Origin of the sequence: Stenotrophomonas sp. Marseille-Q4652, from assembly GCF_916618915.1 — a bacterium.
Lineage (GTDB): Bacteria > Pseudomonadota > Gammaproteobacteria > Xanthomonadales > Xanthomonadaceae > Stenotrophomonas.
On record NZ_CAKAKE010000001.1, the window covers coordinates 56,349 to 114,019 of the forward strand.

General features: G+C 69.1%; 45 protein-coding genes, 1 tRNA gene and 1 pseudogene (2 of these 47 cut by a window edge). 31 read left to right on the forward strand and 16 right to left on the reverse strand.

Features of this window, described 5'->3' with window-relative positions; translation table 11 throughout:
* The 3 genes in view from otsA to otsB are tightly spaced (at most 39 nt apart) and all read right to left on the reverse strand, a layout consistent with a single transcriptional unit that may run on beyond the window.
* Nucleotides 1-1,310, reverse strand: partial view of an alpha,alpha-trehalose-phosphate synthase (UDP-forming) gene (gene otsA / locus LG380_RS00265; protein ID WP_225763059.1) — the 5' portion only. 55 nt of this gene lie to the left of the window's left edge; only the first 1,310 of its 1,365 coding nucleotides appear in the window; its start codon is at nt 1,308-1,310; its stop codon lies beyond the left edge, outside the window.
* A complete protein-coding gene (locus LG380_RS00270; RefSeq protein WP_225763060.1) occupies nt 1,307-3,091 on the reverse strand; it encodes a glycoside hydrolase family 15 protein in 1,785 nt (594 codons plus the stop codon). Before LG380_RS00270 ends, otsA begins: the two co-directional genes overlap by 4 nt.
* Before the next feature lie 39 nt (nt 3,092-3,130).
* Nucleotides 3,131-3,877, reverse strand: coding sequence for a trehalose-phosphatase (otsB, locus tag LG380_RS00275; protein ID WP_225763061.1), 747 nt, complete (start codon nt 3,875-3,877; stop codon nt 3,131-3,133).
* Nucleotides 3,878-4,120: 243 nt separating this feature from the next.
* Here otsB and clpB point away from each other — a divergent pair, with 243 nt between their 5' ends.
* Both clpB and LG380_RS00285 read left to right on the forward strand, forming a co-directional pair.
* Nucleotides 4,121-6,706, forward strand: coding sequence for an ATP-dependent chaperone ClpB (clpB, locus tag LG380_RS00280; RefSeq protein ID WP_225763062.1), 2,586 nt, complete (start codon nt 4,121-4,123; stop codon nt 6,704-6,706).
* 189 nt (nt 6,707-6,895) lie between these two features.
* Nucleotides 6,896-8,221: an aminotransferase class I/II-fold pyridoxal phosphate-dependent enzyme gene (locus tag LG380_RS00285; protein WP_225763063.1), complete on the forward strand. Its 1,326-nt coding sequence runs from the start codon at nt 6,896-6,898 to the stop codon at nt 8,219-8,221.
* Between the two features lie 89 nt (nt 8,222-8,310).
* Here LG380_RS00285 and ybaL read toward each other — a convergent pair whose 3' ends face one another.
* Together ybaL and LG380_RS00295 are read right to left on the reverse strand one after the other, a co-directional pair.
* Nucleotides 8,311-10,011 (reverse strand): YbaL family putative K(+) efflux transporter, encoded by a 1,701-nt coding sequence (gene ybaL / locus LG380_RS00290; RefSeq protein WP_225763064.1) that lies wholly within the window; start codon nt 10,009-10,011, stop codon nt 8,311-8,313.
* 164 nt (nt 10,012-10,175) lie between these two features.
* The gene (locus tag LG380_RS00295) at nt 10,176-12,563 is read right to left on the reverse strand and encodes a TonB-dependent receptor (RefSeq protein WP_225763065.1); all 2,388 of its coding nucleotides are present in this window, start codon (nt 12,561-12,563) and stop codon (nt 10,176-10,178) included.
* 302 nt (nt 12,564-12,865) lie between these two features.
* Between LG380_RS00295 and LG380_RS00300 the strand changes: the two genes are divergently transcribed.
* On the forward strand, nt 12,866-14,746 hold the full coding sequence (locus LG380_RS00300; RefSeq protein ID WP_225763066.1) for an ABC-F family ATP-binding cassette domain-containing protein: 1,881 nt from the start codon (nt 12,866-12,868) through the stop codon (nt 14,744-14,746).
* 18 nt (nt 14,747-14,764) lie between these two features.
* Here LG380_RS00300 and LG380_RS00305 read toward each other — a convergent pair.
* Nucleotides 14,765-15,640: pseudogene (locus LG380_RS00305) on the reverse strand (LysR family transcriptional regulator).
* A gap of 174 nt (nt 15,641-15,814) precedes the next feature.
* Here LG380_RS00305 and bla point away from each other — a divergent pair.
* Both bla and LG380_RS00320 read left to right on the forward strand, forming a co-directional pair.
* Nucleotides 15,815-16,729, forward strand: coding sequence for a class A beta-lactamase (bla, locus tag LG380_RS00315; protein WP_225763067.1), 915 nt, complete (start codon nt 15,815-15,817; stop codon nt 16,727-16,729).
* Nucleotides 16,730-16,821: 92 nt separating this feature from the next.
* Nucleotides 16,822-17,466: a hypothetical protein gene (locus LG380_RS00320; protein ID WP_225763068.1), complete on the forward strand. Its 645-nt coding sequence runs from the start codon at nt 16,822-16,824 to the stop codon at nt 17,464-17,466.
* A 71-nt stretch (nt 17,467-17,537) separates the two neighbouring features.
* Here LG380_RS00320 and LG380_RS00325 read toward each other — a convergent pair whose 3' ends face one another.
* Entirely contained in the window at nt 17,538-18,455 is a 918-nt protein-coding gene (locus tag LG380_RS00325; RefSeq protein WP_225763069.1) for a DUF3011 domain-containing protein, read from the reverse strand.
* Between the two features lie 181 nt (nt 18,456-18,636).
* Here LG380_RS00325 and aspS point away from each other — a divergent pair, with 181 nt between their 5' ends.
* A complete protein-coding gene (aspS, locus tag LG380_RS00330; RefSeq protein ID WP_225763070.1) occupies nt 18,637-20,397 on the forward strand; it encodes an aspartate--tRNA ligase in 1,761 nt (586 codons plus the stop codon).
* 91 nt (nt 20,398-20,488) lie between these two features.
* Nucleotides 20,489-21,007, forward strand: coding sequence for a GNAT family N-acetyltransferase (locus LG380_RS00335; protein ID WP_225766383.1), 519 nt, complete (start codon nt 20,489-20,491; stop codon nt 21,005-21,007).
* A 97-nt stretch (nt 21,008-21,104) separates the two neighbouring features.
* On the opposite strand, the gene LG380_RS00340 is transcribed toward LG380_RS00335, so the two are convergent.
* Both LG380_RS00340 and LG380_RS00345 read right to left on the reverse strand, forming a co-directional pair.
* A complete protein-coding gene (locus tag LG380_RS00340; protein ID WP_225763071.1) occupies nt 21,105-22,037 on the reverse strand; it encodes an alpha/beta hydrolase in 933 nt (310 codons plus the stop codon).
* 54 nt (nt 22,038-22,091) lie between these two features.
* The gene (locus tag LG380_RS00345) at nt 22,092-22,520 is read right to left on the reverse strand and encodes an organic hydroperoxide resistance protein (protein ID WP_225763072.1); all 429 of its coding nucleotides are present in this window, start codon (nt 22,518-22,520) and stop codon (nt 22,092-22,094) included.
* A gap of 111 nt (nt 22,521-22,631) precedes the next feature.
* Here LG380_RS00345 and LG380_RS00350 point away from each other — a divergent pair, with 111 nt between their 5' ends.
* From LG380_RS00350 to LG380_RS00430, 17 genes are all read left to right on the forward strand, one after another.
* On the forward strand, nt 22,632-23,465 hold the full coding sequence (locus LG380_RS00350) for an AraC family transcriptional regulator (protein WP_225763073.1): 834 nt from the start codon (nt 22,632-22,634) through the stop codon (nt 23,463-23,465).
* Between the two features lie 44 nt (nt 23,466-23,509).
* A complete protein-coding gene (locus tag LG380_RS00355) occupies nt 23,510-24,181 on the forward strand; it encodes an alpha/beta fold hydrolase (RefSeq protein ID WP_225763074.1) in 672 nt (223 codons plus the stop codon).
* Between the two features lie 63 nt (nt 24,182-24,244).
* Complete coding sequence (locus LG380_RS00360) at nt 24,245-24,976, forward strand: YebC/PmpR family DNA-binding transcriptional regulator (RefSeq protein WP_225763075.1); 732 nt, start codon at nt 24,245-24,247, stop codon at nt 24,974-24,976.
* Nucleotides 24,977-25,090: 114 nt separating this feature from the next.
* Complete coding sequence (gene ruvC, locus LG380_RS00365; protein ID WP_225763076.1) at nt 25,091-25,612, forward strand: crossover junction endodeoxyribonuclease RuvC; 522 nt, start codon at nt 25,091-25,093, stop codon at nt 25,610-25,612.
* A 10-nt stretch (nt 25,613-25,622) separates the two neighbouring features.
* Nucleotides 25,623-26,210 carry a Holliday junction branch migration protein RuvA gene (gene ruvA / locus LG380_RS00370; protein WP_225763077.1) on the forward strand — a complete coding sequence of 196 codons (588 nt, stop codon included), beginning with the start codon at nt 25,623-25,625 and terminating at the stop codon, nt 26,208-26,210.
* Nucleotides 26,211-26,318: 108 nt separating this feature from the next.
* The gene (locus LG380_RS00375) at nt 26,319-28,178 is read left to right on the forward strand and encodes a potassium transporter Kup (protein WP_225766384.1); all 1,860 of its coding nucleotides are present in this window, start codon (nt 26,319-26,321) and stop codon (nt 28,176-28,178) included.
* Between the two features lie 40 nt (nt 28,179-28,218).
* Complete coding sequence (gene ruvB, locus LG380_RS00380) at nt 28,219-29,265, forward strand: Holliday junction branch migration DNA helicase RuvB (RefSeq protein WP_225763078.1); 1,047 nt, start codon at nt 28,219-28,221, stop codon at nt 29,263-29,265.
* Nucleotides 29,234-29,686 (forward strand): tol-pal system-associated acyl-CoA thioesterase, encoded by a 453-nt coding sequence (gene ybgC, locus LG380_RS00385; protein ID WP_225763079.1) that lies wholly within the window; start codon nt 29,234-29,236, stop codon nt 29,684-29,686. The genes ruvB and ybgC overlap by 32 nt, the downstream gene beginning before the upstream one ends.
* Before the next feature lie 10 nt (nt 29,687-29,696).
* On the forward strand, nt 29,697-30,473 hold the full coding sequence (tolQ, locus tag LG380_RS00390) for a protein TolQ (RefSeq protein ID WP_225763080.1): 777 nt from the start codon (nt 29,697-29,699) through the stop codon (nt 30,471-30,473).
* 37 nt (nt 30,474-30,510) lie between these two features.
* A complete protein-coding gene (gene tolR, locus LG380_RS00395) occupies nt 30,511-30,948 on the forward strand; it encodes a protein TolR (RefSeq protein WP_225763081.1) in 438 nt (145 codons plus the stop codon).
* The gene (gene tolA, locus LG380_RS00400; protein ID WP_225763082.1) at nt 30,938-32,011 is read left to right on the forward strand and encodes a cell envelope integrity protein TolA; all 1,074 of its coding nucleotides are present in this window, start codon (nt 30,938-30,940) and stop codon (nt 32,009-32,011) included. The genes tolR and tolA overlap by 11 nt, the downstream gene beginning before the upstream one ends.
* 229 nt (nt 32,012-32,240) lie before the next feature.
* A complete protein-coding gene (tolB, locus tag LG380_RS00405) occupies nt 32,241-33,557 on the forward strand; it encodes a Tol-Pal system beta propeller repeat protein TolB (RefSeq protein ID WP_225763083.1) in 1,317 nt (438 codons plus the stop codon).
* Between the two features lie 61 nt (nt 33,558-33,618).
* Nucleotides 33,619-34,131: a peptidoglycan-associated lipoprotein Pal gene (gene pal / locus LG380_RS00410; protein ID WP_225763084.1), complete on the forward strand. Its 513-nt coding sequence runs from the start codon at nt 33,619-33,621 to the stop codon at nt 34,129-34,131.
* Between the two features lie 6 nt (nt 34,132-34,137).
* Nucleotides 34,138-34,941, forward strand: a complete 804-nt coding sequence (gene ybgF / locus LG380_RS00415) for a tol-pal system protein YbgF (RefSeq protein WP_225763085.1) — start codon at nt 34,138-34,140, stop codon at nt 34,939-34,941.
* 47 nt (nt 34,942-34,988) lie between these two features.
* On the forward strand, nt 34,989-35,681 hold the full coding sequence (gene queE / locus LG380_RS00420) for a 7-carboxy-7-deazaguanine synthase QueE (RefSeq protein WP_225763086.1): 693 nt from the start codon (nt 34,989-34,991) through the stop codon (nt 35,679-35,681).
* 156 nt (nt 35,682-35,837) lie between these two features.
* A complete protein-coding gene (gene queC, locus LG380_RS00425; protein ID WP_225763087.1) occupies nt 35,838-36,509 on the forward strand; it encodes a 7-cyano-7-deazaguanine synthase QueC in 672 nt (223 codons plus the stop codon).
* 61 nt (nt 36,510-36,570) lie between these two features.
* Nucleotides 36,571-36,646: transfer RNA gene (locus LG380_RS00430), tRNA-Lys, on the forward strand.
* Between the two features lie 87 nt (nt 36,647-36,733).
* Here LG380_RS00430 and recQ read toward each other — a convergent pair.
* Together recQ and LG380_RS00440 are read right to left on the reverse strand one after the other, a co-directional pair.
* Nucleotides 36,734-38,539 carry a DNA helicase RecQ gene (gene recQ / locus LG380_RS00435; RefSeq protein WP_225763088.1) on the reverse strand — a complete coding sequence of 602 codons (1,806 nt, stop codon included), beginning with the start codon at nt 38,537-38,539 and terminating at the stop codon, nt 36,734-36,736.
* 166 nt (nt 38,540-38,705) lie between these two features.
* Entirely contained in the window at nt 38,706-39,251 is a 546-nt protein-coding gene (locus LG380_RS00440) for a Dps family protein (RefSeq protein ID WP_225763089.1), read from the reverse strand.
* Between the two features lie 90 nt (nt 39,252-39,341).
* On the opposite strand from LG380_RS00440, the gene hrpA reads away from it, so the two are divergent.
* On the forward strand, nt 39,342-43,463 hold the full coding sequence (hrpA, locus tag LG380_RS00445; RefSeq protein WP_225763090.1) for an ATP-dependent RNA helicase HrpA: 4,122 nt from the start codon (nt 39,342-39,344) through the stop codon (nt 43,461-43,463).
* Between the two features lie 12 nt (nt 43,464-43,475).
* Here the strand turns inward: hrpA and LG380_RS00450 are convergent, their stop codons facing one another.
* Nucleotides 43,476-43,955, reverse strand: coding sequence for a DUF4124 domain-containing protein (locus tag LG380_RS00450; protein WP_225763091.1), 480 nt, complete (start codon nt 43,953-43,955; stop codon nt 43,476-43,478).
* Between the two features lie 126 nt (nt 43,956-44,081).
* A complete protein-coding gene (locus LG380_RS00455) occupies nt 44,082-44,597 on the reverse strand; it encodes a hypothetical protein (protein ID WP_225763092.1) in 516 nt (171 codons plus the stop codon).
* Nucleotides 44,598-44,657: 60 nt separating this feature from the next.
* On the opposite strand from LG380_RS00455, the gene LG380_RS00460 reads away from it, so the two are divergent.
* Nucleotides 44,658-46,811 carry a bifunctional (p)ppGpp synthetase/guanosine-3',5'-bis(diphosphate) 3'-pyrophosphohydrolase gene (locus tag LG380_RS00460; RefSeq protein ID WP_225766385.1) on the forward strand — a complete coding sequence of 718 codons (2,154 nt, stop codon included), beginning with the start codon at nt 44,658-44,660 and terminating at the stop codon, nt 46,809-46,811.
* Between the two features lie 56 nt (nt 46,812-46,867).
* Nucleotides 46,868-48,397, forward strand: coding sequence for a hypothetical protein (locus tag LG380_RS00465; RefSeq protein WP_225763093.1), 1,530 nt, complete (start codon nt 46,868-46,870; stop codon nt 48,395-48,397).
* A 30-nt stretch (nt 48,398-48,427) separates the two neighbouring features.
* Here LG380_RS00465 and LG380_RS00470 read toward each other — a convergent pair whose 3' ends face one another.
* Nucleotides 48,428-50,527 (reverse strand): glycosyltransferase, encoded by a 2,100-nt coding sequence (locus LG380_RS00470; RefSeq protein ID WP_225763094.1) that lies wholly within the window; start codon nt 50,525-50,527, stop codon nt 48,428-48,430.
* A 95-nt stretch (nt 50,528-50,622) separates the two neighbouring features.
* Between LG380_RS00470 and mrcB the strand changes: the two genes are divergently transcribed.
* The 4 genes from mrcB to tsaB all read left to right on the forward strand — a co-directional run bounded on the left by mrcB (nt 50,623) and on the right by tsaB (nt 56,388).
* Nucleotides 50,623-53,043, forward strand: a complete 2,421-nt coding sequence (gene mrcB / locus LG380_RS00475; RefSeq protein WP_225763095.1) for a penicillin-binding protein 1B — start codon at nt 50,623-50,625, stop codon at nt 53,041-53,043.
* Nucleotides 53,044-53,050: 7 nt separating this feature from the next.
* Nucleotides 53,051-53,581 carry a hypothetical protein gene (locus LG380_RS00480; protein WP_225763096.1) on the forward strand — a complete coding sequence of 177 codons (531 nt, stop codon included), beginning with the start codon at nt 53,051-53,053 and terminating at the stop codon, nt 53,579-53,581.
* Nucleotides 53,582-53,644: 63 nt separating this feature from the next.
* Entirely contained in the window at nt 53,645-55,681 is a 2,037-nt protein-coding gene (locus tag LG380_RS00485) for an ATP-dependent DNA helicase (protein ID WP_225763097.1), read from the forward strand.
* Nucleotides 55,682-55,683: 2 nt separating this feature from the next.
* Complete coding sequence (tsaB, locus tag LG380_RS00490; protein ID WP_225763098.1) at nt 55,684-56,388, forward strand: tRNA (adenosine(37)-N6)-threonylcarbamoyltransferase complex dimerization subunit type 1 TsaB; 705 nt, start codon at nt 55,684-55,686, stop codon at nt 56,386-56,388.
* Between the two features lie 29 nt (nt 56,389-56,417).
* Here tsaB and LG380_RS00495 read toward each other — a convergent pair whose 3' ends face one another.
* Together LG380_RS00495 and gshB are read right to left on the reverse strand one after the other, a co-directional pair.
* Nucleotides 56,418-57,305: an energy transducer TonB gene (locus tag LG380_RS00495; RefSeq protein ID WP_225763099.1), complete on the reverse strand. Its 888-nt coding sequence runs from the start codon at nt 57,303-57,305 to the stop codon at nt 56,418-56,420.
* Nucleotides 57,302-57,671: the 3' end of a glutathione synthase gene (gene gshB, locus LG380_RS00500; RefSeq protein ID WP_225763100.1), read on the reverse strand. Its footprint extends 581 nt past the window's final position; the window shows 370 of its 951 coding nt (coding positions 582-951); its start codon lies beyond the right edge, outside the window; it ends in the stop codon at nt 57,302-57,304. Before gshB ends, LG380_RS00495 begins: the two co-directional genes overlap by 4 nt.

Sequence of the window (57,671 nt, forward strand, 5' to 3'; positions counted from 1 at the left end):
GTGAGGTGGTCCATCATTGCGCGCCAGCGCTCCTTGCGCTGGGCCAGCGGCATGGTCGTGGCGCGGGCAATGGCATCGGCCACGCCGTCGAGGTCATAGGGATTGACCAGCAGCGCCTGCGGCAGCTCATCAGCCGCGCCGGCCAGCAGCGACAGCACCAGCACGCCGGGATTTTCCGGGTCCTGGGCGGCCACGTATTCCTTGGCCACCAGGTTCATGCCATCGCGCAGTGGCGTCACCAGCCCGACCCGCGCGGTGCGGTAGAAGCCGGTGAGCGTGCTGTGCGCGTAGTTCTGGTTGACGTAGCGCAGCGGCGTCCAGTCGGCCTCGGCGTGGCCGCCGTTGATGTGCCCGGCCAGCTGTTCCAGCTCGGCGCGCAGCTTGCGGTACTCGGACACGCCGCCGCGCGAAACCGGCGCGATCTGCAGGAAGGTCAGGCTGCCTTTCTGGTCGGGATAGCGTTCCAGGTAGCGCTCGAAACCGTGGAAGCGTTCGGGCAGGCCCTTGGAATAGTCCAGCCGGTCCACACCGATGGCCAGCTCCCGCGGGTGCAGGCTCTTCTGCAACGAGCGCACCGACGGATTGTTCATCGCCGCCACGGCCTGCTGGGCGACGCGTCCGGTATCGATGCCGATCGGGAATGCGCCCACGCGCAGGCGACGGCCGCCCGGCGCCTCGAGGCTGCCATCGCTATGCAGGCGGCCGCCGCCGAACAGCCGCACATAGGAACGGAAGCGGTCGGCGTCGCGCTGGGTCTGGAAGCCGACCAGGTCGTAGGCATAGAGGCCGGAGAACAGGCGCTGGTGGTCGGGCATGGCCTGCAGGAGGTCGCCCGAGGGCAGCGGCACGTGCAGGAAGAAGCCGATACGGCAGCCGATGCCGCGCTCGCGCAGCATGGCCGCCAGGGGGATCAGGTGGTAGTCGTGGATCCAGACCGTGTCGCTGTCGCGCAGGTAGGGCGCAAGCTTCTGGGCGAACAGCTGGTTGACCCGGCGATAGCCCTCGCGGGTGGCGCGGTCGTAGTCGACCAGGTCCAGCCGGAAGTGCAGCAGCGGCCACAGCGTGCGGTTGGAGAAGCCGTTGTAGTAGGTGTCCAGGTCCGGCTTGCTGAGGTCCATGGTGACGAAGCGGATGTCGCCATCGACCTGCTCGCGCAGCTCGCCGCTGGCACCGCGCGCGGTCTTGCCGCTCCAGCCAAACCACACGCCACCACGCTCCTTGAGCGCGGCCAGCAGGCCGACAGCCAGGCCGCCGGCGCGGCTCTCGCCGGGCAGGGCAACGCGGTTGGATACGACGACCAGACGGCTCATGACGCCTCCTGCCAGCTGCGCGACAGCCGCATCGCGGCAATGATCAGGCCCACGTGGGAGTAGGTCTGCGGGAAGTTGCCCCACGGGCTGCCGTCCTCGAAGGAGAGGTCTTCGGACAGCAGGCCCAGATGGTTGCGACGGGCCAATACGTTTTCGAACATCTGCCGCGCTTCTTCGGTGCGGCCGATTGCGGCCAGCGCATCGACGTACCAGAACGTGCAGATGGTGAAGCTGGTTTCCGGCGTGCCGAAATCATCCGGCGCGATGTAGCGGTACAGGCCGTTGCCATGGCGCAGGTCGCGGCCGATGGCATCGACGGTCGCGATGAAGCGCGGATCGTGCGCATCGACGAAGCCGATGTCGGCCAGCAACAGCAGCGACGCATCGAGACGGTGGCCGCCGAGGGTGTCGGTGAAGTGGCCAAGCTCCTCGCTCCACCCCTCGGTGATGACCTTGGCGTGGATGCGGTCGGCGTGTCCGCGCCAGTACTGCGCACGGTCGGCCAGGTCCAGCTGCGCCGCGATCTTCGAAAGGCGGTCGCAGGCGGCCCAGCACATCGCCGCGGTGTAGGTATGCACCTCGGTGCGGCCGCGGAATTCCCACAGGCCGGCATCGGGCACATCGTGCAGGGCCACGGCACGCTCGCCCAGCGGCTCCAGCCGCAGGAAAGTGTGCGTATCGCCCGGATCGTTGAGTCGCAGGTCGAAGAACAGCTGGGTCGAGGCGAGTACCACGCTGCCATATACATCATGCTGGCGCTGCACCCAGGCCAGGTTGCCGCGGCGCACCGGGCCCATGCCGCGATAGCCGGCCAGCGATTCGACCTCGCTCTCGTCCAGCTTCGCCTCGAAGCCGATGCCGTACAGCGGCTGCAGCGAGCCGTCATCACCGGTGGCCAGGTTGAAGATGTAGCCGAGGAACTGCTCCATCGTGCGGGTGGCGCCGAGGCGGTTGAGAGAACGCACCACGAAGGCGGCATCGCGCAGCCAGCAGTAGCGGTAGTCCCAGTTGCGGCTGCTGCCCGGCGCCTCGGGTATCGAGGTGGTCATCGCCGCGATGATCGCGCCGCTGTCCTCGTACTGGCACAGCTTCAGCGTGATCGCGCTGCGGATCACCGCCTCCTGCCATTCCAGCGGAATGGACAGGTAACGCGCCCATTCGCGCCAGTAGTTGCGGGTCTTGTCCAGCGCCTCGCTGACGTAACCGACCAGCGAACGATCCAGGGGCTCGTCCACGCCCAGCACGAGGTGTACCTGGTGGGTGAGGGCGAACGCCAGGCCGTCGCGCACGAAGCGCACCGGCACGTCGGTGGTCAGGCGCAGGGTGAAGTCCGGCAGCATCCAGCGGATGTGGTTGCTGCCCCAGGTGGATTCGGGAACCCGTGCACCCCAGTCGGCCAGCGGTCGCGCCCGCACGGTGATGCGTGGGCTGCCGGCCAGCGGCCGCACCTGGCGGATGATGCTCACCGGGCGGTACAGACGGTCATGCCGGCGCCAGCGCGGGGCAAAATCGATCACCTCGACCTCACCGCCCTTGCTGTCGCGCAGGACCGTGCGCAGGATCGCGGTATTGGCCAGGTAGTGCTGTTCGCTGCTCTGGAAATCCTCCAGCTCGATGCCGAAGTCGCCGCCGACCTGCTGGGTGGGCGAGAGCAGGGCACAGAACGCCGGGTCGCCATCGAAGGAGGGCAGGCAGCTCCAGACCACGTTGGCCTGCTTGTCGATCAACGCGCCGAAGCTGCAGTTGCCGATGACGCCAAGGTCGAGGGAGGCTTCATTCATCCGTGTGTTCCTGTCATTGCATGAGTCATGGACGCCGGATCACCGCGCGTTGTCACGCAGCCAGGCGTGGACCGCCGCTGGATCCTCCAGTCGCCAGCCGGCGGCGGTGGAGTCGCGCGCACCGACCAGCACGCTCCAGCCGCCCAGCGCGTTGGCCGCGGCAAATCCGTATTCGTCGGTGAGGTCATCGCCCACGTAGACCGGGGTGCGGCCCTTGAACGTGGCGTACTGCATCAGTTGCTCGACCGCGCGGCCCTTGTCGGCCCCGGCCGGCACGTATTCGATGACGTGGTCACCGGGCTGCAGCCGGTAGCCGGCATCGGAAGGCAGGTGCTCGTGGGCCAGGCGGGTGATCTCCTCGCCCAGCTCGGGTGCGCCGCGCCAGTGCAGGGCCAGGCTGACGCCCTTGTCCTCGACCAGCACGCCCGGGCGCGCGTGCGCGTAGACCATGGCCTTCTGGTGCAGCTCGTGCAGCCACTCCGGTGCCAGTTGCGCGGCCTGTTCGGCATGTTGCGAGGCGCGCATCTGGTGGCCGTGCAGGCCGGCAGCGGGTAATTGCAGGGGCGCGAACAGGGCGTCGAGCTGCGACAGCGGCCGGCCACTGACCAGCGCTACTGCGCCGTCGAGCCGGTCGCTGATGCGCCCGATGTCCTCCCGTACCTGCGGCAACAGGTGCACGCAGGCAGGGTCGTCAGCGAATTCGATCAGCGTGCCATCCACATCCAGGAACAGCGCACAGCGGGTGTCCAGCAAGGGAGGATGGCTGGAAGAAGGAGCGATAGCCATGCCATTCACAATGCCACCAGGCCCGTGAGCGAATGGTTAGGGCACAGCGATCAGCCGTGCGTTCCGTCCCGGGCCGGCCGGTATGCGCCGCTGCCTGCGTAGTGTTCACGGCCCGTGGAGTAGGGGAAGGAACGAGGTTGACTGGGGCGCCCTGGCCGGATTCCAAGACCTTGAAACCCTTGGCCCCAACCGCATTTGATGGTTAGCGCCGGCACGACCGGCTTCTCAGACAGGGATCCCGCCATGCGGATGGACAAGCTCACCTCCAACTTCCAGAAGGCCCTGGCCGACGCCCAGTCGCTGGCCGTCGGCCGTGACCACAACATCATCGAACCGGTCCATGTGTTCAGCGCGCTGCTGGACCAGGCCGGCGGCAGCACCCGCCCGCTGCTGGCACAGGCCGGCGTCAACGTGCCGGTGCTGCGCGAGCGCCTGGACGAGGCGCTGGACAAGCTGCCCAGGGTCTCCGGCCAGGAGGGCAACCTGTCCATCGGCAACGACCTGACCCGCCTGCTCAACCAGACCGACAAGCTGGCCCAGCAGCACAACGACCAGTTCATCGCCAGCGAGTGGTTCGTGCTGGCCGCTGCCGATGAAGGCGGCGCGCTGGGCATGGCGCTGCGCTCGGCCGGTGCCGACAAGAAGAAGCTCGAGGCGGCCATCGACAGGCTGCGCGGAGGTGAAAGCGTGCAGAGCGAGAACGCGGAAGAGCAGCGCCAGGCGCTGGAGAAGTACACGATCGACCTGACCGCGCGTGCCGAGAGCGGCAAGCTCGATCCGGTGATCGGCCGCGACGAGGAAATCCGCCGCACCATCCAGGTCCTGCAGCGCCGCACCAAGAACAATCCGGTGCTGATCGGCGAGCCCGGCGTCGGCAAGACCGCCATCGTCGAGGGCCTGGCCCAGCGCATCGTCAACGAGGAAGTGCCCGAGGGCCTGCGCGGCAAGCGCGTGCTGAGCCTGGACATGGGCGCGCTGATCGCCGGCGCCAAGTTCCGCGGCGAGTTCGAGGAGCGGCTCAAGGCCGTGCTCAATGACCTGGCCAAGAACGAAGGCCAGATCATCCTGTTCATCGACGAGCTGCACACCATGGTCGGTGCCGGCAAGGCCGACGGCGCGATGGATGCCGGGAACATGCTCAAGCCGGCGCTGGCGCGCGGCGAGCTGCACTGCATCGGCGCCACCACGCTCGATGAGTACCGCAAGTACGTGGAGAAGGACGCCGCACTGGAGCGCCGCTTCCAGAAGGTGTTCGTCGGCGAGCCGACGGTGGAGGACACCATCGCCATCCTGCGCGGCCTGAAGGAAAAGTACGCCGTGCACCATGGCGTGGAGATCACCGACCCGGCGATCGTTGCCGCGGCCACGCTCAGCCATCGCTACATCGCCGACCGCCAGCTGCCGGACAAGGCCATCGACCTGATGGACGAAGCAGCCTCGCGCATCCGCATGGAGATCGACTCCAAGCCCGAGGAGCTGGATCGCCTCGAGCGCCGCCTGATCCAGCTCAAGATCCAGCGCGAGATGCTGAAGAAGGAGAAGGACGAGGCCTCGCGCAAGCGCCTGGCCGACCTGGAAGCCGACATCGAGGGACTGGAGCGCGAGTTCTCCGACCTCAACGAGGTGTGGAAGTCGGAGAAGGCCGCGCTGCAGGGCGCAACGAAGATCAAGGAGCAGATCGAGCAGGCCAGGGTCGAGCTGGAGGCCGCGCAGCGCCGCCAGGACTTCGCCAGGATGAGCGAGATCCAGTACGGCACGCTGCCGCAGCTGGAGAAGCAGCTGGCTGCCGCGCAGGAAGTCGAGCGCAAGGACTTCAAGCTGGTGCAGGACCGCGTGACCGCCGAGGAAATCGCCGAGGTGGTGTCGCGCTGGACCGGCATTCCGGTCAGCAAGATGCTCGAGGGCGAGCGCGACAAGCTGCTGCGCATGGAGGACGTGCTGCACCAGCGCGTGGTTGGTCAGGAGGAAGCGATCAAGGTCGTGTCCGACGCGGTGCGCCGCTCGCGTGCCGGTCTGTCCGATCCCAACCGCCCGGGCGGTTCGTTCCTGTTCCTCGGCCCGACCGGCGTGGGCAAGACCGAGCTGTGCAAGTCGCTGGCCGAGTTCCTGTTCGACAGCGCCGACGCGATGATCCGCATCGACATGAGCGAGTTCATGGAGAAGCACAGCGTTGCCCGGCTGATCGGCGCGCCTCCGGGCTACGTCGGCTACGAGGAAGGTGGCTACCTGACCGAGGCCGTGCGCCGCCGCCCGTATTCGCTGATCCTGCTCGACGAGGTGGAGAAGGCGCATCCGGACGTGTTCAACATCCTGCTGCAGGTGCTCGACGACGGCCGCCTGACCGATGGCCAGGGCCGCACCGTGGACTTCCGCAACACCGTCATCGTGATGACCTCCAATCTGGGCTCGCACCAGATCCAGGACATGGGCAGCGATGACAGCCCGGAAGCCTATGTGCAGATGAAGGCTGCGGTGATGGGCGTGGTGCAGGCGCACTTCCGTCCGGAGTTCATCAACCGCCTGGACGACATCGTCGTGTTCCATCCGCTGGACAAGAGCCAGATCAAGCAGATCGCCCGCATCCAGATGCGCGGCCTGGAGAAGCGCCTGGCCGAGCGTGGGCTGAAGCTGGACGTGAGCGATGCGGCATTCGAGCTGCTCGGCAACGTCGGCTTCGACCCGGTGTATGGCGCACGCCCGCTCAAGCGTGCGATCCAGGCCCAGCTGGAGAACCCGCTGGCGCAGAAGATCCTTGCCGGGGAGTTCGCCAGCGGCGACATCATCGCCGTGGACGCCAGCGGTGGCACGCTGGCTTTCGGCAAGCGCTGATTTCGACATCGCATCACCAACGGGCCCCGGCAATGCCGGGGCCCGCTCCGTTTGTGCGCCGACCAGCGCGGCGATGCCAACCGGGCATGTGCTGATGCCGACGGGTTATCGGTCACATCCGAAACCGACGCTTCCAGACGCCATCGATGGCGCTAGGCTGTCACTCCATCCATTTATCCGGATAGAGCGATGTCAACGAACTGGAAGCCCGAGACCATCGCCGTGCATGGCGGCTACAGCCCGGACCCGACCACCCGCGCGGTAGCAGTGCCGATCTATCAGACCGTGGCCTATGCCTTCGATGACACCCAGCACGGCGCGGACCTGTTCGACCTCAAGGTGCCGGGCAACATCTACACGCGGATCATGAACCCGACCACCGACGTGCTCGAGCAGCGGCTGGCGGCGCTGGAGGGCGGCATCGGCGCGCTGGCGCTGGCCTCGGGCCAGGCGGCGGTTGCCTATGCAATCCAGACCATCGCCGAGGCCGGTGACAACATCGTTTCCGCCAGTGCGCTGTATGGCGGCACCTACAACCTGCTGGCGCACACGCTGCCGCAGTTCGGCATCCAGGTGCGCTTCGCCGCCAGCGACGATCCAGCCGCGTTCGCCGCGCTGATCGACGAGAAGACCAAGGCGGTATTCGTCGAGTCGATCGGCAATCCGCGCGGCAACGTCACCGACATTGCCGCGCTGGCGCAGGTCGCGCATGCGGCCGGGGTGCCACTGATCGTCGACAACACCGTGGCCACGCCCTACCTGCTGCGGCCGTTCGAGCACGGCGCCGACATCGTCGTGCACTCGCTGACCAAGTACCTGGGCGGCCATGGCACCAGCCTGGGCGGGGCGATCGTCGATTCCGGACGCTTCCACTGGGCCGACCATGCGCAGCGCTTCCCGCGCCTCAACACCCCTGACCCGAGCTACCACGGGGTCATCTATACCGAGGCACTGGGCCCGGCCGCGTTCATCGGTCGCGCCCGGGTGGTGCCGCTGCGCAATACCGGCGCGGCGATCTCGCCCTTCAATGCGTTCCTGATCCTGCAGGGGATCGAGACGCTGCCACTGCGCATGGACCGCATCAACGCCAATACTCTGGCCGTGGCCCGCCACCTGCAGCAGCACCCTGCCGCGGCCTGGGTCAATTACGCCGGTCTGGAGGGCCATCCGGACCACGCGCTGGCCCAGCGCATCCTGCGCGACGGCGGTGCCTCTGGCCTGCTGACCTTCGGCCTGCCCGGCGGCCGCGAGGCCGGCGCGCGATTCCTCGATGCGCTGCAGTTGTTCACCCGGCTGGTGAACATCGGCGACGCCAAGTCGCTGGCCACCCATCCGGCTTCGACCACCCACCGCCAGCTGTCGGTCGAGGAGCTGCACCGTGCTGGCGTCAGCGAGGACACGGTGCGCCTGTGCGTGGGCATCGAGCACATCGACGACCTGCTCGCCGATCTGGACCAGGCGCTGGCGGTGGCGGTAGGACAGGGAGCCGCGAGCGCCCATGCAGTGCCCGCCTGAAGTCCGCCATGAAGATGCCCCGGAACAACCGGAGCATTGGCTTTTGAACGTCATGGCTGCCGCTGGAGCGATCCGGCGGCAGTCCCGTTTCAGACCACTGGAATGCCGTGCTGGCCCATCGAACGGTAGGGCGGGGTGGCCATGACCATCTCGGCCAGCGAATGCGCCAGCTCGCGCTCGGCCATCACCGTGCCGTCGGCGCCGTGCTCGAGCAGGTGCTTGACCTCGGCATCGCTGTGGGCGCGCGCCAGCAGGGTCAGGTTGGGGTTGAGCGCACGCAGCTTGGCCAGTGCCTCGCCCGATTCCAGCGGCTGCGGGATCGCCAGGATCGCGATCTTGGCGAGGTCCGGATGGGCCTCGGCCAGCACGCGGTCGGCAGCGGCACTGCCGCGGATCGCCGGGATGCCGGCGGCGTGGGCGCGCAGCACGTGCTCGCGGTTGTCGTCGATGGCCAGCACCGGCACGCCGCGATCGCGGAGCACCTGGGCCAGGTGGCTGCCGACGCGGCCGTAGCCAATCACGATGGCGTGGTCGTGCAGATCCAGCGACGGGCCGGGCGGCATGTCCGGGACTTCCGCCATGACCGGGGTCTTCTCGGCGTGGCGCGCCAGCCAGCGGTCGAGCAGGCCGAACACGATCGGGTTGAGCATGATCGACACCAGTGCGCCGGCCAGCACCAGCGACTGGCCTTCCGGCGGCAGGATCTTCAGGCCCACGCCGAGGCCGGCGATGATGAAGGCAAACTCGCCGATCTGCGCCAGCGAGGCGGAAATGGTCAGCGCGGTGCCCTTGGAGTGGCCGAATGCGCGGACGATGAAGAACGCCGCGGCCGATTTGCCGAACATGATGATCAGCACCGTCGCCAGCACCTGCCACGGGTGCTGGACCAGGATCATCGGGTCGAACAGCATGCCCACCGAGACGAAGAACAGCACCGCGAATGCGTCTCGCAGTGGCAGCCAGTCGTGCGCGGCCTTGTGGCTCAGCTCGGACTCGTTGAGCATCATTCCGGCGAAGAATGCGCCCAGCGCGAATGACACGCCGAACAGCGCGGCCGCGCCGAAGGCAACGCCCAAGGCGATGGCCAGCACCGACAGGGTGAACAACTCGCGCGAGCCGGTACCGGCGATCCGCTCCAGCACCCACGGAATGACCCGGCGCCCGACCAGCAGCATCACCGCCACGAACAGGCCCAGCTGCACGAAGGTCCAGCCGATCTTGCCGAGCACCCCGCCCACGCTCTGCGTGCCCTCGGCACCGGGGCCGAACACATCGGCAATCACCGGCATCATCACCAGCGCCAGCACGCAGGCCAGGTCCTCGACGATCAGCCAGCCGACGGCGATCTTGCCGCGGGTGGTTTCCAGCAGGCGGCGCTCCTCCATCGCCCGCAGCAGCACCACGGTCGAGGCGGTGGCCAGCGAGAAACCGAAGACCAGGCCATGCAGGTGCGGCCAGCCCATCAGCAGGGCCACGCCCCAGCCGAGCAGGGTGGCCACGGTGATCTGGGCCACGGCGCCGGGGATGGCGATCGACTTGACCGACATCAGGTCCTTCAGCGAGAAGTGCAGGCCCACGCCGAACATCAGCAGCATCACGCCCAGTTCGGCCAGCTGATTGGCCAGCGCCTGGTCGGCGACGAATCCGGGGGTGAAGGGGCCGACGAGCACGCCGGCGGCCAGGTAACCGACCAGGGGAGACAGGCGCAGCCGGTTCGCCAGGGCGCCGAGTATGAAGGCGATGCCCAGGCCGACGGCGACGATGTTGATCAGGTCGGTGTCATGGTGCATCGGGGCTCGCGATGAATTGGGGGATGTCCCGATTCTAACGGCTCAATCCCGCAAGCCACTGTGGCGAAAGTAAAAAATTTACGACCTGCTTCCGGATTCAGTCGGGTGGCTCGCCCGTCGCGGTAGGCCTCCCGCACGCTGTTGCGCGTGCGGAAGGCGTGGGCTTACCAGCGGTAGGCGATGCGCCCGTAGGCAAAGGCGCCGTTGAATCCGAACGGCGACAGGTTGCTGTACGGGAACTGCCCATTGGTCGAGTTGGCGAAGGTGTTCTCGTCCGGGTACTCGTTGAGCAGGTTGTCCGCGCCCACGGTGATCGTCCAGTTCTGGTCGGGGCGGTAGCTCACCGAGGCATCAACCAACCATTTGGCGTCGTAGGTCTGGTCGTTGGCCGGCGAGGCGGTGCGGGTGGTCACGCTGCCGTAGCGGGTGGCACCCAGCGAGAGATCCCAGTGCTCCAGGTGCCAGGTGCCGTTGGCCAGGAACTTGGTGCGCGGGAAGCCTTCCTCGATGCGGCCGCGCTCGGTGCGGTCGATGCGCTCCAGGCTCAGGCCGTTGCCCTGCAGTTCCGGCGGGTTCGGTGCGATGCGCGTCACCTCGGTCTCGGAGTAGTTGTAGCCGGCGGTCAGGTCCAGGCTGCTGGCGCCGAAATCGAAGCGGTAGCTGCCGACCACGTCCACGCCGCGGGTGCGGGTGTCGATGGCGTTGGTGAAGTAGCGGCCGCCGTTGACGCCGTAGATGCCCTGCGACTGGAGCAGGTTGCGAACCGCATCGCCGGTCAGGTTGGACGACAGCACGATGCGGTCGTCGACGTCGATCTGGTAGGCATCGATGGTGACGTAAAGCGCCTGCGCCGGCTGCAGCACCAGGCCCAGGCTCCAGGACAGCGACTCTTCCGGCTGCAGCGGCTCGGCGCCGAAGGCCTGCGCCACGGCACTGGAGGCCGGGAAGGTGCGGATTTCGAACGGGGTCGGGATGCCGGCCAGGTAGGTGGTGCTCACCGTCTGGAAGTTCTGCTGGGCCAGCGAGGGTGCGCGGAAGCCGCTGGCCACGGTGCCGCGCAACGCCACCACGTCGCTGAAGGCGAAGCGCCCGGACAGCTTGCCCGAGACCTCGCTGCCGAAGTCCTGGTAGTCCTCGTAGCGCACCGCGGCGCCACCGGAGAACCTGTCGGTGAAGTCCGCCTCCAGGCCCAGGTAGGCGGCGTGGCTGTCACGCTTGTAGTGGCCAGAGACGCTGGGCGCGAAACCGCCAAAGCCCTGCGCGCCGCCCGGGCGGCTCAGGTCGGGCTGGCTGTACGAGCCCTCCACACCTGGCGACTGGTTCCACTTCTCGTTGCGGAACTCGGCGCCGAAGGACAGCGTTACCGGATAGGCCAGGCCCCAGTCCAGCGCCTTGCTGAAGTCCAGGTTGGCGATGTTCTGCGTGGTCTCCAGCGCGCCGTCGTAGAACGAGGTCGGCGAGCTGGCGCCGATCGAGGCGTTGAGCGTGTTGCGGGTATAGAACTCGAGGTTGTTGTAGCCGTGATTGAAGCTGGCATCCCAGTTCCAGCCGCCGGCGCTGCGGCCGCGCACGCCCACCACCAGCGAGCGGTCGCGCGAGACGTTGTTGATTTCCGGCAGGAAGCCGTCGGGGTAGATCGACGGCACGTTCTGGGTCGGGTTGCCCGGGGCGCGGAAGAACGCGAACGAGGTGATGTCGCGGTTGCTGAGGGTGCTGAAGGCATAGGCGGTGGCGTGCTCGCCCAGCGCGTACTCGGCATTGAGCGAGAGCGCGCTGAAGTCCACTTCCGGCTCGCCGATCACGAAGGCCTTCTGACCCAGCGCCGGCTGGGTCGGGCCGGGCGTGCCGGCGAAGGGGCGGGCGCGGTTGGTCAGGTCCTGCTGCCCGGTCTGCCCGGCCACGTGCAGGAAGCCGCGCTCGCCCAGGGCGATGCCGGCATCGCCGGCCAGTTGCGCCTGCTTGCCGTCCCCGGCCGAGTACTGGCCGTAGTTGGCGACCAGGCTGCCACCGCCCTCCGCGCCCTTGAGCACCACGTTGACCACGCCGGCAATCGCATCGGAGCCGTACTGGGCCGAGGCGCCGTCGCGCAGCACCTCCACGCGGGCAATGGCCGAGACCGGGATGGTGTTGAGGTCCACCGGCGCCGAGCCGCGGCCGATCGAACCGTTGAGGTTGAGCAGCGAGGAAGTGTGGCGGCGCTTGCCGTTGACCAGCACCAGCACCTGGTCCGGCGACAGGCCACGCAGCTGCGCCGGGCGGATCGCGCTGGTGCCGTCCACCAGGGCAGGACGCGGGAAGTTCAGCGAGGGCAGGGCGCGCGACAGCGCGGTGGCCAGCTCGGTGGTGCCGGTGGCGGCCAGGGTTTCGGGGGTGATGATGTCGATCGGCGACTGCGATTCGGCCACGGTGCGGTCGCTGACCCGGGTGCCGGTGACGATCACCGTATCCAGGGTCTGCGCGTTGCCGGCCTGGACCTGGGCGAAAACGGGAGAGAGGGGCGCAGCCAGCGCCAGCGCAACGGCGGCGGCGAGCGTATGGGTCCTGCAAGTCATCGTTACGGCTCCGGTAGGGGACGGTGCAGCGGTGGTAGACCTGGCATGGGCACGCCTGCGCCCACGACGGCCGGAGTCTGGCACGCCCCGCCCTCCGTTCGGAACCATGTAAATGGTTGCCTGTGAAAGCTTTTTTGCCGGCAGGGTGAGGGCTGGAGCGCGGCGCCGGCGCGGTTCCCCTCGCGACGCGTTGCTCCCGCCCACGGGCAGGGCCAGGTCACGGCAGTATTGGTAACCGCTAGAATCGCGTCGCAGGAATGTCGCTCACATGCACATTCCCTTTCGTTCTAACGGATCCCCCAATGATTTCCCTGCGTAATTTCGCCCTGCGCCGTGGCGAACGGCTGCTGCTGTCCAACGTCGACCTCACCCTGCATGCCGGTTACCGGGTGGGCGTGGTTGGCCGCAACGGCGCGGGCAAGTCCAGCCTGTTTGCCGCCGTGCGCGGCGAGCTGGAAGCCGACAAGGGCGACGTGTCGCTGCCGGGCAAGATCCGTATCGCCGACGTGGCCCAGGAAACCCCGGCGCTGCCCGACCGGGCGATCGACTTCGTGCTCGGCGGCGATGACATGGTCGCCGCGGTGCTGAAGGAAGAAGCGGACGCAACCGCGCGCGAGGACTGGGAAGCCGTGGCCAATGCGCACCAGAAGATGGCCGAGATCGGTGCCTATGACGCCGAGGCGCGCGCCGGCAAGCTGCTGCACGGCCTGGGCTTCCCGGCCGAGACCCATGACCGCGCCGTGGCCGAGTTCTCCGGTGGCTGGCGCGCGCGCCTGAACCTGGCCCGCGCGCTGATGATGCCCTCGGACCTGCTGCTGCTCGACGAACCGACCAACCACCTCGACCTGGACGCGGTGTACTGGCTGGAACAGTGGCTGCTCAAGTACCCGGGCACGCTGCTGCTGATCAGCCATGACCGCGAGTTCCTGGACAACGTCGCCACCCACACCCTGCACCTGCACGCCGGCACCGCCAGGCTGTACACCGGCGGTTACACCGACTTCGAGCGCCAGCGCGCCGAGCACCTGCGCCAGCAGCAGATCGCGCACGAGAAGGAACAGGCCGAACGCGCCCACCTGCAGAGCTTCATCGACCGCTTCAAGGCGCAGGCGTCCAAGGCTACCCAGGCGCAGAGCCGCATGAAGCGCCTGGCCAAGATGACCGGCACCGAGGCGGTGCGCGCCGAGCGCGAGTTCCGCATCGAGTTCTCCGAGCCGAGCAAGCTGCCGTTCTCGCTGATCCGCCTCAACCACGTGCAGGCCGGCTACGGCCCGGGCGCGGTGATCCTCAACGACGTCGGTTTTGGCCTGGAAGCCGGCCAGCGCGTGGGCCTGCTGGGCCCCAACGGCGCGGGCAAGACGACCCTGGTCAAGACCCTGGTCGGCGAGCTGGCCCCGATGGCCGGCGAGCGCAGCGCGCACCCGGACATGAAGATCGGCTACTTCGCCCAGCACACGGTCGAGTCGCTGCACGAAGGGCAGACGCCGATGGACCACTTCCGCGAGATCGATCCGGAAGGCGTCAACCAGACCTTCCGCGACTTCCTCGGCAAGTGGAACTTCCCCGGCGACCGCGCGTTCGAGACCGTGGACGGCTTCTCCGGCGGCGAGCGTGCGCGCCTGGCGCTGGCGCTGATCGCCTGGCAGAAGCCCAACGTGCTGCTGCTGGACGAACCGACCAACCACCTTGACCTGGAAATGCGCGAGGCGCTGGCCGAAGCGCTGAGCATCTTCGAGGGCGCGATCGTGATGGTCAGCCATGACCGCCACCTGATCGGCCTGGTCTGCGACACGTTCTGGCGCGTGGCCGACGGCGTGGTCGAGCCATTTGCCGGCGACCTGGACGAATACGCGGCGTGGCTGCGTACCCGCGCCAGTGCCCAGGGCGCACGCAGCAAGGCCGACCGCGTGGAGAAGTCAGAACCGGCACCCGCGGTGGCGCCGGTGGCGGTTGCGCCGGCCAGACCGGCGGGCGCGAAGAAGCCGGTCAACCCGCACAAGCTCGCCTCCGCCGAAGCAAAGGTCAGCGAGCTGACCGATGCGCTGGCGGCGCTGGATGCGCAGCTGGCCGATCCGGCCAACTACGCCGACGCGGCGAAGATGGCGCGGCTGGGCAGCGAGCGGCAGAGCCTGGCCGAACAACTGGAGCAGGCCGAATCGGTGTGGATGGAGCTGCTCGACTGAGGCAGCACCGGGCAGGTTTCAGGGCGCGTCCACCGCGCCCTGCGCCTGCCGCCACAGCCGGAAGCGTCGTGCTGGTTCGCGCTCGGCGCGCGAACGCAGGCGGGTGAGCCAGTAGCGGCCAAGCTCCAGCGTGGTAGCGAAGGGCTGCAGCAGGCGACCTTCGCCCAGCTCCTGCTCGAACATGCGCAGCGGCAACAGGGCCACGCCACTGCCACCGGCGGCCGCCGCGGCCAGGGTCAGCGGGGAATCGAACACCGGCCCGCGTGCTTCCACCTCCGGCACGCCGGCGGCCTGCAGCCAGCGCGGCCATTCGTCGCTGCGGTAGGAACGCAGCAGCGGCACCCGGGCCAGGTCATGCGGGCTGCGCAGGCGACGCGCCAGCGCCGGCGCGCACAGCGGCGCGAACGGGTTTCCAGCACCGGCGTGCAGGCCTGTCCCTGCCAGTCGCCGTCACCGAAGCGGATCGCCGGGTCCAGGCCTTCGCCAGCCAGGTCGATGCGGTTGTTGTGGGTCTGCAGGCGCAGCTCGATGTCCGGATGCGCGGCCTCGAACGCCGCCAGCCGCGGCAGCAGCCAGCCGGTGGCGAAGGTGCCGACCACGCCACCGTCAACACCTCGCGGCCGTCACCGCCGATGAAGCGGCCCATCGCCAGCGCGATGCGGTCGAAGGATTCGTTCAATACCGGATACAGCGCCGCGCCCTCGTCGGTCAGCGCCACCCCGCGCGGCAGCCGGTGGAACAGGCGACTGCCCAGCCGGTCCTCCAGCGCCCGGATCTGGTGGCTGAGCGCGGCGTGGCTTACGCACAGCTCCAGCGCTGCACGGGTGAAGTTCTGTGCCGGGCGGCGGCCTCGAAGGCGCGCAGGGCATTGAGCGGAAGCGGCGGGCGCGACATCAGGTCAGGCCGAGGTGTGAGCGGGGATGATGGATGGATGCTAGCTGCTGTCGCTTTCCGGTGTTGGATGTGGCGCTGTCACACATCCAGCTCATGGCTCCCGCTGAAAACCTGCGCTGGTCGCGCCCGTGCCGGCCTCCAATAATCGGGTCCACCTCATCAAGGAGCAGCTGCATGCTTGCCCGTCGCCGATTCCTGCAACTGGGCGGGGCCACCGTCGCCTCCGCGCTGCTGCCCCCGATGGCCGGCGGTGCGCCCGCGGCCACGCCGCCCGCACGCGCTGGTGATCCGTTGGCGATTGCAAGCGCCGCCGACTTCGCCGCGCTGGAAGCGGCCAGCGGCGGGGGCCTGGGCGTCTGCATCCTGGATACCGGCAGCGGCCGCCGTGTGGGCCATCGGCAGGACGAGCGCTTCCCGATGTGCAGCACCTTCAAGGCGCTGCTGGCCGCGGCCGTGCTTGCCGGGGTTGATCGCGGCCAGTGGTCGCTGGACCAGCGCATTGCCGTGCGCGAAGCCGACCTGGTGCCCCATGCGCCGCTCACCAGGCGCCATGTCGGCAAGGACCTCACCGTGCGCGACCTGTGCCGGGCCACCATGACCACCAGCGACAACCCGGCCGCCAACCTGCTGTTCGGGCTGATGGGTGGCCCGCCGGCACTGACCGCGTTCCTGCGCGCACACGGCGATGCGGTCACCCGCAGCGATCGCCTGGAGCCGGAGATGAATGCCTTCGCCCCGGATGACCCGCGCGACACCACCAGCCCGGCGGTGATGGCGGCCAGCCTGGCCCGCTTCGCGGTGGGCGATGCGCTGTCGCCGGCCGCCCGCCAGCAGCTGGCCGACTGGCTGATCGACAACGCCACCGGCGATACGTGCCTGCGTGCCGGCCTGGGGCCGCGCTGGCGGGTAGGCGACAAGACCGGCAGCGATGGAAAGGACACGCGCAACGATGTCGCCGTGCTGTGGCCACGTTCCGGTGGCGCGCCATGGGTGGTGAGCGCGTACCTGCAGGGCGCCACGGTCGACAGCGACCAGCGCGACGCGGTGCTGGCGCGGGCAGGCCAGCTGGCCGATGCGCTGATCGGCTGATCCGCTGACGCCGCGGTGGCATGCATGCCTCGGGATGCCTCGTGCTGCGGTCCTGCGTTGCCCGCCCGCCGGCGCGCCGCTAGGGTGGGAGAATGAACCGGATCTCCTGCCTTGCTCCCGTCCTTGCCCTGGCCCTGGTGGCCTGCAGCAAGCCTGCCGATACCGCGGTCACTGCCGAACACGCGCCGTCCGCGCAGGCGCCCGCGCCTGCCGATGCCTTCCTCGCCGCCATCGCCGCCCACTGCGGCAAAGCATTCGCCGGGCGCATCGTTGCCAACGAGCCGCAGACCGGGACGCCGGATGCCTTCGAGGGCAAGCCGCTGGTCATGCACGTGCGTGGCTGCAGCGAGCCCGCGCGCGAGCTGCGCATTCCCTTCCATGTCGGCGACGACCACTCGCGCACCTGGATCCTGACCCGCACCGACGACGGCCTGCGCCTGAAGCACGACCATCGCCACGAGGACGGCAGTCCGGATGCCTCCACCCTGTATGGCGGCGACACCGCGCAGGCGGGCACGGCGATGCGCCAGGAGTTCCCGGTCGATGCCGATTCGGTGGCGATGTTCGAGCGCGAGGGCCTGTCCGCCTCGGTCAGCAATACCTGGGCGATGGAAATCGAGTCGGGCAAGCGCTTCCTCTACGAACTCTCGCGCCCGGGCGGCCGCCTGTTCCAGGTCGAGTTCGACCTGGGCCAGCCGGTCGAACTGCCGCCGGCACCGTGGGGCGCGCAGGACTGAGCTGTACCCACTCCAGACAAAAGGAAAAGGGCGCCAGATGGCGCCCTTTCCATGTCCGGGTCTGCGTTGGCTCAGCGCGCGCCGAAACGCGCCCGGCAGCCGCCGTTGACCCAGATCGCATTGCCCTCGTAGCCCCAGTTGCGGCCTTCCACGCAGCGGGTCTTGGAGATCTGCTCGACCACCACCGGTCGGCCCTGGCGGCGGTCCCAGGCGCAGGAACGCTGGCGGTTGTTCTCGCTGCTGCAGCTCACGCTGTAGTTGCCCGGGCCGGCATTGCCGCCCCAGCCACCGCGGCCGGCAGCGAATTCGCCGCGGCAGCCGTTGCTGACCCACAGCACGCCGCTACGCCAGCCCCAGTTGCTGCCTTCCACGCAACGGGTGCCCGACAGCTGGCGGACCAGGGTGGCGCCACGCCACCCGGGGGTGGGGCAGGTGCGCTCGCGGCGGTCCTGGCTTTCGCAGCGGAGGGTGCCGCCGGTGTTGCCCGCGTTCCCCCCCGCACCCCAGCCGCCGGCCGGGGCAAAGCGGCCACGGCAGCCACCGTCGACCCAGATCACGCCGTTGCCGCTGCCCCAGTTGCGGCCTTCCACGCAGGCGGTGCTGGAGATGTTCTCCACCAGCACCGCGCGGCCGCGGAAAGGCGTCTGGCACTCGCGATGGCGGCGGTCGTTGCTGGAACAGGTGACGGCCTGCTGGTTCCAGCCGGCGCCGGGACGCCAGTTGCCATTGCCGCGCAGCGAGGTGGCAATGTCCTGGCTGACCCGGGAGAAGCCCCAGCCGGCGTTGACCCGGTCCAGGTAGTACTCCAGCTGGTCGTCGCTGATCTGGCGGCCACGCGACTGGCTGGCGTATTCGCGCTCGATCATCTGCACCCGGACCGGAACCGGCACGCTGCGCAGGTTCTCGGGGGCGCGGCTCTGGGCGGGGGCGGGGGCAGCGGCCATGGCGAGTGCCAGGGCCAGGGAGGCGGTCAGCAGCGGGCGGATCATGGCGACGTCCTTGGTGCGCGATGGTGGTGCCGGAATATAGGCGGGCGGCTTGTTTACCGCGCATGAGCGGGGCTGATTTGCCCCGGCCGTGCCCCGGCCGCAAAATACCCGGCTTGACCGGCCTCCGGCCGTGTCCCCCACTTGCGGCGCCCGCGCGCGCCGGCTACCTGCGGAGCTTTCGATGCGTACCCATTTCTGTGGCCTGGTCGATGAGACCTTGATCGGCCAAACCGTCACCCTCGCCGGCTGGACCGACGTGGCCCGCAACCAGGGTGGCGTGGTCTTCATCGACCTGCGCGACCACGAAGGCATCGTCCAGGTCACCGTCGAGATCGACAATGCCGGGGTCTTCGCCGTGGCCGCCTCGCTGGGCTACGAGGACGTGCTCCAGGTCGAGGGCGTGGTGCGTGCGCGTCATGCGGTCAACGACAAGATCAAGACCGGCAAGGTCGAGGTCATTGCCTCGAAGATCACCATCCTCAACAAGGCCGCGCCGCTGCCGTTCCACGCCCACGAGAACCCGGGCGAGGACACCCGCCTGAAGTACCGCTACCTGGACCTGCGCCGTCCGGAAATGCAGCGCATGCAGCGCACCCGCATCAAGCTGGTGCAGGCGCTGCGCCGCCACCTCGATGCCCGCGGCTTCCAGGACATCGAGACCCCGATCCTGACCAAGGCCACCCCGGAAGGCGCGCGTGACTTCCTGGTCCCGGCGCGCATGCATCCGGGCGAGTTCTACGCCCTGCCGCAGAGCCCGCAGCTGTTCAAGCAGATCCTGATGGTGGCCGGCTTCGACCGCTACTACCAGGTCGCGCGCTGCTTCCGCGACGAGGCCCTGCGCGCCGACCGCCAGCTGGAGTTCACCCAGCTGGACATGGAGTTCGCCTTCGTCCGCGAGCGCGACATCCAGGACTTCGTCGAGGAAATGATCCGCGCCATCTTCAAGGAAGTGGTCGACGTCGAGCTCGATGCGCAGTTCCCGCGCCTGACCTGGGCCGAGGCGATGCGCCGCTTCGGTTCGGACAAGCCGGACCTGCGCATCGGCCTGGAACTGGTCGATGTCGCCGAGCTGGTCAAGGACAGCGGCTTTGCCGTGTTCACCGCCGCGGCCAATGACGAGTTCGGCCGCGTCGCCGCGCTGCGCATCCCGGGCGGCGCCACCCTGAGCCGCAAGCAGATCGACGAGTACGCCGCCCATGCCGCCAAGTTCGGTGCCAAGGGCCTGGCCTACATCAAGATCGACGAGGCCGGTGCGGTCAGCTCGCCGATCCAGAAGTTTTTCGATGAGGAAGCGTTCGCCGCGCTGCTCAGGCACGTCGGTGCCGGCAACGGCGACATCGTGTTCTTCGGTGCCGGTGCCTACAACAAGGTCTCCGACTTCATGGGCGCCCTGCGCCTGAAGGCCGGCAAGGAGTTTGGCCTGGTCGCCGAGGGCTGGCGCCCGCTGTGGGTCACCGACTTCCCGATGTTCGAATGGGACGAGGAGGAGCAGCGCTACGTCGCCCTGCATCACCCCTTCACCGCGCCGGCCGTGGACTCGATCGAGGACCTGCGCGCCAATGCCCGCACCGCGGTGTCGCGCGGCTATGACATGGTGCTCAACGGCAACGAGATCGGTGGCGGTTCGATCCGTATCCACCGCCCCGACATGCAGAGCGCGGTGTTCGAGCTGCTGGGCATCGGTGCCGAGGAAGCCCGCGCCAAGTTCGGCTTCCTGCTCGACGCGCTGAACTACGGCGCCCCGCCGCACGGCGGCATCGCCTTCGGCATCGACCGCATCGCCGCGCTGATGGCCGGCACCGAGTCGATCCGCGATGTGATCCCGTTCCCCAAGACCACCGGCGCGCAGTGCCTGATGACCGATGCGCCCTCGCCGATTGCCGACGAGCAGCTGGCCGAGGTCCACGTGCGGGTCCGCGAAGCGGCACCGAAGCAGCAGTAAGATCCTCCGGGGCACCGCAAGGTGCCCCGGTCGTTTGTGCCGTCGCCGCGCCTGCGGCGGTGGCGTGTTTGTCGGGGAGGCAGCCATGGCAATGACAATCCGCAGGGCAGGCGTGGACGACGCGGCAACGCTGTCCGACCTGGCCGCGCGTACCTTCACCGAGACCTTCGGCCACCTGTATCCACGCGAGGACCTGGACTTCTTCCTGGCCGATGCCTACGCGGTCGACAAGCAGGCGGTGATCCTGGGCCATCCCGATTACGCGGTGTGGCTGCTGGAGGAGGACGGCGTGGCCGTGGGCCATGCCGCGGCCGGCCCGTGTGGCCTGCCGCATCCGGAGGTCCAGCCCGGCGATGGCGAACTGAAGCGTCTGTACGTGTTGGCCTCGCACCAGGGCGGTGGCTGGGGCAGCCGCCTGTTCAAGGAGGCCGAGGCCTGGTTGCTGCGCGACGCCCCGCGCACGCTCTGGATCGGCGTGTGGTCGGAAAACTTCGGCGCGCAGCGCTTCTACGCCCGCTTCGGCTTCGATTGCGTGGGCACCTACGAATTCCCGGTCGGCCGCGTGCGCGACGTGGAGTTCATCCTGCGGCGCGAGGCCGCCGCCGGCTGAGTTGTCACTGCGGCCCCGGTCCCGGCGCAGGCGCTGACCGACGCGAAAGCCCACGACACCACACGGTGCCGTGGGCTGGATCCGGTGCTGGCCGCGCTTATTCGCGCAGGAAGTCCAGCAGGTCCTGGTTGAGGCGGTCCTTGTGGGTATCGGTCAGGCCGTGCGGGGCGCCGGGGTAGACCAGCAGCCTGGCGCCCTTGACCAGCGCGGCGGAGGCGCGGCCGGATGCATCGATTGGCACCACCTGGTCGTCGTCGCCGTGGATCACCAGGGTCGGGATGTCGAATTTGGCCAGGTCGGCGCGGAAATCAGTGGCCGAGAACGCAGCGATCGAGTCGTACGTGTTCTTGTGCCCGGCCATCATGCCCTGCGCCCACCAGGCATCGATCAGGCCCTGCGAAACCTTGGCGCCGGGACGGTTGAAGCCGTAGAACGGGCCGGAGGCGATCTGGCGGTAGAACTCGGCGCGGTTGGCCAGCTGCGCGGCGCGGAAGCCGTCGAACACCCCGATCGGCAGGCCGCCCGGATTGTCGGCCGTCCTGAGCATCAGCGGCGGCACCGAGCTGACCAGCACCGCCTTCTTCACCTTCGCCGTGCCGTGGCGGCCGATGTAGCGCGCCACTTCGCCGCCACCGGTGGAAAAGCCGACCAGGGTGACGTCCTTGACGCCGAGGGTGTCGATCACCGTGGCCAGGTCGTCGGCGTAGTGGTCCATGTCGTTGCCGTCCCACGGCTGGCTGGAGCGGCCATGGCCGCGGCGGTCATGGGCGATGACGCGGTAGCCCTTCTCGGCCAGGAAGATCATCTGCGATTCCCAGCTGTCCGAGTTGAGCGGCCAGCCGTGGCTGAAGGTCACGACCGGGCCGTCCTTCGGGCCCCAGTCCTTGTAGTAGAGCTGCACGCCGTCGGCGGTGGTGATGGTGCTGGCGGTACGGACGACGGCGATGGGCGTGGCGGCTTCGGCGGTGATGCCGGCCTGGGTGGCAACGGCGATGACGCTGGCGGCGAGGGTGCGACTCAGTGCATTCATGGGAAATCTCCGGCAGGGAGGGTGGGTGGGGCGAGGGGAAGGGCGGGCAGGGCTTCAGTCGGCGATGACCAGGCTCACGTCGATGTTACCGCGGGTTGCATTGGAATAGGGGCAGACGACGTGGGCCTGTTCGACCAGCGACTGCAGCTGCTCGCGGGCCACGCCCGGGGCGGTGATGGTCAGTTCGGCCTGGATGCCGAAGCCGGTCGGGATCTGGCCGATGCCGACCTTGCCGGTGACCGAGGTGTCGGCCGGCAGCGCGACCTTCTGCCTGGCGGCGACGAACTTCAGGGCCCCCAGGAAGCAGGCGGAGTAGCCGGCGGCGAACAGTTGTTCGGGGTTGGTGCCGTCGCCGCCGGCGCCGCCGAGCTCGCGCGGGGTGGAAAGCTTCACCGCCAGCGCGCCGTCCGGAGAGCGGGCCTGGCCTTCGCGGCCGCCGGTAGCGGTGGCGGTGGCGGTGTAGAGGATCTTTTCGATGGTCATGGTTGCGTCCTTTGGTCTGGGGTCGCCGGTGTGTCCCGGCAGGTGTACTTTGCGTGCCCGGGGCGTACGATTTGATTTTGATAGTTCTGAAAAATTGATCAGGAGTACGAGATGGTCGACCGGCTCGCGGTACTGCTGGATCGCTTCCCGATCTCGGCCGAGGTCTTCCACGCCGGCGCGCTGTGCGGCATCAACACGCTCGAGGGCGCGGGCACCGGGCAGTTCCACCTGATCCAGCGCGGTCCGCTGGAGGTGTTCCATGGCAGGGGAGCGTTGCGGATCGAGCGTCCCAGCCTGCTGCTGTATCCGCGGCCGCTGACCCACCGCTTCGTCAGCGACCCGGAGCGCGGCGCGGACATGGCCTGCGCCAACCTTCAATTCCACGGCGGCACGCAGAACCCGCTGTGCGCCGCACTGCCGGACGTGGTGTGCCTGCCGCTGGACGAGGTGCAGGGGGCGGCCCCGGTGCTGGCCCTGCTGTTCGACGAAGCGTTCGAACAGCGGTGCGGACGCGGCGCCCTGGTCAACCGGCTGTTCGAGGTGGTGATGATCCAGGTGCTGCGCCAGTTGATGGAGGGCGGGCAGGTGCGGGCCGGGATGCTGGCGGGCCTGGGCCATCCGCGCCTGCGCCACCCGCTGGTGGCAATGCATGAGGCCCCCGCCAGCGACTGGTCGCTGGAGTCCCTGGCCCAGGTCGCGGGGATGTCGCGCACCGTGTTTGCCACCACCTTCCGCCAGGTGCTCGGCCTCACCCCCGGGCAGTACCTGCAGGCCTGGCGGGTCGGGCTGGCGCAGCAGGCCCTGCGCCAGGGCCGGCCACTGAAGTTGATCGCCAGCGATGTCGGCTACGGCAGCGAGGCGGCGCTGTCGCGCGCCTTCAAGGCGCAGAGCGGGCTGAGCCCGGGGGCATGGCGGCGCACTGCCGTGCCGGACGTGGCCGGTTGAGCCACTTCATCGCCCGTTGCCACGTGGCTGTGTCCAATGCGGCCATGGGCATCGCTAGCCACCAACCCGCTTCCGCCGGGGCCACCATCTCCCGCGTCCTGCTGCTGCATGGCATCTGGAATGCGCGGGTGTGGGTGGAGCCGCTGGCCTGGCGGCTGCGTGCGCATGGGTTCGACGTGGACGTCTTTGGGTACGCCAGCGTGTTTGGCGGGCCGGACGTCGCCGTGCCCAGCCTGGTCCAGCGCCTGCGCCAGTCCGGGCCGGTCGCGCTGGTCGGCCACAGCCTGGGTGGCCTGGTCGCGCTGGAGGCGCTGCGCCAGGCGCCCGAGCTGCCGGTGCCACGCGTGGTCTGCCTGGGCTCGCCGTTGCTGGGCAGCGGCACCGCACGCCTGCTTGGCGAGCGTGGCTGGTCGGTCGCGCTGGGGCGCAGCGGCGGCCTGCTGCAGCAGGGCCTGCGCGAATGGAACGGCGCGGCCGAGGTCGGCCTGGTCGCCGGCACCGTGCCGCACGGACTGGGCTGCCTGCTGGGGGCGATCGACCACCAGTCCGATGGCACCGTGGCGCTGGCCGAAACCCGGCTGCCCGGCCTGCGCGACCACTGCGTGGTCTCGGCCAGCCACAGCGGGCTGGTGCTCTCGGCCGAGGCGGCGCGGCAGACTGCCGCCTTCCTGCGCCATGGCCGCTTCGGGGCCGACGCGCCGGCCTGCGCCGCCTGAGAGTCCAAGGCAGGGATCAGGTAGAATTCGCCGCCTGTTCCCTGCAGATGTATGGAAAGTCCCATGGGTAGAGGTCCCTCCATCGAGGCCCGCAAGAACGCGTCCGACGCGAAGCGCGGCAAGATTTTCACCAAGATCATCCGTGAGATCGGCGTCGCCGCCCGCGGCGGTGGAGGCGACCCCAACAACAACCCTCGCCTGCGCGTGGCCATGGACAAGGGTCTGTCGGCGAACATGTCCAAGGACGTGATCGAGCGCGCCATCAAGAAGGCCACCGGCGAGCTGGAAGGCGTCGAGTACGAGGAAGTGCGCTACGAGGGCTATGCCCCGGGCGGCGTGGCGGTCATCGTCGACTGCCTGACCGACAACCGCGTGCGTACCGTGGCCGACGTGCGCCACGCCTTCTCCAAGTGCGGCGGCAACATGGGCACCGAAGGCTCGGTGGCCTTCATGTTCAGGCGCCTGGGCGTGCTCAGCTATGCCCCGGGCGCGGACGAGGAAAAGATCACCGAGGCGGCGATCGAGGCCGGTGCCGACGACATCGTCGTCTACCCGGACGATGGCTCGATCGACGTGGTCACCGCGCCGGAAGCCTTCAACGTGGTCAAGGACGCGATGGCCGCTGCCGGCCTGGTCCCCGACCATGCCGAGATCACCTTCCGCGCCGACAACGACATCAAGGTCGAGGGCGAGGTCGCGCTGCAGGTCAGGAAGCTGCTGGACATGCTCGAGGACCTGGACGACGTGCAGGAGGTCTACTCCAACGCCGAACTCGGTGCGGACGCGTATGCGTAAGCAGCGCCGCGTGCCGGATCCCGGCATCACCACCGTGATCCGCCGCAACGCCCCGGCGCGCGCCCGCTCCGGCGGGCTGCGCGCGCTGTTCCAGACCCGGTGCTGCCCGCGCCGATGACCCGCATCCTCGGGATCGACCCGGGCTCGCAGCGCACCGGCGTCGGCATCATCGACGTCGACGCCAGTGGCCGCACCAGCTACGTCTACCACGCACCGCTGGTGCTGCTGGGTGCGGACGGTTTCGCCCAGCGCCTGAAGATGCTCGTGGTCGGCCTGTCTGCGCTGGTCGAGCAGTACCAGCCGCAGGAAGTGGCCATCGAGAAGGTGTTCATGGCCAGGAACCCGGATTCGGCACTCAAGCTCGGCCAGGCGCGCGGCGCGGCGATCAGCGCCGTGGTCATGCGCGACCTGCCGGTGCACGAGTACGCCGCCTCGGAGATCAAGCTGGCCGTGGTCGGTCGTGGCGGTGCACAGAAGGAACAGGTGCAGCACATGGTCGGGCTGATGTTGAACCTGGGCGGCAAGCTGCAGGCCGACGCCGCCGATGCACTGGCCGTGGCCATCACCCATGCGCATGTGCGCGCCACCGCCAACCGGCTGGGCGTGGACGTGCGCCAGGCCTGGAGTCGCAAATGAGGACCAACCCATGATCGGACGCCTGCGCGGCATCCTCGCCTACAAGGCTCCGCCGTGGCTGATGATCGACGTCAATGGCGTCGGTTACGAGCTGGAAGCGCCGATGAGCACCTTCTACGACCTGCCCGACGTGGGCCGCGAGGTGGTGCTGTTCACCCATTACGCGCAGAAGGAGGACAGCGTCTCGCTGTACGGCTTCCTGCGCGAGGGCGAGCGGCGGCTGTTCCGCGACGTGCAGAAGGTCACCGGCATCGGCGCGAAGATCGCACTGGCGGTGCTCTCCGGTGCCAGCGTCGACGAGTTTGCGCGGCTGATCCAGGCCGGTGACATCACCGCGCTGACCCGCATCCCCGGCATCGGCAAGAAGACCGCCGAGCGCATGGTGGTCGAGCTGCGCGACCGCGCGGCCGACCTGATCGGCACCGGCGTGGGCGGCATCAGTGCCTTGCCGGCCGATCCGCAGTCCGAGGCGACCATCGCCCTGCAGCAGCTGGGCTACAAACCGGCCGAAGCCACCCGCATGGCGCGCGACGCCACTGCGCCAGGCGACGAGGCCGCGACGATCATCCGTAAGGCGCTGCAGTCGGCGCTGCGCTGACCGTCGCCTAGAGCACCCCTTCACTTTCACAGCGCTACCCTTTCGGCCGCCATGTCCACCCCCTCATCTCCCCACGACGCCGGGCAACACGGCCATTCGAAGGCCGGCATGGTCGCCCTGGTGGCGGGCGCCGTCGGCGTGGTGTTCGGCGACATCGGCACCAGCCCGCTGTACACCATCAAGGAAATGTTCCATCCGCACTTCGGCCTGACGCCGGATGCGGACACGGTCCGCGGGCTGCTGTCGCTGGGTTTCTGGTCGCTGCTGCTGGTGGTGACGTTGAAGTACGTCATCGTGATCATGCGCGCCGACAACGACGGCGAGGGCGGCATCATGGCGCTGACCGCGCTGGCGCAGCGCAGCCTGACCAAAGGCTCGCGCCTGAACTATACGGTCGGCATCCTCGGCATCTTCGGTGCGGCCCTGTTCTTCGGCGACGGCATGATCACGCCGCCCATCACCGTGCTGGGCGCGGTGGAGGGCCTGGAGGTGGTGTCGCCGGTCTTCACCCGATGGGTGGTGCCGATCAGCCTGGTGATCCTGACCGGCCTGTTCGCGTTCCAGCGCTTCGGCACCGCGAAGGTGGGCAAGGCGTTCGGCCCGGTGATGATCACCTGGTTCATCGTGCTGGCCGGCTTCGGCATCTACAACATCGCCCAGAACCCATCGGTGCTCGCGGCGCTGAATCCGTTCTGGGCCTGGCACTTCTTCGTCACCCACGACTGGCACGCGGTGCTGATCCTGGGTGCGGTGGTGCTGACCGTCACCGGCGGCGAGGCGCTGTACGCCGACATGGGGCACTTCGGCAAGAAACCCATCCGCTGGGGCTGGTTCGGTTTCGTGCTGCCGGCGCTGGTGCTGAACTACTACGGCCAGGGCGCCGTGCTGCTGCGCCATCCCGAGGCGGTGGCCAACCCGTTCTACATGTCCATCCCGGACTGGGCGCAGATCCCGATGCTGGTGCTGGCCACCACGGCGGCGGCGGTGGCCTCGCAGGCCGTCATCACCGGTGCGTTCTCGGTGACCCGCCAGGCCATCCAGCTGGGGTACCTGCCGCGCCTGCACATCAAGTACACCTCCAAGGACACGATCGGCCAGATCTACGTGCCGTCGGTCAACCTGATGCTGTACCTGGCGGTGGTGGTGCTGGTGCTGAGCTTCCAGAGCTCGGGCGCGCTGGCCACGGCTTACGGCCTGTCGGTCACCGGCACCATGCTGATCGACACCCTGTTGCTGGCGATCGTCGCGTACACGCGCTGGCCCGATTCCCGCCGCTGGGTGCTGCCGTTGTGCGGCGTGTTCCTGGTGATCGACCTGGCCTTCCTGTTCGCCAACGGCGCGAAGCTGGTCACCGGCATCGGCGCGTGGGTGCCGCTGTTCATCGGCATCACCGCCTTCACCATGATGCGTACCTGGCGCCGCGGCCGCGAACTGCTGCATGGCGAGCTGCAGAAGGACGGTATCCGCCTGGACACCTTCCTGCCCGGGCTGATGCTGGCGCCGCCGGTGCGGGTGCAGGGCACCGCGGTGTTCCTGACCGCCGACCCGAACGTGGTCCCGCATGCGCTGATGCACAACCTCAAGCACAACAAGGTGCTGCACGAACGCAATGTGTTCCTGCACGTGGAAACGCTGCCGGTGCCGTACGCGGCCGACGCGCAGCGGCTGAAGATGGAATCGATCGGCGACGAGTTCTACCGGGTCCATGTCCGGTTCGGCTTCATGGAGACGCCGGACGTGCCGCTGGCGCTGATGCGCTCGTGTGATCGCGGCGGCATCTATTTCGACCCGATGGACACCACCTTCTTCGCCAGCCGCGAGACCATCGTCGCCAGTGCCAAGCGTGGCATGCCGGTCTGGCGCGACAAGCTGTTCGCGGTCATGCACCGCAACGCCGCGCCTGCCACCGGCTTCTTCCGCATCCCGGGCAACCGCCTGGTTGAGCTGGGCGCGCAGGTGGAGATCTGACCGCGCGCCCGTACGCGCCCGCTTCCCGCATAATTGGCCCATGACCCAAGACCGCATCATTGGCGCCGGCGCCACCCGCGAGGATGACGCGGCCGACGCCAGCATCCGCCCGCGCCGCCTGGCCGACTACCTTGGCCAGGTCGCGGTCCGCGAGCAGCTGGAGATCTACATCGAGGCGGCCAAGGCCCGTGGCGATGCCCTCGACCACGTGCTGATCTTCGGCCCGCCCGGCCTGGGCAAGACCACGCTCAGCCATGTCATCGCCAACGAGCTGGGAGTGAACCTGCGGGTCACTTCCGGCCCGGTGATCGAGAAGGCCGGCGACCTGGCCGCGCTGCTGACCAACCTGCAGCCGCACGACGTGCTGTTCGTCGATGAGATCCACCGTCTCTCGCCCGTGGTCGAGGAAGTGCTGTACCCGGCGATGGAAGACTTCCAGATCGACATCATGATCGGCGAAGGCCCGGCCGCACGCTCGATCAAGATCGACCTGCCGCCGTTCACCCTGATCGGCGCCACCACCCGCGCCGGCCTGCTGACCGCGCCGCTGCGCGACCGTTTCGGCATCGTCCAGCGGCTGGAGTTCTACTCGCCCGAGGAGCTGACCCGCATCGTGCGCCGCTCGGCGCAGATCCTGGGCATCGACTGCACCGCCGACGGCGCCGGCGAGATCGCGCGACGCTCGCGTGGTACCCCGCGCATCGCCAACCGCCTGCTGCGGCGCGTACGCGACTACGCCCAGGTCAAGGCCAGCGGCCACATCGACCAGCCGGTGGCGCAGGCGGCCATGCAGATGCTCAAGGTCGATCCGGAAGGTTTCGACGAACTCGATCGCCGCCTGCTGCGCACCTTGGTGGACTATTTCGATGGCGGCCCGGTCGGAATCGAGTCGCTGGCCGCGGCGCTGTCCGAGGAACGCGGCACACTCGAGGACGTGGTCGAGCCCTACCTGATCCAGCAGGGCTTCCTGGTGCGGACCGCCCGCGGCCGCATGGCCACGAACAAGGCGTACCGGCACCTGGGGCTCAAGCCCAAGGCGGCCGCGGTGCCGACCGATGATCTGTTCGCGGAGCCCGACCATGGCTGAATCCGTATTCAGTTGGCCGACACGCGTCTACTGGGAAGATACCGACGCTGGCGGGGTGGTCTACCACGCCCGCTACGTCGCTTTCATGGAACGGGCACGCACCGAATGGATGCGGGCGCAGGGATACGGTCAGGAGCGGATGCGCGCCGAGCACGACCTCGTGTTCGCGGTACGCGCGATGCAGATGGACTTCCTCAGGCCAGCGCGGCTGGACGATGACCTCCGGGTCACTGCCTCGCTGGCATCGTGCCGGCGGGCCAGCATGCAGTTCGTGCAGACCGTGCGCCGCGACGAGGAGCTGCTGCTCACCGCGCAGGTCAGGATCGCGGCGTTGTCGGCCAGCGATTTCCGGCCGCGCGGCATGGACGACGCGCTGTACCAGGCGTTGAAGAATCTCGAAACCAAAGAATCCGAACATTGAGGAACAACGGATGATCGCATTGCTCCTGGCCCTGCAGGCCACCGTGGTCGAAGCCCTGCCGGAGGAGGTCACCAGCGCCGCGGCCGAGACCTTGGGTGGTGCCGCGCATGGCGGCATCAACTACCTGGACCTGATGCTCAAGGCCAGCCTGCCGGTGAAGCTGATCGTGCTGCTGCTGTTGGCCGGCTCGTTCATCAGCTGGGTGATCATCTTCCGCAAGGCACGCGTGTTCAAGGAAGCCAACGCCGCTGCCGACGAGTTCGAGAACCGCTTCTGGTCCGGCGCGGACCTCGGCAAGCTGTACTCGGCGGCCACCGACCGCAACCGCCAGGTCAGCGGCCTTGAAGCGATCTTCGAGTCCGGCTTCCGTGAGTTCACCCGCCTGCGTGACAAGCGTCGCTTGGATGGCCGCATCCAGCTCGAAGGCGCGCAGCGCGCCATGCGCACCGCCTACGCCCGCGAGGTCGATGGGCTGGAACGCAACCTCGAGCTGCTGGCCAACATCGGCTCCACCGCCCCGTACGTGGGCCTGGTGGGCACGGTGTTCGGCATCATGGTGACCATGCACGACATGATCAACAGCGGCGAATCAAGCGGCATCGCCTCTGTCGCCCCGGGCATTTCCGAAGCGTTGTTCGCCACCGCCATCGGCCTGTTCGTCGCGATTCCGGCGGTGTGGGCCTACAACCGCTTCACCACCCGCGTGGAACGGCTGTCGGTGCGCTACGAAACCTTCTCCGACGAGTTCAGCTCCATCCTGCAGCGCCAGGCCGCCGTCGACGAATGATCGGACCGGCGTCCGCCAACCAACGCAGGAACCTTCCATGAGCCTGTCATCCGCGCGCCGCAAGCGCCGCAAACTCAAGTCCGAAATCAACGTCGTGCCGTACATCGACGTGATGCTGGTGCTGCTGATCATCTTCATGGTGACCGCGCCGCTGCTGACGCTGAGCATCGATGTCGAGCTGCCCAGCTCCAATGCCAAGGCGCTGGAAAGCAAGCAGGATCCGATCGTGGTCACCGTCGACAGCCGCGGCCAGATGGCACTGCAGCTGCCCGAGGGCAAGCCCGAGGCGATGGACCGGGCCGCGCTGCAGGCGCAGATGGCCGCGCTGGTCTCGCAGGACAAGGACGTGCGGGTGGTGGTCGCCGCCGACCGCAGCGTGCCGTATGAAAAGGTCATCGACGCCATGGACGCGCTCAAGCGCGCCAAGGTGGAGAAGGTGGGGCTGCTGACCGATGCGGGCGGCAATGCACGCTGAGGCGCTGCCGCCGTCGCCGCGTCAGGAAGAGGGCTGGGGTCGCCCGGTCCTGCTGGCGCTGGCCGTCCACCTGCTGGTGGCGGTGATCTTCGCGCTGGCCTGGCTGTGGTCGCCGCAGCGCAGCGTCGATGCCGCTGCCGGTGATCCGAGCATCGAGGCCAGCCTCGAGGTGTCGGCCGCCGAAAGCGCTGCGGCCCGCAAGGCGCTGCGCGATTCGGAAAACCTGCCGCCGCTGCCCGATCCGGTTTCCGAGGCCGAAGCCGAGCCGGTGCCGGTTCCTGAGGACACCGTGCCGCCGCCGCAACCGCTGCCCGAGCCGCGTCCTCAGGACGCGCCCACGCCGCAGCAGCACAACGCCCAGGAGCGCATCGCCGAGCCGGACACCATCGACCAGGAACGCGTCAGCGCGCTGGCGGTGTCGCAGGAAAAAGCGCGCCAGGAGCAGGAGGCCAAGCGCCGCCAGGAACAGATCGACCTGACCGAGCGCAAGCGCGTCGAGGAGGCCGAGCAGAAACTGCGGCTGGCCAAACAGCAGGAAGAGGCCGACCGCCAGAAAAAGCTCGCCGAGGAACAGCGCAAGGCATCCGAGGCCAAGGCCGAGGAAGAACGGCAGAAGAAGATCGCCGAGCTGCGCGCGCGACGCGCCCAGGCCGAGAAGGAAGCACAGCTGGCCGAGCAGAGGCTGCGCCAGGTCGCCCAGGCGCGCGCCAACCAGGCCACCGCCAGCGCCGCGGCCAGCGGCACCAGCCAGGCCGCGCCGGGCGCCGGTGGCAGCAGCGATGACCTGGCGGCCAAGTACGCGGCCGCCATCCAGCAGGCGGTGCTCAATCAGTGGGTACGCCCGGATTCGGTGCCGCGCGGCCAGCGCTGCCGCCTGACCATCCGCCAGCTCCCGGGCGGTGAGGTGGTCGAGGTGCAGTTCGGCAGCAGTTGCCCGTACGACGACGCCGGCCGGCGCTCGGTCGAGGCGGCGATCCTGCGCGCACAGCCGTTGCCGTACCGGGGCTTCGAGAGCGTGTTCCAGCGCACATTGAACTTCAATTTCGAGGCGCGCGACCGCTAACCTCCCGGGCAGGCGCGCGGCCTGTGGATCAGGATCCATCGTCCAATGTGCGGTCCATCCATCCGGTATCGATGCAGCCCCCGTTATGGGGCTGTTTGTATCGGGCCGGTGCAAGGCAGCAGGCGCCACGGCCACACCGCTTTCACGCCGTGTTCGTTCATGATTGCGAAAATGTTCACCTGTGTGCTGCTATCCCTTGCAATTCCCTGCCCGGAACACTGAGCGACCCATGAAGAAAATGCCGCGCTGGCTCTGTGCCATCACTGCCCTGTTGTTGCCGTTCGCGGCGCTGGCCCAGCAGGGCCTGGAAATCGACATCGTGGGCGGCAATGCCTCCGCGCTGCCAATCACCATCGTGCCCATGCCGTACCAGGGTGGCGGCAGTGCCCCGCAGACCGATGTGGCCGCGGTGGTACGCGCCGACCTGGAGCGCTCGGGCCAGTTCCGCACCCTGCCCGAAGCGCAGATCGTCGAGCGCCCGACCCGTGGCAGCGAGGTCCAGTACCCGACCTGGCGCGCGCTAAAGCAGGACTACCTGGTGGTCGGCCGCGTGCAGGACGCCGGCGAAGGCGCCTACCGCGTCGAGTACGAGCTGTTCGATGTGGCCAAGGGCGAGCGCATGCTCGGCCTGGCAATGACCGCCCGTTCCAACGCCATGCGCGACGTGGCCCACCAGATGGCCGATGCGATCTACGAGAAGATCCTCGGCATCCGCGGCGCCTTCTGGACCCGCATTGCCTACGTCACCGCCAGCGGTCGCGGCGGCAACATGCGCTATGCGCTGATGGTGGCCGATTCGGATGGCTACAACCCGCAGACCATCGTGCGCTCGGCTGAGCCGCTACTGTCGCCGAGTTGGAGCCCGGATGGCCGCAAGCTGGCCTACGTCAGCTTCGAGCGCGGCAATTCCTCGATCTACATCCAGGACATCGCCACCGGCGCGCGCGAGCTGGTTTCCAGCTTCCGCGGCATCAACGGCGCTCCGTCCTTCTCCCCAGACGGCCGACGTCTTGCCCTGTCGCTGTCGCGCAGCGGCAATCCCGAGATCTACGTGATGGACCTGGGCAGCAAGGCGCTGACCCAGCTGACCAACCACTTCGGCATCGATACCGAGCCGACCTGGGCCCCGGACGGCAGCTCGATCTACTTCACCTCCGACCGTGGCGGCCGCCCGCAGATCTACCAGGTCGCGGCCAGCGGCGGCAGCGCCAGCCGCGTCACCTTCCAGGGCAACTACAACGCCACTCCCAGCCTCTCGTTCGACGGCACCAAGCTCGCCGTGGCCCAGGGCAGTGGCAATACCTACAAGATCGCGATGATGGACCGCAGCCTCGGGTCCCCGCGCTGGAGCACGCTGTCGCCGGGGTCGCTGGATGAATCGCCCAGCTTTGCCCCGAACGCCAGCATGGTGTTGTACGCCGCCCGCGAGGGGGGCCGTGGTGTGCTGTACGCCGTATCCGCCGATGCGCGGGTCCGGCAGCGTCTCGTACTGGCCGACGGAGACGTCCGGGAACCTTCCTGGTCCCCCTATCGCAGTTCGCGTTAAATGTTAATATTTCGCTTTGTAAACCCCCGTATTGGCTTATAGGAGCCTAAAAGGTACTGCCATGAACAAGTCCACCCGAGTTCTGCTTGTTTCTCTGATGTCCATTGCCGTCCTGGCCGGCTGCTCGAAGAAGGTCAAGGAAGAGCCGCAGGCTCCGGTCGAGACCGCCCCGACTGCCCCGACCTCCCCGAGCACCTCCGGCCTGTACGGCCCGGGCGACCTCGACACCGACGCCTGCCTACGTCAGCGCGTCGTGTACTTCGACCTGGACCAGGACAGCCTGAAGCCGGAATTCCAGGCGATCATGTCCTGCCACGCCAAGTACCTGCGTGACCGTCCGTCCTCGCGCATCACCCTGCAGGGCCATGCCGACGAGCGCGGCAGCCGCGAGTACAACCTGGGTCTGGGCGAGCGTCGCGGCAACGCGGTGTCCTCGGCCCTGCAGGCCAACGGTGGTTCGGGCAGCCAGCTGACCGTCGTCAGCTACGGTGAAGAGCGTCCGGTCTGCACCGAGTCCGGCGAAGGCTGCTGGTCGCAGAACCGTCGCGTCGAGATCGTCTACACCGCTCAGTAATAATCGATGCGTCTTCGACTGACATCGATGCTCGTCGCGGCGGCCTTCTTGGCCGCCGCGCCGGCGTACGCCCAGCGGCAGAGCCTTGCCGACCGCGTTGCCGTGCTCGAGCAGCAGGCGTCCAACACCCAGGCCAACACTGACCTCCTGAACCAGCTGCAGCAGCTGCGTACCCAGGTGGTGCAGATGCAGGACATGATCGAACAGCTGCAGCATGAGAACGAACAGCTCAAGCAGCGCAGCCGCGACCAGTACCTGGACCTGGATGGCCGCCTGAACCGGCTGGAAGGCGGCGCCGCGCCGGTCCTGCCAGCCAATCCCCCGGCAAGCCCGGCGGCGGCAACTCCGCCGGCCAAGCCCGTGATTTCCGAACGCCCGCCGACCGTGCGGGGCGATGCCGGCACCCTGGCGGTGGCCGGTGACGAACGGGTCGCCTACAACGTCGCCTTCGACGCCCTCAAGGGCGGCAAGTACGACGATTCGGCCGAGCTGTTCCAGAGCTTCCTCGAGCTCTACCCCAATGGCGTCTACACCCCCAATGCGTTGTACTGGCTGGGCGAGAGCTATTACGCCACCCGCAATTTCGAGCTGGCGCAGGCGCAGTTCCGCGACCTGGTGGCCCGCTACCCGACCCACGACAAGGCCGCTGGCGGCCTGTTGAAGCTGGGCCTGTCCCAGTACGGACTGGGTGACCTGGCGCAGGCAGAGAAGACCCTGGCGCAGGTGATTTCCCAGTATCCGGGCAGCGATGCCGCCCGCACCGCGCAGGACCGCCTGCAGTCGATCCGCCTCGGCCAGCAGTTGCGCTGACCGCTTGCAGCGCCGTGCCACCGGGCACGGCGCGCATAATGAGCCCCATGAATTCCGTTGCCGACGCCGCTGTTCCCAGCGAGATCGTGCAGTCGCCCCTGCCGCGGCTGAAGATCACCGAGATTTTCCTGTCGCTGCAGGGCGAAGCCGACACCGCCGGCTGGCCGACGGTGTTCGTGCGCCTGACCGGTTGCCCGTTGCGCTGCACCTACTGCGATACCGCCTACGCCTTCCATGGTGGCACCTGGTGGGACATCGATGCGATCGTGGCCGAGGTCATCGGGTATGGCGTGCGCCACGTCTGCGTGACCGGCGGCGAGCCGCTGGCACAGAAGCGCTGCCTGGTGCTGCTGCAGAAACTGTGCGATGCCGGGCTGGACGTGTCGCTGGAGACTTCCGGCGCACTGGACATCAGTGGCGTCGACAGTCGTGTCTCGCGCGTGGTCGACCTCAAGACACCGGGTTCGGGCGAGATGGCGCGTAACCGGCTGGAGAACCTGGCGCTGCTCACCGCGCGTGACCAGGTCAAGTTCGTGCTGTGCGGTCGCCAGGACTACGAATGGGCACGCGCAATGGTGCTCGAGCACCGTCTGCACGAGCGTTGCATGGTGCTGTTCTCGCCAAGCAAGAGCGAACTGGCGCCGCGCGACCTGGCCGACTGGATCGTGGCCGATCGGCTGCCGGTGCGTTTCCAGATGCAGCTGCACAAGCTTCTGTGGAACGACGAGCCTGGCCGCTGAGCCGCAGCGTGCTGCGGTCGCGATCGTCGTCGCGGCACTGGCGTAAAATCACCTGCTGCCGCCAGCTCGGTTGATGGCAACTGGTGCCCGCGAGCCGGGCATCACCACCGGCGCGGGACAGCGTGCTGGCGTTTCTCCCCCATCCGGACAAGTTCAATGAAGAAGAAAGCAGTCGTGCTTCTTTCCGGCGGCATGGATTCGGCCGCCGTGGTTGCCATCGCCCAGGAGCAGGGCTTCGAGGTTTATGCGCTGAGCGTGCGCTATGGCCAGCGCCACACCTCCGAGCTGGAAGCCGCCGCGCGCGTGGCGGGCGCCCTTGGCGTGGCCGGGCACAAGGTGGTCGACGTGGACCTGCGCAGCATCGGCGGCTCGGCGCTGACCGATGACGCCATCGACGTGCCACAGGCCGGCGGTGCCGGGATCCCGTCCACCTACGTGCCGGCGCGCAACACCATCATGCTGTCGCTGGCCCTGGGCTGGGCCGAAGTGCTCGGCGCCAACGACATCTTCTGCGGCGTGAACGCCGTGGACTATTCCGGCTATCCGGATTGCCGCCCCGAATTCATCGCCGCCTTCCAGACGCTGGCCAACCTGGCCACCAAAGCCGGCGTGGAAGGCGCAGGCGTCACCGTGCACGCGCCGCTGCAGTACCTGAGCAAGGCGCAGATTGCCGCCGAAGGCCAGCGCCTGGGCGTGGATTTTGGCCTGACCGTGTCCTGCTACCGTGCCGACATGGATGGCCGCGCGTGCGGACAGTGCGACGCCTGCCGCCTGCGCGCCGATGGCTTCACTGCCGCGGGAATGGCCGACCCAACCCGCTACGTCTGATTCCGTCGCCGGGGTTCTTGCGCTAGACTACGCAACCCCGGCTGCGGCCGGGTCTTTGTTTGGGCCGTTAGCTCAGTCGGTAGAGCAGAAGACTTTTAATCTTTTGGTCGAAGGTTCGAATCCTTCACGGCCCACCATCAAAGGCCGGCGCAAGCCGGAAGACAAAAGCCCCGGAGATTCCGGGGCTTTTTGTTTGTGCGATGGCGGGCGTGCCGCTGCGGCGCTCAGCCCTGCTCGCGCACGATTTCCACCAGGCGCTGTCCGTAGCGGGCCAGCTTGCTGCCGCCGATGCCACCGACCCGGGCCAGCGCATCCACGCTGGTCGGGCGCTGCTCGGCGATGTTGCGCAGTGTGCTGTCGTGGAAGATCACGAAGGCCGGCACGTTCTGCTCGCGTGCCAGCTCGGCGCGCAGCCCGCGCAGGGCGTTGAACAGCGCCAGGTCCTGGGGCTGCACCGGCAGCCCGCTGCGCGGCGCGCTGCTGCGGTCTCGGGTCGCGGCGCTGGTGGTTTCACGGCGCATCATCACCTGGCGGCGGCCCTTGAGCACGTCGCGGCTGGCGTCGGTCAGGCGCAGCCCGCCGTGGCCTTCGGCATCGACCTCCAGCAGGCTGGCAGCAACCAGCTGGCGGAACACGCCGCGCCAGGCGCGGCTGTCCAGGTCACGCCCAATGCCGTAGGTGCTGAGCTGGTCGTGGCCCAGCTGCTTGATGCGGTCGGTCTCGCTGCCACGCAGGATGTCGATCAGGTGGCCGACGCCGAAACGCTGGCCACTGCGGTAGACGCAGCTCAGCGCCTTCTGCGCCGGGATCGTGGCGTCCCACGCCGCTGGCGGGGTAACGCAGTTGTCGCAGTTGCCGCATGGCTGGGCATAGGTCTCGCCGAAGCCGGCCAGCAGCACCTGGCGGCGGCACTGCATTGACTCGCAATAGCCGAGCAGGTGGTCGAGCTTGGCCCGTTCGAGCTGCTTGCGCTCCTCGGTGGCCTCGCCCTGTTCGATCATCTGCTTGAGCAGCACCACGTCGCCCAGGCCGTAGCACAGCCAGGCCTCGGAGAGCTCGCCATCGCGGCCGGCGCGGCCGGTTTCCTGGTAGTAGCCTTCCATCGACTTGGGCAGGTCGGTATGCGCGACGAAGCGCACGTCCGGCTTGTCGATGCCCATGCCGAAGGCGATGGTCGCGCACATCACGATGCCGTCCTCGCGCAGGAAACGGCGCTGGTTGGCCGCACGCACCTCCGCCGGCAGGCCAGCGTGGTAGGGCAGGGCGTTGAAGCCCTTCTCGCACAGGAAGCCGGCGGTCTCCTCGACCTTGCGCCGCGACAGGCAGTAGACGATGCCGGCCTGGTCACGATGCGCGCGCAGGAAATCGAGCAGCTGCGATTTGGCGTTGTCCTTCTGCACCACGGTGTAGCGGATGTTGGGGCGGTCGAAGGAGCTGACGAAATGCCGGGCCTGGGCAAGATCCAGGCGCTCGGCGATCTCGCGCTGGGTCGGCGGGTCGGCGGTGGCGGTCAGCGCGATGCGCGGCACGCCCGGCCAGCGCTCGTGCAGCACGGTGAGCTGGCGGTACTCCGGGCGGAAGTCGTGGCCCCACTGCGACACGCAGTGCGCCTCGTCGATCGCGAACAGGGCGATCCGGCTGCGATCGAGCAGCGACAGGAAACGGCCGGTGAGCAGGCGCTCGGGAGCCACGTACAGCAGCTCGATCTCGCCGGCGAGCAGCCCGCGTTCCACCCGCGCCGCGGTTTCGGCATCGAGGGTGGAATTGAGGAACTCGGCGCGCACGCCGGCCTGGCGCAGGGCTTCCACCTGGTCCTGCATCAGCGCGATCAGCGGGGAAATGACGATGCCGGTGCCGTCGCGCAGCAGGGCGGGGATCTGGTAGCACAGCGACTTGCCACCGCCGGTGGGCATCAGGACCAGGGCATCGTTGCCGGCGGCGACGTGCTCGACGATGTCCTGCTGGTTGCCACGGAACGCGTCGTAACCGAAGACGCTGGAAAGCAGGTGCTGCGCGGGGGAATGGGGCATCGGCCTATGTTACCCGCCGCATGTCGCACGGTTGCCGCGGACTGGGTCGCTTGGGCCGGAAAACTCCGTCGCGCCGGGTGGGAAATGCACTCAGGCCGCGCCGGGCCGGCAGTCGCCCGGCCCGTGGGCAGGTCCCGGTCCGCGGGGGGACCGGGAGCTGGGAGGATTACTGCAGCAGCGAGCGCAGCATCCAGGCGTACTTTTCGTGGGTCTGCAGGCGCTGGGTCAGCAGGTCCACCGACGGATCGTCGCCCGCGTCGTCAGCCACCTTCAGCACCTTGCGCGCGGTGCGGCACACGGCCTCGTTGCCGGCAACCAGCTGGCGCACCATCTCGCGCCAGTCGGCGCTGTCGGTCAGGCCCGGTTCTTCCGGAATCGAGGTCAGCTCAATGAACTCGTTGTACGAGCCCGGCGCGTTGTAGCCCAGGGCGCGGATGCGCTCGGCCACGTCGTCCAGTGCGTTCCACTGCTCGGTGTACTGATCCATGAACATGTTGTGCAGCGAGTTGAACATCGACCCGGTCACGTTCCAGTGGAAGTTGTGGGTCTTCAGGTACAGGGTGAACGCGTCAGCGAGGAAGCGCGACAGGCCGTCGGCAATCTCCTTGCGATCCTTGTCATTGATCCCGATATCGATGTTCGGTGCCGACGGTGCGGCGGCGGCGAGTTTCTGCTTCGCGCTGGTCTTCTGGGTTGCGGTGCTCTGGGCCATGGCAGGTTGTCCTCCAGTGGATGGGGTATGACGTCACAATAGCCAGACTAAGCCATGTTTTGTCATTCAGATGTTCACGTTGGGCCATAGATGAGCGCTATCAACACCCCCCCGCCGGCGCAGCTGGCCAGTCGCCGCGAGGCCGTCGATGGCGCGATGACCCGCGACCGTGGCCGCCTGCTGGGCCTGTGGTCCCGATGGCGGGCGCAGCCGGGCAATGCCGGGCTGGCCGAGTCGTTTGAAAAGGCCCTGCAGGTGTCGCTGCAGCGGCGCCAGGCCCGGGCCCAGGCGCAGCCCTCGGTCACGCTGGACGAGCAACTGCCAATCGCCCGCGAGGGCGCGCGCATCATCGAGCTGATCCGCGACCACCAGGTGGTGGTGGTGGCCGGCGAGACCGGCTCGGGCAAGACCACCCAGCTGCCCAAGCTGTGCCTGGCCGCCGGTCGTGGCGTGGCCGGGATGATCGGCTGCACCCAGCCGCGACGCATCGCCGCCCGCGCAGTGGCCACCCGCGTGGCCGAGGAGCTGCAGTCCGAGCTGGGCACGATCGTCGGCTACCAGGTGCGTTTCACCGACCGCGTGGGCGATGACAGCCGCATCAAGTTCATGACCGACGGCATCCTGCTGGCCGAGATCGCCTCCGACCGCTGGCTCTCGGCCTACGACACGATCATCGTCGACGAGGCGCATGAGCGCAGCCTCAACATCGACTTCCTGCTTGGTTATCTCAAGACGCTGCTGCGCAAACGGCCGGACCTGAAGCTGATCGTCACCTCGGCGACGATCGACACCGCGCGCTTTGCAAAACATTTCGACGATGCGCCGGTGGTCAGCGTCGAAGGCCGCACCTATCCGGTGGAAGTGCGCTACCGGCCGCTGGAGGAGATCCGCGGCACGCCGGAAAGCCAGGGCAAGGGCCGCGGCAACGCCGAGGAGGCCGATGCCGACCCGGTCTCGGTCAACGAGGCCATCGTCGCCACCGTCGATGAAATCACCCGCATTGATCCGCGCGGCGACGTGCTGTTGTTCCTGCCCGGCGAACGCGAGATCCGCGACGCGCACCAGGCGCTGGAGCGGCGCAAATACCGCGAGACCGAGGTGCTTCCGCTGTACGCGCGGCTGTCGGTCAAGGACCAGGACCGGGTGTTCAACCCGGGCCCGAAGCGGCGGCTGGTGCTGGCCACCAACGTGGCCGAGACCTCGCTGACGGTGCCGCGCATCCGCTACGTGATCGATCCCGGCCACGCCCGCATCAAGCGCTACAGCCCGCGGCAGAAGCTGGACCGGCTGCACATCGAGCCGATCTCCCAGGCCAGCGCCAACCAGCGCAAGGGCCGCTGCGGCCGTATCGCCGAGGGCATCTGCTACCGGCTGTATTCGGAAGCCGACTTTGCCGCGCGCCCGGAGTTCACCGATCCGGAGATCCGCCGCTCGTCGCTGGCCGGCGTGATCCTGCGCATGCTGCAGCTGGGCCTGGGCCGGATCGAGGATTTCCCGTTCCTGGAGCCGCCGGACGAGCGCGCCGTGGCCGATGGCTGGCAGCAGCTGGCCGAGCTGGGCGCGGTGGACAAGGACCGCAAGCTCACCGCGATCGGCCGGCAGATGGCACGCCTCCCGGTGGACGTGAAGCTGGCGCGGATGCTGGTCGCCGCCCAGCAGCATGGTTGCCTGCGCGAGATGCTGGTGATCGCTGCCTTCCTCGGCATCCAGGACCCGCGCGAGCGCCCGCCCGAAGCGCGCGAGGCCGCCGACAACGCACATGCGAAGTTCACCGATCCGCGCTCGGAATTCCTCGGCATCCTGCGCCTGTGGGAGGGCTACCGCGAAGTGCACGAGGAACTGACCCAGTCCAGATTGCGCGACTGGTGCGGACGCAACTTCCTAGGCTTCCTGCGCATGCGCGAATGGCGCGAGCTGCACCGCCAGCTGCGCCTGCTGTGCGAGGAACTGGGCTGGGATGCTGGCGCGGGCGACCTCGGTCCGGCCTTGCTGTCCGGGCCGCCGCAAGCCGCGCCCAGTGCCTCGGATGAAGCCGCGCGCCGCGCCACCCGTGGCCAGCTGCACCGCGCTGCGCGCCTGGCGCGCGAGGGCAAGAGCGAACCGGCGCCGGCACCGGCCCGCGCACCGGCGCCACGCGCCGCCCAGGATGCCGGCCCGGGCGTAAGCGAGAAGGTGCGTGCAGCCGCCTACCAGGCGCTGCATCGCGCGATCCTAGCCGGCCTGCCGACCCAGCTCGGCCATCGCACCGAGAAGGGCGATTTCCAGGCACCGCGCCAGCGCCGCTTCCATCTGTTCCCGGGTTCGGCGCTGGCGAAGAAGCCGCCGCCGTGGGTGCTCAGCGCGACGCTGCTCGACACCCAGCGCGTATGGGGCCTGACCAATGCCGCGATCGAGCCGGACTGGGCGATCAACGAGCTGCAGCACCTGCTGGCCCGCAAGCATTTCGACCCGCACTGGTCGCGTGCCCAGGGCCAGGTGCTCGCTTCCGAACAGATCAGCCTGTTCGGCCTGGTACTGGCACCGAAGAAGCCGGTGCACTACGGCCGCATCAACCCGGGCGAGGCGCACGACATCTTCGTGCGCCAGGCGTTGGTCACCGGCGAGATCAATACCCGTGCCGGCTTCGTCGCCGACAACCTCAAGGTGCTGGAGCAGGCGCGCGAGGAAGAAGCCAAGCTGCGCCGCGCCGGCATCGTCGCCGACGAGGCCTGGCAGGCGCGTTGGTACCTGGACCGGATTCCGGCCGAGATCCATTCGGCCAGCCGCCTCGATGCCTGGTGGAAGGAACTGCCCCCGGACAAGCGCCGCGCGCTGCAGTGGACGCTGACCGACCTGCTGCCGGGTGAAGGCAGCGAGCAGGACCGCTACCCGAAGTATTTCGCGCTGGGCGATGCGCGGCTGGCGCTGCACTACCGCTTCGAGCCCGGTGCCGAGGATGACGGCGTGACCCTGGAGGTGCCGCTGCACCTGCTCAACGCGCTGGATCCGGCGCGGCTGTCGTGGCTGGCCCCGGGTTTCGTCGCCGACAAGGCGGCGGCCCTGATCCGCTCGCTGCCCAAGGCGATGCGCCGCAACTACGTGCCGGCGCCAGACTTCGGCCGCGCGTTCTTCGAGGCCTTCCCGCAGCCCTCGGCCGACGACATCCGCGGCGAGCTGGCGCGCTTCCTGTCGCGCGCCACCGGCGCGGCGGTGGCGGCTACCGACTTCGACGAGGCCGCCGTGGAGCCGCACCTGCGCATGAACCTGCGCCTGCGCGACGAGCAGGGCAAGGTGCTGGCGACCTCGCGCGACCTGGACGCGCTGCGTGGCCGCTTCGGTGATCGTGCCGGCCAGGCCTTCGCCGCACGCGCCGGGCGTGCGCTGGCGGCCGAGGGCCTGCGCGAATTCCCGTCCACGCCGATCCCGCTGCAGGTGCCGGGCGAAGCCGGGGTGCCGGCGTGGCCGGCGCTGGTAGACCTGGGCGACAGCGCGGCGCTGCGCATCTTCGCTGACCGCAAAGAGGCGGCCGAGGCGCACCCACAGGGCGTGCGTCGGCTGCTGGAGATCGCCCTGGCCGACAAGGCCAAGCAGGCGCGCAAGCAGCTGCCGGTGTCGCCCAAGACCGGCCTGCTGTACGCGGCCATCGAATCGCAGGAACGCCTGCGCGGCGACCTGGTGGATGCGGCAATGAACGCGGTGCTGGCCGAGGGGCTGGAGGACATCCGCGATCCGGCCGCATTCGGCGCGCGTCGTGACGACGCGGCAAAACGCCTGTTCGGCGAGGCGATGGAGCGGCTGAAGCTGGCCGAGAACATCCTCTCGCTGGTGGCTGAACTGAAGCCCCAGCTGGAAGCGCCGTTGATGGGCTGGGCGCGCGGCAACCTGGACGACATGGAGCAGCAGCTGGCTGCGCTGGTGCACGCCGGCTTCCTGCGGCAGACCCCGGCCGCGGCACTGGCGCAGTACCCGCGCTACCTCAAGGCGATGATCCTGCGTGCCGAACGCGCCAAGCGCGATCCGCCGCGCGACCAGGCGCGCATGCTCGAGCTCAAGCCGTTCCTCGATGCGCTGGAGGACGCGCAGGCGCGCGGCCTGCAGCAGCGCCCGCAATGGCAGGCGCTGCGCTGGGATATCGAGGAACTGCGGGTGTCGCTGTTTGCCCAGGAGCTGGGCGGCAAGTCCGGCGTGTCGGCCAAGAAGCTGGCCCAGCGGGTGGCCGCGCTGCGCGGCTGAGCCCGCGCAGCGTCAGCTGTCCGAGGTGGAACCGCCGGACGGGGTGCCGGGCGGCGCGGCGTTTTCCTCGGCGCAGCGCCGCCGTGCAGTGGACAGCTGCGCGGTGGCCGAGGCGCGCTCGCGCGCGATCGACTGCTGCAGCGAGGCGATCTGCCCGCGCACGTTGGCATTGCCCGGCTCGGCGATGGCCTGCTGCTGCAGCGCGGCCACGCGCTCCTGCAGGGTGGCCACGCGGTCGTTGGACGGGCCGTAGATCACCGCGCTGGCATTGGCCACGCAATAGTCCATGGCGCTGTCCGAGTTGCTGCCCGCGCCATCATTGCCGCCGGGACTGGCCGGCTTGCTGACCTTCAGTGCCATCGGTGTGGTGTTGCCGTCGCAGGGATCCTGCGAGTACACCGATTCGCCATTGCGGCCCTTGCACTTGTAGACCTGGGCGCCAGCCACTCCAGGGAGCAGCGCCAGCAGCAACATCATGTGGATCGATCGCATCAGTGTCCCCGTAGCGTGAGGTGATGGCGACGGGCACTCCCCTGGTCAGTGCCCGCCGCTGCCGGCGCGGAGTATCGCCGATCGGCGCCGGGGATGTACCGGCACCCGGCGTGGTTCCGCGATGGCCTACTTGATCCGCCGCACCTTGGCGCGGGTGTTGCGGCCTTCGACCTGCATGTACCACACGCCCATCAGGCCGGGAGTGATGCGCACCGGCAGCGCCGTGCCGCGCAGGCCGGTCAGCGTGGAGGCATCGGTCTGTTCCCACTGCTGGCCGTTGTCCAGCGTGTAGATGCGACCCTTGCCGAAGCCGGTGAAATCGCCTTCGAGCCTGGCCTTGATCGGCTCGGACGAGCCGCCGTCGCCCCAGAAACCGCGGTTCTGCCGGATCGCTTCCTGGCGGCCCTGCTCGCGTGCTTCTTTCACCGCGGTGGTGGCGACCTGCTCGACCTTGCCCTGCAGCCAGTTGTTCAGCGCGGCCAGCTCGGTGGTGGTCAGCTTGTCCAGGCCGGCGGCCTTGAACTCGGCCGGCGTCATCTCTTGCTGCAGGTCGCCGCGGGCGCGCTGCGCATCGGCCGGCATCGCGGTTGCCAGCGCGGCGAACAGGCATCCGGCCAGCGTGATCGAACGTGTCAGGCTCATGGATTGTTCCCGGAGAGGATTGGGCGCTAGTGTAGGGCCAACCGTTTGCGATTGATCGCTGTGACCCGCTCTTCTCCCCCCGGGCTGGAAGCCCTGCTGCAGCACCCCTCCGTGGCCGTCCTGTCGCCGGCATTGCGCCAGGCGATGCTGGAGGCGTGGGCGCAGCCGGACGTCTCCCACGAGCCCGGCCTGCCGTGGCCGGTGCTGCGCGACGAGCTTGAAGCGCTGGCGCTGCTGTCGGCCGACGAGGGCATGGTCGCGGCCGGGCTGCTGTTCGACCTGCCGGGGCTGCGTGCGCAGTTGCCGCAACTGCCGCTGGGCACGCTGGCGCCGATGGTGGCGGGCCTGCTGGAAGGGCAGGACGCGGCCGACCAGGTCTGGGCGCTGCACGCCGGGCGCGAAGCCGGTCGCAACAGCGAGGGCCTGCGCCGGCTGCTGCTGTCCATCGTCCGCGACCTGCGCGTGGTGCCACTGCTGCTGGCCCGGCAACTGGCGCGGATGCGCGCGGCCGACCGCATGCCCGAGGCCGAGCGTCGCGCGCTTGCCCAGTTGACCCGCGACATCCACGCGCCGCTGGCCAACCGCCTGGGCATCTGGCAGCTGAAGTGGGAGCTGGAAGACCTGGCATTCCGCCACCTGGAGCCGGAGACCTACCGCCACATCGCCCGCGAGGTCGACGAAACCCGCGTCGCCCGCGAACGCTACGTGGAGATGGTCAAGAAGACCCTGTCGCGCGAGCTCGCCAGGCACGGCATCGCCGCCGAGGTCAGCGGGCGGCCGAAGCACATCTACAGCATCTGGCGGAAGATGCAGAAGAAGCGGCTGGCGTTCCAGCAGCTCTACGATCTGCGCGCGGTGCGGGTGATGGTCGGCGACGTGGCCTCGTGCTACGCCGCGCTGGGCATCGTGCATGCCCTGTGGGCGCCGGTGCCCAGCGAGTTCGATGACTACATCGCCCGGCCCAAGGCCAACGACTACCGTTCGCTGCACACCGCGGTGATCGGCCCGGAAGGACGCACGGTCGAGGTGCAGATCCGCACCCACGAAATGCATGGGCAGGCCGAGCTCGGCGTGGCCGCGCACTGGAAGTACAAGGAAGGCAACAAGGGCGCGGAAAAGGCCTTCGACCGCAAGATCACCTGGATGCGGCAGTTGCTGGAGCAGTCGCAGGAATCCGGCGGCGCCGAGCTTGCCGGCGCCTTCGACGCTGAGCTGGTGGAGGACCGGATCTACGCGCTCAGCCCCAAGGGCGAGGTGATGGACCTGCCCGCCGGCGCCACGCCGCTGGATTTTGCCTACCACGTGCACACGATGGTCGGGCACCGCTGCCGCGGGGCCAAGGTCAACGGCCGCATCGTGCCGCTGGGCTACCGGCTGCGCAGCGGTGACCGGGTCGAGATCCTGACCGGCAAGGAGCCCGATCCCAGGCGCGACTGGCTGCTGCCGGCCAACGGCTTCCTGGCCAGCGGCCGTTCGCGCGACAAGGTCCGCGCCTGGTTCCACAAGCTCGACCGCGCGCGCAACGTCCAGGCCGGCCGCGAACTGCTGGAGCGCGAACTCAAGCGACTGGGCCTGCAGCAGGCCGACCTGGCGCTGGCGGCGAATAAGTTCCGCGCCGACAGCATCGATGACCTCTACATCCAGGTGGCGCTGGGTGATACCGGGCCGAGCCAGGTCAGCCGTGCGCTGCTCGAGGCCGAGCGCGCGCAGTCGCAACCACCCGCACCGGCGGTGCCGCGCCCGACCGCGCGCCGCGACGACATCGGCAAATCGCGCTTCACCGTGCAGGGCGTGGGCAACCTGCTGTCGCAGCTGGCGCGCTGTTGCCAGCCGGTGGCCGGCGAGCCGATTGCCGGCTACCTGACCCGTGGCCGCGGGGTCACCGTGCACCGCATCGACTGCGCGTCCTTCCAGCGCCTGTCCGCAGCCAACCCGCAGCGCGTGCTGCCGGTGGAGTGGGGCCAGGCCGGCTCCGGCTACGAGGTGTCGGTGCAGGTGCGCGCCATGGACCGGCGCTGGCTGCTCAAGGACATCACCAACCTGATCGCGCAGGAAGACGCCTACGTGCTGGACATCAACAGCGACAACGTGCGCGACAGCGACCAGGCCCTGCTGCGGCTGCGCCTGAAGGTCAGCGACTACGAGCAGCTCTCGCGCCTGCTGGGCAAGCTCGATGCCCTGCCTGGCGTGCATGAAGCGCGTCGACTCGGCTGACACCCGCGCCCCGCTAAGCTGCCCTGATGGAACGGCCAGTACCCGCCGAAGGACGGATGACAACCCTGTGGTCGCGGCTGCCGCGCTCGTTGCGCTGGTGGCTGGCCATGGTCTGGAGTGCGCGCCGGCTGTGGCGCTGGGGGCTGCTGGTGGCCGCGGTGCTGGCGGTGCTTGTCACCGTGTTCCGCGCCCCGCTGGCGGAGTGGATGTGGCCCGACTCGCGCATCCAGCAACTGCTGGAAGAAGGCGAGGCGGCACTGGCCAAGGGCAACCTGAGCGCGGCCGATGGCAGCGGTGCACGCGAGCTGTTCCAGGCCGCGCTGGCGCTGGACAGCGACCGCGCGGACGTCAATCGCGCGCTGGTCCGGACCGGCGAGGCGGCGCTGGCCCGGGCACGCGAGGCGCTGGAGCAACGCGAGCCCGGGCGCGCGCGGCAGTCGCTTGCACTGGCCTCCGAGCTGCAGGTGCCCCGCCAGGAAGTGGCGGAGCTTTCGGCGAGCCTGCGCGCGCTGGAAGCCGATCCCGGTGGCGTGGAACTGCTGCTGCTGCGCGCGCAGGGCGCCCACCATGCCGGTCATCTCGATGGGGCCGATGACGCGGCGCTGCCGCTGTACCAGCTGGTGCTGGCGCAACAGCCTGATCGGCTCGAAGCGCTGGAGGGCCGCGAGGATGCACTGTCCGAGCTGCTCGCCGGGGGCCGGCAGAAACTGGCGCAAGGGGACCTGGCCGGCGCGGCAGGTGTGCTGCAGCGGGTCCAGGAGTACGACCCCGGCCACATCGAGCTTCCCGACGCCCGGGCCGCTTTCAACGAGGCACTGGACCAGCGCCGGCAGCGCGCGAGCCAGGACCTGGCCCGCGGCCGCCTGGCACGTGCCGGCGAAACATTCGCCGCCATCCTCGCCGCCGTGCCGGAGGACGAGGCCGCACGCCGGGGGCTGGATCGCACGGTCGCCCGCCATCTGGACGAGGCCCAGCGGCTGGCCGCCGATTTCCAGTTCGAGGCCGCACGGAAGGCGCTCGATGCGGCGCGTACGCTGCAGCCCGATGCCCCCCAGCTGGAAACCACCGAACGGGCGCTGGAGCGGGCGCGGCAATCACAGCGCAGCCTGGAGTCGCCGCAAACAGGGGCCCAGCGCGAGCGCCGGCTGCGGCAGTTGCTGGCCCGCTTCGAAGCGGCCGAGGCCAAGGGTGACTGGCTGCTGCCGCCGGGCAACAGTGCCTTCGATGCCCTGCGCGAGGCACAGGCGCTGGCGCCTGCCGACCCACGGGTACGCCGCGCCCTGCAGCGGCTGTTGCCGGCAGCACGGCGTTGTTTCGAGCAGCACCTGCCGCAGAACCGGGTGCGCGCCGCCGGTGCCTGCCTGGATGCCTGGCAAGCCCTGGCACCGACCGATAGCGGTCTGCCCGGTGCACGACGCCGGCTCGCCCAGCACTGGATCGCGGTCGGCAGCGAGCGCCTGCGCGCAGGCGATGCCACGTTCGCCCGGGAGGCGCTGCAGCAGGCGCGGGCGCTGGACCCGGCCACGCCGGAGATCGCGGGGTTTGCCCAGCGGCTGCGCGACGTGGCGGTTACCCGCGACCGTTGACCCGGTGCGCGAGGGCCGGGCAGGGCCGGCTCAGTGCAGGAACACGCGGGCTACGGTGTCGCGTGCGGCATCCAGCGAGAAGTGCCGGGCCACGTTGCGCAGGCCATTGTCCGACAGCCGCTGCCAGGTTGCCTCGTCCTGGTAGACACGGACCACCGCGTCGGCAAAGGCCTGCGCATCGTCGGCCACCAGTACATCCTCGCCGTCGCGCAGGTGCATGCCTTCCACCGCGCAGGTGGTGCCGACCACCGGCTGGCCATGAGCCATGCTGAGGTTGATCTTGCCCTTCACCCCGGCACCGAAACGCAGCGGCGCCACGGCCACGCGTGCACCCTCCATGTATGGCAGCAGGTCGGCCACGTAGCCGTGGAGACACACCCCGGGCTGGGAGTGCGCCAGCTCGCGTATCGCATCGGGGACCTCGCTGCCGATGCAGTGGAACTGCACATCGGGCAGGCGCGCACGGATGCGCGGGAAGATCTCGCCGATGAACCAGCGCACGCCGTCGTCGTTCGGCGGGTGGCGGAAGCCGCCGACGAACACCAGGTCATGGCGCTGCGCCCAGCCCGGGCCAGCGCCGGATACCTCGTGCAGGTTGGAGACCAGCTCGACGTCGAGCCGGGGCGCATCGGCGCGCAGCCGCTCGCGCTCGGCGGCGCTGACCACCAGCACCGTGTCCACCGCTGCCATCACCGCCAGCTCGCGGGCGCGGGTGCGCTCGGCACTGCGCAACAGGGCGGCATCCCCGGCCAGCTCGGCACCGCGCCGTTCGCGCAGGTAGTGCAGGTCCACGGTATCGAGCACCGTGCGCGCCTGCGGTGCGTAGCGGTGCAGCAGCGGCAGGCACTCGCTGCCGACTTGGTGGCGGACCATCATCGCCACGTCGAAGCGCGATCCGTGTTCGCGGATCCAGCGGCCGATGCCCTGCAGGTAGGGTGCGTGCCAGACCTCCACGCCCAGCTGCTGCAAGGCCAGGGTCGCGGCACCGCCGTGGGCGCCGAGTACCGGCACGAACACCACGTGCGCGCCCCCTTCGACCAGCAGGCGGATCAGGTTGAACTGGCGTAGCGAGCCGGAATCGCGGTCCGGCCGCGGCACGGCTTCGTCCAGGATCAGCACCTGGCGCTGGTGGCGATGCAGCAGGGCGGGGTCGGGGACGCTGCCGGGGGCCGGCTGCGCGGCCAGCTCGCGCGCCCACTTGGCGGCGAAGATCTGCTGGTTGCGGGCCTGGTAGGCCTTGATCCCGCTGCCGGCGTCGGTGCCATTGCTGGTGCCTTCGTCATGCACCACGCGGCTGGCTGGCTGCACAAGCACCCGCCTGCCCGCTGCGCGTACCGCAAAGGCCAGGTCGGCGTCCTCGTAGTAGGCCGGCGCGTAGCGCACGTCCAGCCCGCCCACGCGTTCGAACAGTTCGCGCGGGATCGCCAACGCCGCGCCGGAACAGTAGTCGGCATCGCGCAGGCTTGCGTAGCGCGGGTCATCGGCGGCCTCGAAGCGGCCATAGCTCCACGCACTGCCGTCGGCGAACACCACCGCGCCGGACTCCTGCAACCGGCCATCGGGGTAGAGCAGCTGGGCGCCGACGAGCCCGGCATCGGGTACCTGGTCGAAGGTGGGCAGCAGCGCATCCAGCCAGCCGGGCTGGGGCACGGTGTCGTTGTTGAGCAGCACCAGGTACTGGCCGCGCGCCAGACGCGCGCCATCGTTGCAGCTGGCGATGAAGCCGCCATTGCTCTGGCGGCGGTGGTAGCAAAGCCCTTCGACCTGGGCCATCCAGGCCTGGGTGTCGTCGCTGCTGCCATCATCGACCACCAGGATCTCGCAGGCCGTGGCGGGCGGATGGGCAGCGAGTGCGCGCAGGCAGGCCAGGGTGTGGGCGGCGTGGTTGAACACCGGGATGATGATGCTGGCCCGCGGGGTCGGGCTGGCGGGTACGCCAAACGGCGCGAACGGCGCCGCGTCCGGCTGGTACAGGGCCGGGCGCTGGGCTGCCGGCACCGGCCGGGCGTGGACCCGGATCCGCTGCCAGGTCGCGCGCCAGCCGCGGGTGCGCAGGCTCGACAGGGTCCGTTGCAGCAGGCCGGCCAGGCGATTGATCAGATAACGCGCGTCGGCCACGGACATCGGCATCCGGTACAACTCCAGCTTAAGCGGGGGAAAGGGCGCCTCAACGTCGCCTCACGTGGCTGCGTTAGACTCGCCCGACCCGACATTCTCGCATCCCCGTGCCTCGACGTTACGATTCCGACGATTCCGACGAGCTCGACAACAACAACGGCAGCTGGCCGTTGTGGCGTCGCCGCCTCATCACTTGGGGCATGGCCGCGGTGGCATTGGGGCTGGGCTTCCTGATCCCTTACACCCTGTACCTGAACCAGCAGGTCACCCAGCGTTTCGGTGAGCTGCGCTGGCAGGTGCCGACCCGGGTGTATGCGCGCCCGGTGGTGCTGGCCCCGGGCGTGGCGATGGATGCGGCCAACCTGAAGACCGAGCTGGCCGCGGCGTCCTACCGCGACGACGGCGTCGGCAAGGCCCCGGCCACCTACGCGGTCAACGGCAGCCGTTTCGTCATTTCCAGCCGAGGCTATGTCGACGTCGATGGTCGCGTGGCGCCGCGCCGCGTGGAGGTCAGCCTGTCCGGTGGCCGCGTTGCCAGCCTGCGCGATGCCGACAGCCACGCCGCGCTCAAGGCCGCCCGACTGGATCCGGCGCGCATCGCCACCCTGTACGGCCAGCGCCAGGAAGAACGCCGCCTGATCCGCGCCGACGAGGCCCCCGACCTGCTGGTCACCGGCCTGCAGGCGGTGGAGGACAAGGACTTCAGCCGCCACCATGGCATCGACCTCAGCGGCATCGCCCGTGCGGTGTGGGTACTGGTACGCTCCGGCGGCCAGACGCGTCAGGGCGCCTCCACGCTGACCCAGCAGCTGGCCCGCAGCGGCCTGCTGGGGATCGGCAAGGAACAGACGGTCACGCGCAAGCTCAACGAGGTGCTGTACGCACTGATCATGGAAGCGCGCTATGACAAGCGCACCATCCTCGAGGCCTACCTCAACCAGGTCTACCTGGGCCAGCGCGGCAACCAGGCCATCCATGGCGTCGCCTCCGGCGCCGAGTTCTGGTTCGGCCGCGACCTCGATTCGCTGGCCACCGAGCACGTCGCGCTGCTGATCGGCCTGGTCAAGGGACCGCCGTTCTATGACCCGCGTCGCCATCCGCAGCGTGCGCTGGACCGGCGCAACTTCGTGCTGGGCAAGCTGCTGGAAGCCGGGCTGATCGATCAGAAGGAACACGACCGCGCCGCGGCTGCGCCGCTGGGCGTGGTCAAGAGCCCCGGCCTGGGCGCAGCCAACCGCTTCCCGGCCTACATCGACCTGGTGCGCCGGCAGATGGGCAACGACTATCCGGAGAGCGTGCTGCAGGGCGCGGGGCTGAGCGTGTTCACCGGCATGTCGCCCTCGGCGCAGGCCCACGCCGAAGCAGCGGTGACGCACACGATCAAGTCGCTGGAAAACAAGCGCCGCCCGGAACTGCAGGCCGGCGTGGTGGTGACCGACGTGCACAACGGCGACGTGTTGGCCGTGGTCGGCAGCCGCGACGTGGATTCGCCGGGCTTCAACCGCGCGATCGAGGCGCAGCGCCCGGTTGGTTCACTGCTCAAGCCCTTCGTTTACCTGCTGGCGCTGGCCCAGCCCGAGCGCTACTCGCTGGCCAGCTGGGTGGATGACTCGCCGGTGACGGTGCAGCTCAGCCGCGGCAAGCAGTGGTCGCCGAAGAACTCGGACAACCGCAGCCACGGCACGGTACGCCTGATCGATGCGCTGGCCCATTCCTACAACCAGTCCACGGTGCGCGTGGGCATGTCGGTGGGGCCGGAGCGCATCACCCACCTGGTCAACGTGCTGGCCGGCATCAAGGCCGAGTCCAATCCCTCGGTGATCCTGGGCGCTACCGACCAGAGCCCGTATGCGATGACGCAGCTGTACCAGTTCCTCGCCTCCGGTGGCCGCATCCAGCCGCTGCATGCGGTGCGCGGCGTGGTCGATCACGATGGCAAGCTGCTCAAGCGCTACGACAAGACCCCGGCACCGGCGCAGGAAGGCGACTCGATCGCCGCCAACCTGATCAGCATTGCCCTGCAGCAGGTGGTGTCCAGCGGTACCGCCTCGCGACTCAACGCCGATGGACTGGGCCGGCTGCAGTCCGCCGGCAAGACCGGTACCTCCAACGACGGCCGCGACAGCTGGTATGCCGGCTACACCGGTGACCACCTGGCCGTGGTGTGGATGGGCAATGACAAGAACGAACAGACCGGCCTGTACGGCGCCACCGGCGCAATGCGGGTGTGGTCGGGTATCTTCCGCAACCTGCCCAGTGCGCCGCTGAAGGTCAGCAACAACGGCCTGGACTGGCAGTGGATCGACGGCAGTGGCAGCAACGCCACCGACGAAGGCTGCCCGGGTGCGCGTCGCTTCCCGTTCGTGGTCGGCTACGCCCCGGCGTACGCGCCGTGCGCGCCGCCGCAGGTGCTGCCAGAGGAAGAGGGCGAGGCCGAAAGCAGCGGCGGTTGGCGTAGCTGGTTCGGCCTGGACCGCCGCCGCGAGGAACCCGAAGCGGCCCCCGCCACCGATGAACCCGCACGATAATCACGTCATGCCCTCATCCTTTCCTGACTTCCGTTTTCCCGTAGCGCTGGCCGTTGCCTTGGTGCTGGCCGGCTGCGTTGCCCCGGCCCCGGCGCCGCAGGTGCCGGTCGATACCACCACGCCGGCCCAGCGCATGGCCGCCATCGAAACCGCGGCCGGCGTCGACGACACCGAGCTGACCATCCAGCCGCTGCGCGACCCGGAAGTGGATGACCTGCGCGAACTGGCCCGCCAGCAGCGCGAGACTGGCAACCTGCAGGCCGCCGGCGATGCCCTGGACCAGGCGTTGCTGCGGGTCGACAACGACCCGGGCATCCTGCAGGAGCGCGCCGAGATCGCAGTGCTGCAGGGCGACTGGCCGCGCGCCGGGACCCTGGCGCGCAAGGCGCTGGAACTGGGTTCGAAGACCGGCCCGCTGTGCCGTCGTCACTGGGCCACGGTCGAGCAGTCGCACCTGGCGCGTGGCGAAGCCGAGAACGCCGCCTCGGCGAAGGCGCAGATCGCGAGCTGCACCGTGCCGGGCGTGCAGCGCTTCTGATGCACGCCTGATGGCCGCGGCGGCTATGCTGGCCGAGCCGCCGCAGTCGTCCCTCCGCACCCGATGTCCCATCTTGCCCATGCCAGCTGCCAGGCCCTCGACGAGGGCGGCGCCCTCGCGCAGCAGCTGGATGCCTTTGTCCCGCGACCGGCACAGCTGCGGCTGACCGCCGCCATCGCCGAGGCCTTCGACCAGCGTGACGTACTGCTGGCCGAAGCCGGTACCGGCACCGGCAAGACCTACGCCTACCTGGTGCCGGTGCTGCTGTCCGGCCTGAAGACCATCATCTCCACCGGCACCCGCGCGCTGCAGGACCAGCTCTACCACCGCGACCTGCCGCGGGTGCGCGCCGCGCTGGGCATCGGCCACAGCAGCGCCCTGCTCAAGGGGCGGGCCAACTACCTGTGCCGCTACCGGCTGGAGCAGGCGCGCGGCGAGTCGCGCTTCACCATCACCGAGCAGGTCGCGCAGTTCCAGCGCATCGTCAGCTGGGCCGGGCGGACCCGCTTTGGCGACATCGCCGAGCTGGAGGCGCTGCCCGACGACTCACCGCTGCTGCCGATGGTCACCTCCACCGTCGACAACTGCCTGGGCAACGAATGCCCGTTCTGGGAAGAGTGCTTCGTGGTGCAGGCCCGGCAGCGGGCGCAGGCCGCCGACGTGGTGGTGGTCAACCATCACCTGCTGCTGGCTGACCTGGCACTCAAACAGGAAGGCTTTGGCGAGATCCTGCCGGGGGCGCAGGCCTTCGTGATCGACGAGGCGCACCAGCTGCCGGAACTGGCCGCCAACTTCTTCGGCGAGGGTTTCGGCATGCGCCCGTGGCAGGAACTGGCGCGCGACACCTTGGCCGAATGCCGCAGCGTGGCCGGCGCCCAGGCCAGCCTGCAGCCGGCGGCCACCGGGCTGGACCAGGCGCTGCGCGAGCTACGCGTGGCGATGGAAGGCCTGCCGGCGCGCGGTACGCAGTGGCGGGCGCTGGCGATGCCGCAGGTGCGCGATGGTTTCGATGCGCTGATGAGCGCGCTGGTGCAGCTGCGCGATGCGCTGGCCGGCGTGCGCGAGGCCTCGCCCGGGCTCGATGCCTGCCATGCGCGCGCGCTGGAAGGGGTCAACCGGCTCGCCCGCTGGCTGGACGACGACGCGCCCTTGCCCGACTTCGAGGCCGAACCGGAAGACGCGCCGCCGCCTTCGGCCGACGTGCTCTGGTACGAACTCACCCCGCGTGGCTTCCGCTGCCAGCGCACGCCGATGGACGTGTCCGGGCCGCTGCGCGAACACCGCCAGCGCTCGCTGGCCTCGTGGGTGTTCACCTCGGCCACGCTCACCGTGGATGGTTCCTTCGACCACATCGCCGCGCGGCTGGGGCTGGAGGATCCGGTCACCCTGGTCCAGCCCAGTCCGTTCGACTGGCAGCGGCAGGCGCTGTGCTACCTGCCGCGTGGATTGCCCGATCCGGCCGCACGCGGCTTTGGCACCGCGCTGATCCGTGCGCTGCATCCGGTGCTGGAAGCCTCCGGTGGCCGCGCCTTCCTGCTGTTCGCCTCGCACCGCGCGCTGCGCGAGGCGGCCGAGGCGCTGCGCGACGGTCCGTGGCCGCTGTTCGTGCAGGGGCAGGCGCCGCGCGCCACCCTGCTGCAGCGCTTCCGCGAGTCCGGCAACGGCGTGCTGCTGGGCTCGGCCAGCTTCCGCGAGGGCGTGGACGTGGTCGGCGAGGCGCTGAGCGTGGTGGTGATCGACAAGCTCCCCTTCGCCGCGCCGGAGGACCCGGTATTCGAGGCGCGGCTGGATGCGATCCGCCGCGACGGCGGCAATCCGTTCCGCGAGGAACAGCTGCCGCAGGCGGTGATCGCGCTCAAGCAGGGCGTGGGCCGGCTGATCCGCAGCGAGACCGACCGCGGCGTGCTGGTGCTGTGCGACCCGCGCCTGCTCTCGCGCGGCTACGGGCGGGTATTCCTCGATTCGCTGCCGCCGTTCTCGCGGACCCGTGAACTGGCCGACGTCCAGGCGTTCTTCGCCCCGGACCCGGCGCTGGCCGACCTTTCAGCCGGGACGGTGCATGATGTCCCGGCTTTTTCCCTGCAACACGAAGATCCCTGACGATGAAACTGCTCGCGTTCGAAACCGCCACCGAAGCCTGTTCGGTCGCCCTCCATGTCGACGGCCAGGTGCTGGAGCGCTACGAGATCGCCCCGCGCCGCCATGCCGAGCTGGCATTGCCGTGGGCCGAGGCGCTGCTGGCCGAGGCCGGGATCGCGCGCAGCCAGCTTGATGCCATCGCCCTGGGGCGCGGCCCGGGCGCCTTTACCGGCGTGCGCCTGGCCATCGCCATCTCCCAGGGCATCGCGCTGGCGCTGGACCGCCCGCTGCTGCCGGTGTCCACGCTGCAGGCGCTTGCACTGCGCGCGCCGGCCGGGGCCGGTCGGGTGCTGGCCAGCATCGATGCGCGGATGGGCGAGGTCTATGCCGGCGCCTTCGAGCAGCGCGATGGCCAGTGGCAGCCGCTGTCGACCGAGGTGGTCGGCGCGCCGGATGCCATCGACATGTCGTTCGTGGCCGGTGACTGGCACGGGGTGGGAACCGGCTTTGCCGCCGGCGAAGGCGCACTCGCAACCCGCCTGCAAACCAGTCTGGTCGGCGTGGATGCGCAGGCGCTGCCGCGCGCCTCGGACGTGCTGACCCTGGCGCTGGCCGCGCATGCCCGTGGCGAGGCAATCGCTCCGGAGCTGGTCGAGCCGGCCTACCTGCGCAACAACGTGGCCCTGACCCTGGTCGAGCAGCAGGCACTGCGCGCTTCCAGACGCTGATCAAACGCCTCTTGCAGGCGACGCGCCGCTCAGCGGTCGTCGCGCAGCTCGCCACCGGGCAGGAATACCCAGGTGCGGGTGACCTGCAGGATGTCGATGTCCTCGTCGGTGCTGGGCAGGGCAGGGAAGGGCTGGGCCAGCTGCACGATCCGCAGCGCCGCGTCATCGAGCAGCGGCGAGCCGCTGGAACGCAGCACGCGGCTGCTCTCCACGCTGCCGTCGCGGCGCACGCCGACGCTGATCACCACCTGGCCCCCGAGCCGGCGCTGGCGCGCCTCGTCGGGATAGTTGAGGTTGCCCACGCGCTCGGCGCGGTCCACCCACGCACGCAGGTAGTTGGCGTAGGCGTATTCGCGGGTGCTGGCCGAGACGAACTTGCGGTTCGGGCGCTTGGCGTACTGCTCCGAGCGCAGGTGCACCTCGGCGGCCAGTCGCGCCATTTCCGCATCACGCTGCTCGCGGGCGGTGCGTGCGGCATCCGGGCGCGGCTGTTCGGGCAGCGGCTGGGCCTGGCTTTTGGCAACCTGATGTTCGCCATGCTGGCTGCTGACCACGCGCGCCTGCGGCGGCGGTGGCGCGGCTGCGTCCTGGCGTTGCTGCGGCACCGGCGCCAAGCCGGCCCGCGGCTGCGGCACCACGCCGGGCTGGCTGTCGCGCGGGCGCTGCGCCTTGTCGTGGTCGCCGCCACCTTGCTGGTTGGCCTGGGCGAGGAAGTCGGCCTGCTTTGGTGTCAGCGGGGTGCTGGTCTGGCTGAAGATCACGTCCAGGGTCGGCACCAGCGGGGCGTTGTCGTCCACCGCAAAGCCCACGCCCAGGATCAACAGCCCATGTACGACCAGCGACAGCACCAGGGTCGCGCTGAAGCGCTGATCCTCGCGCGCCCGCGGGGACAGGGCAGGGGCCGCCACCGCGCTCATTGCGGCAGGTCGGCCTCGATCGCGTCGAACAGCAGCCCGGCGATGTTCAGGCCGAACTGGGCGTCGAGCTCGCGCACGCAGGTCGGGCTGGTGACATTGACCTCGGTCAGGTAGTCGCCGATCACGTCCAGGCCGACGAAGCGCATGCCGCGGCGCTTCATCTCCGGCCCGACCTGGGCGGCGATCCAGCGGTCGCGCTCGCTCAGCGGACGGCCCTCGCCGCGGCCGCCGGCGGCCAGGTTGCCGCGGAACTCGTCGCCCTGCGGGATGCGCGCCAGGCAGTAGTCCACCGGCTGCCCGTCGATGAGCAGGATGCGTTTGTCGCCGGCGTTGATGTCGGGGATGAAGCGCTGCGCCAGGGCCAGC

Coding starts and splice junctions, on each gene's coding strand:
- LG380_RS00285 (WP_225763063.1), top strand. CDS start 6,896: ATGTCAACGAACTGGAAGCCCGAGACCATCGCCGTGCATGGCGGCTAC.
- LG380_RS00350 (WP_225763073.1), top strand. CDS start 22,632: ATGGTCGACCGGCTCGCGGTACTGCTGGATCGCTTCCCGATCTCGGCC.
- LG380_RS00470 (WP_225763094.1), bottom strand. CDS start 50,527: ATGCCGATGTCCGTGGCCGACGCGCGTTATCTGATCAATCGCCTGGCC.
- pal (WP_225763084.1), top strand. CDS start 33,619: ATGAACAAGTCCACCCGAGTTCTGCTTGTTTCTCTGATGTCCATTGCC.
- LG380_RS00340 (WP_225763071.1), bottom strand. CDS start 22,037: ATGAATGCACTGAGTCGCACCCTCGCCGCCAGCGTCATCGCCGTTGCC.
- LG380_RS00335 (WP_225766383.1), top strand. CDS start 20,489: ATGACAATCCGCAGGGCAGGCGTGGACGACGCGGCAACGCTGTCCGAC.
- ybaL (WP_225763064.1), bottom strand. CDS start 10,011: ATGCACCATGACACCGACCTGATCAACATCGTCGCCGTCGGCCTGGGC.
- tolR (WP_225763081.1), top strand. CDS start 30,511: ATGAGCCTGTCATCCGCGCGCCGCAAGCGCCGCAAACTCAAGTCCGAA.
- LG380_RS00480 (WP_225763096.1), top strand. CDS start 53,051: ATGCCCTCATCCTTTCCTGACTTCCGTTTTCCCGTAGCGCTGGCCGTT.
- LG380_RS00465 (WP_225763093.1), top strand. CDS start 46,868: ATGACAACCCTGTGGTCGCGGCTGCCGCGCTCGTTGCGCTGGTGGCTG.
- LG380_RS00295 (WP_225763065.1), bottom strand. CDS start 12,563: ATGACTTGCAGGACCCATACGCTCGCCGCCGCCGTTGCGCTGGCGCTG.
- LG380_RS00320 (WP_225763068.1), top strand. CDS start 16,822: ATGAACCGGATCTCCTGCCTTGCTCCCGTCCTTGCCCTGGCCCTGGTG.
- ruvB (WP_225763078.1), top strand. CDS start 28,219: ATGACCCAAGACCGCATCATTGGCGCCGGCGCCACCCGCGAGGATGAC.
- LG380_RS00440 (WP_225763089.1), bottom strand. CDS start 39,251: ATGGCCCAGAGCACCGCAACCCAGAAGACCAGCGCGAAGCAGAAACTC.
- LG380_RS00485 (WP_225763097.1), top strand. CDS start 53,645: ATGTCCCATCTTGCCCATGCCAGCTGCCAGGCCCTCGACGAGGGCGGC.
- LG380_RS00355 (WP_225763074.1), top strand. CDS start 23,510: ATGGGCATCGCTAGCCACCAACCCGCTTCCGCCGGGGCCACCATCTCC.
- LG380_RS00345 (WP_225763072.1), bottom strand. CDS start 22,520: ATGACCATCGAAAAGATCCTCTACACCGCCACCGCCACCGCTACCGGC.
- tsaB (WP_225763098.1), top strand. CDS start 55,684: ATGAAACTGCTCGCGTTCGAAACCGCCACCGAAGCCTGTTCGGTCGCC.
- clpB (WP_225763062.1), top strand. CDS start 4,121: ATGCGGATGGACAAGCTCACCTCCAACTTCCAGAAGGCCCTGGCCGAC.
- LG380_RS00360 (WP_225763075.1), top strand. CDS start 24,245: ATGGGTAGAGGTCCCTCCATCGAGGCCCGCAAGAACGCGTCCGACGCG.
- ruvC (WP_225763076.1), top strand. CDS start 25,091: ATGACCCGCATCCTCGGGATCGACCCGGGCTCGCAGCGCACCGGCGTC.
- ruvA (WP_225763077.1), top strand. CDS start 25,623: ATGATCGGACGCCTGCGCGGCATCCTCGCCTACAAGGCTCCGCCGTGG.
- bla (WP_225763067.1), top strand. CDS start 15,815: ATGCTTGCCCGTCGCCGATTCCTGCAACTGGGCGGGGCCACCGTCGCC.
- LG380_RS00270 (WP_225763060.1), bottom strand. CDS start 3,091: ATGAATGAAGCCTCCCTCGACCTTGGCGTCATCGGCAACTGCAGCTTC.
- LG380_RS00325 (WP_225763069.1), bottom strand. CDS start 18,455: ATGATCCGCCCGCTGCTGACCGCCTCCCTGGCCCTGGCACTCGCCATG.
- ybgF (WP_225763085.1), top strand. CDS start 34,138: ATGCGTCTTCGACTGACATCGATGCTCGTCGCGGCGGCCTTCTTGGCC.
- queE (WP_225763086.1), top strand. CDS start 34,989: ATGAATTCCGTTGCCGACGCCGCTGTTCCCAGCGAGATCGTGCAGTCG.
- ybgC (WP_225763079.1), top strand. CDS start 29,234: ATGATCTGTTCGCGGAGCCCGACCATGGCTGAATCCGTATTCAGTTGG.
- LG380_RS00495 (WP_225763099.1), bottom strand. CDS start 57,305: ATGAGCGCGGTGGCGGCCCCTGCCCTGTCCCCGCGGGCGCGCGAGGAT.
- LG380_RS00450 (WP_225763091.1), bottom strand. CDS start 43,955: ATGCGATCGATCCACATGATGTTGCTGCTGGCGCTGCTCCCTGGAGTG.
- aspS (WP_225763070.1), top strand. CDS start 18,637: ATGCGTACCCATTTCTGTGGCCTGGTCGATGAGACCTTGATCGGCCAA.
- otsB (WP_225763061.1), bottom strand. CDS start 3,877: ATGGCTATCGCTCCTTCTTCCAGCCATCCTCCCTTGCTGGACACCCGC.
- LG380_RS00300 (WP_225763066.1), top strand. CDS start 12,866: ATGATTTCCCTGCGTAATTTCGCCCTGCGCCGTGGCGAACGGCTGCTG.
- LG380_RS00455 (WP_225763092.1), bottom strand. CDS start 44,597: ATGAGCCTGACACGTTCGATCACGCTGGCCGGATGCCTGTTCGCCGCG.
- hrpA (WP_225763090.1), top strand. CDS start 39,342: ATGAGCGCTATCAACACCCCCCCGCCGGCGCAGCTGGCCAGTCGCCGC.
- tolB (WP_225763083.1), top strand. CDS start 32,241: ATGAAGAAAATGCCGCGCTGGCTCTGTGCCATCACTGCCCTGTTGTTG.
- queC (WP_225763087.1), top strand. CDS start 35,838: ATGAAGAAGAAAGCAGTCGTGCTTCTTTCCGGCGGCATGGATTCGGCC.
- LG380_RS00375 (WP_225766384.1), top strand. CDS start 26,319: ATGGTCGCCCTGGTGGCGGGCGCCGTCGGCGTGGTGTTCGGCGACATC.
- tolA (WP_225763082.1), top strand. CDS start 30,938: ATGCACGCTGAGGCGCTGCCGCCGTCGCCGCGTCAGGAAGAGGGCTGG.
- tolQ (WP_225763080.1), top strand. CDS start 29,697: ATGATCGCATTGCTCCTGGCCCTGCAGGCCACCGTGGTCGAAGCCCTG.
- recQ (WP_225763088.1), bottom strand. CDS start 38,539: ATGCCCCATTCCCCCGCGCAGCACCTGCTTTCCAGCGTCTTCGGTTAC.